The following is a 57,061-nucleotide window of genomic DNA, read 5'->3' on the forward strand; positions in this document are numbered from 1 at the left end:
CCCCACGAGGGGCCCGCGGCTCCCGAAGTGCAGGAAGTTGCCTCGCTCTACCCGCCGCTACCCATGACGGGGCCCGCGCCGGTTGCACCGGTATGACGACTCCGCTGTCCGCGCCGCCCCCCACGAGGCCGAGGTCCCCGACGGGGAGGACCAGGCGCAGCGCGCGGCCGAGGTGGCGGCGCTGCAGCGGGTCGCCGACGCGGGGGAAGCGGCGGCCGCGTGGGTGCGCGAGCTGGCTGGCCGCCAGTGCGAGGAGGACCACGGCCGGGCGCTGGAGCGGGTGGCGGAGGCGAGCGGCCGCGAGATCATCCCCGGCAGCGACGGCCTGCTGACCGAGGAGCTGCGCTACACCCTGGCGGCGAACGTGGTGCTCGGCGCCTCGCACACCACCGGCACACTGCCCGAACTCCACGACGGCGAGAGGCTCGCCCTGGTGGCCGTGTGCGCGCTCGCCGCGGCTCTGCCGTCGTGCGCGCTCGGCGACCTGGCGCGCGAGCTCAACCTGCTCGCCGGCGAGCCGGCCGCCGCCACCGACGCCGGTCGGACCGTCACCGCCGCCGGAGACGCCCGCGTCCTGCCCGTCCGCAAGCCCCGGCCTCTCGGCCACGAGCACGGCGATCCGCTCAACCGCCTCGCCTACCGGCGCGTCGCCGAAAGCGCGGCCGAGTCCTTCGAGATCGCCCTGAATTACCAGGGCGGCCGCGGCGAGGAGGCCTGCGCGGAGGCCCTGCACACCGCGCTCGCCGCCGCCGGCCCCGGCATCGCGGCCGCCGCCCTGCTGCGAGTGGCCGACGATCCCGCGCTCGGCCTCGACCCCGACCAGTGGGAGCACCTGCACCGCATCGCCGCCGAACTGAACCTGCGCGTGGTCGAGGACCTGGGCGGCTCGAACGGCGACGGCACCACCGCTCTTACGCAGCCGCGACCGGCGTGACAACGCCTCCGCCCACCCGCCGAACCCGGCGGGCACTCGGGCCCGGCGCCGCCCGGGGCCTCACCGACACCGTCCGAACGCCCCGCACCCCACCGCCCTGGTCGCCGACCGCCGTCGACATCGCGCTGCGCGCCGTGCTGGAGCGGTTCGAGGCGACGGCCGAGGGGTGGCGGGACGCCTTCGACGGCCTGGACGAGGACGTCCTCGCCGAGGCCGTGGTCGAGGCCCGCACGTTCGGCTCCGATCCGGCGGCGGCCGTCGACGAGCTGGTGGACGGGCTCGGGCAGCGGCTCGCCTACTGACAGGACGCGATCGGCGCTCTCGGCCGCGAGCTCACCGCGGCCGCGCAGGAACGGCCGCTGCCCGAGTGGGCCGCCGACGCCGGCCGGACCGAGGACGTCCGCCGACGCCGGGCCCGCCAGGCCCTGCTGGAAGCCACCGCCCGCCACCACCACGGCCCGGCGCCCGACGAGGAACCCGACGACCGGCCGTGGTGATCACCAGCACCCCGGGACGCGGAACAATGGCCGGGTGACCAGCACCCAGCCCCTGCCCCGGGGCCTCACCTCCCTGATCCCCGACGCCCGCACCCGGGCCACCCCCGGCGAACGCGCCGCCTCCCAGCTCCTCCACCTGCACGAGGCCACCGTGCCGGTCCTCGCCGCGGACGCCGAACTGATCGCCCCTCACCTCAAGGACCCGGACCCCGCGACCCGGGAAGCCGCCACCGCCGTCCACGCCCATCTGCTCGCCGCCATCGACGGCGCCACGCCGGGACGTTAGCGCCGACGTGGCCCGCTCTGTGGGTGCGGGTCAGTGCTGGATCTGCAGCAGTTGCTGCCTGGTCCACCCTTCTCCGGCCGGGGTGAGTGCGGTGATCCGGTCGTTCGCGAGGTCGACGAGGAGTTTCGGCTCGCCCTGGCCTTCGAGCAGGAGGACCTGCGGATGTCCGTCGGTCGCGGTGACGGTGGTCGCGCCGCACTGCACAAGGTGGTCACGGAAGCGGTTCAGCGCCGCGGACGCCTGGGCGGGGGCGAGTTCGAGTACCTGCTGGGTGAGGCCCTGGCCGGCGCCGCCGCCGGTGATCGTCGACTTGACCCAGGTCTCCACGCCGGCCGCGCGCAGGCGGGCGGCCCGCAGTTCGTCGGGAGCGCTCCAGGGGAATTCCGCCGGGTCACAGGAGGTGGAAGGGGCGGCGGGCGCCTTCGGGCAGCCCGTGGACAGGGTGAGCGAGGCCTCGGAGCGGCTGTAGGGGGCCTGGGGCCAGACGCTCTCCGGGCGCAGGAGCGTGCCTTCCGGGGCGTGGTGCTCGGTCGTGCACGCGACGGCCTGCGCGGAGGGTCGGGCTTTGTCGGCGGGTTCGTCGTTCGTGCAGGCGGTCAGGACGGTCAGGGCCGCGAGGGCTGTGAGCAGGGCCGGTACGGTGCGGTGGTTCATCGGTCTCCCGTGGCGGGTGGGTGCGGTGGTGGTGCGGGGTACGGCCGCGACGAGGCCGTACCCCGCTCCGGCACTGCTAGGCGTTGCGGACCTCGGAGTAGCGCTCCGGCGCGCTCGCGGTGGCCCACGTCGTGCTGGTCCGGCAGTTGCTGTAGGTACGGACGACACGGACGCTGAAGCGGCGTTCGATGAGGCCGTCGCGGTAGCTGACAGTCGTCCACGCCGGAACGTTCACGGTGAAGGTCTCCGTGTTCGTGACGGTCGCCGACACCGAGACGGACAGGCCGAGCTTGGCCTGGATCTCGCCGATGAAGGTGTCTACGGTGGCCGAGATCTCGGCGCCGGCGGTCGCGGTCAGCGTCCCGCTGTTGGTGCGGGCGATCGCCCGGCTGATCGAGGCCCCGGAGCTGTTCGAGATGGTGCCGCTGTCGCTCGTCTTCCAGTCCCAGCCGATCTGCTCGTAGTAGCGGCTGGTCACCGGCTCGCAGTAGTCACTGCTCCGACCCGGATCCACATCGGCGGCACTCGCCGGCACAGCCCCCACGCCCCCAGCCACCACAGCGCCTGCGAACATGCCCGCAACGGCCTTCTTCATCATCGGAAATCCCCTCCCGGAACCGACCCCAAGCGGATCGGACACAGAGGACCCTAGGTGACAAACGATAGAACGCAGGCGAAACTTGAGGAGTAGTTGAGGATTCCATGACAAGTGACAGATGACCCTCCAATCGGAAGCGCGGCCACCGCCAACCACAGGCGCCGACCCGGCCGACCGGCCCAGACCTGTCCCAGCACCCCCTGCGACAGAACGCCCGGGACGGTGGCATCCCGTCGGCCGAGCCTCCTTCGGAGAGGGCCCGGGAGCAGCGGAACGGGACCGCGACAGAGGAGCGTGGCGCGCGGTGCGCGGCCTCCGCGGCCCGGGCCGGGTTCACCGGGCCTGACGAACATGACTTTTCCGCCGGCACCTCCCACCGACGAAGAGGACCGGGAGCAGCAGAAGCTGCAGCACGAGGTGAACGGCCTGCTCGCCGAGGCGGGCGAGGCAGGACGGCGGGCGGCCAGGTGGGTGCGCGAGCCGGCCGGACGGCAGTCGGAGGAGCGGCACCGCAGCGTGCTGGAGCAGGCCGCCGAAGCCGTTGAGCAGGCCGCCGGGCGGGAGATCGTGCCCGACGGGGACGGGCAGCTGGGCGAGGAGTTCGCCTACGGCCTGGCGGCCGGCGTCGTCACCGGAAGCCCCCTGACCGAGGAACTGCCCGACCTGTCAACCGGCGGGCGGGGCGCGTTGGCGGCGGTCTGCGCGCTGGCCGCGGCGCTGCCGGGCCCGGTGCTCGGCGACCTGGCGCGCGAGCTGCCCGCCCTGACGGCCACCATGGAAGCCGCCACCGAAGCCGGCCGGGCCGCGGCAACTGGCCTCGTAGCACCCGAGGGTGAGCAAATCCTGATTTGCCGCAGGTCCCGATTCCCGGGTGGACGCCTGGCTCGACCGCGCGGTGCTGCCCGAGCCGGCGGTCGACCAGCTCGTCACCGTCCCCGCCCGTGCCGGCGTTCATGAGCGGGCCGACCGCCTGCTCGCCGATCTCACCCTCCTCGGAGTCCGCCAGCCCGGCCGAACACCGCGCCACCCGGGCCCTGAACCGCACCGCCGGGGCCGCTGGTGGCGGGATCGAGCTACCGAGGCAATGCTTCTCAAGTGGATCCGCTCGATCGCCGACGGCTCGCCCGTCACCTGAGCCATCGAGGACGGCCTGCTGCTGGCCGGCCACGAGGTGGCCTGGGTCCCCACCCGGCTGATGGCCGCCCGTCGCAAGCTGCACGCCGCCACCGGCTCCAAGTCCGACCCCGTCGACGCCGCCGCGGTCGCTCATGCCGCCCTCGCCGCTCCCGACCTGGACCGCCACCGCATCGACGAACGCGTACGCGAACCGCGCGTCCTGGTGGACCTGCGGGCAGACCTCGTCAGGCGCCGCACCATGGTGATCAACCAGGTAAAGGCCTACGCACACCTCTGGCTCGACCACACCCCGGGCGACCTCGCCCGCGCCTCCGGGCTGGCCGCGTTGACGGCAATCCTGGACGCCTCGGACCTCGGCCGACACGTCCACCGGGTCCTGGCCGAGATGATGGGCGAGACAGCCGATCTCAACCAGCGCAGCCGCGACCAGCAGACCGCGATCCGCGAACTCGTCACCCCGCTTGCGCCCGCGCTGCTGGAGATCACAGGGACCAGCCACGTCTCGGCGGCGGTCCTGCTCGCGGAGATCGGCGACATCACGCGGTTCACCAGCTCTGCCGAACTCGCCCGCTACACCGGATGCGCACCGATCCCCGTCTACTCGTCCGACAAGGAACGCCACCGCCTGCACCGCGTCACGGAACACCGGCTCGCTGCTTGAGATAGAAGCGTCAACGGCTTGCTGCGGCAGTACTTCCCCAAGGGCACCGACCTGTCCGTCCACACCCCTGAAGACCTCGTTGCTGTCGCGGACCAGCTCAATCGCCGCCCGCGCAGGGCGCTCGGCCGGAGAACCCCCGGCCACCCGGGTGACCTGTTGGAGAGAGGCCGATGCATCGGGCAGGTCAGCTCGTCGTAGGTGTGTGCCGCTGGTCGGCGGCTTCGCGGGTGGCGGCCCAGGTGGCGAGTAGGCGCAGGCCCTGCTCGTCGGGGCTGCCGGGCTGGGCGGTGTAGACGGTGAGAGTCAGGCCCGGGGCGGCGGCCAAGTCCATGCCTTCGTAGGCGAGGGTGAGGTCGCCGACGGCCGGGTGGTGGAAGCGTTTGGTGCCGGTGCCGTGGTGGCGGACGTTGTGGGCGCCCCAGCGGGTGCGGAAGTCGTCGCTGCGGGTGGAGAGTTCGCCGACGAGGTCGTGGAGGTCCTTGTCGTGGGGGTCGCGGCCGGCCTCGGTGCGCAGGATGGCGACGGTGATGTCGGCGGCCTGGTTCCAGTCGGGGTAGAAGCGGCGGGCGGCGGGGTCGAGGAACTGGTAGCGGGCGAGGTTGCCCTGATTGCCGGGGTGGTCGTAGACCTCGCTGTAGAAGGCGCGGGCGAGCTGGTTGGCGGCGAGCAGGTCCATGCGGCCGTTACGGACGAAGGCGGGTCCGCCGGTGACGGCGTCGAGCATCCACTGCAGGGAGGGGTGCGCGGTCCACTGGCGACTGGTGCGGCGGCGGGGCCGGGCGAGGGTGTCGGAGCCGTCGGCGGCCTGGGCGAGGTGCAGCAGGTGGGCGCGTTCGGCGTCGTCGAGCCGCAGGGCGCGGGCGAGGGCTTCCAGGACGGCGGGTGAGGCGCCCGCCAGGTTGCCGCGCTCCAGTTTGGCGTAGTACTCGACGCTGAGGTCGGCGATCGCGGCGACCTCGCTGCGGCGTAGGCCGGGCACGCGGCGCCGGGGGCCGGCGGGCATGCCCGCCCGCTCGGGGGTGATCTTCGCTCGCCGCGAGGTGAGGAACTCGCGGACCTCCTGACTGTTGTCCACGCCTTCGACACTACGGCGCACCGGGTGCGGGAGGGGTGTACTGCGGGTGCACCCTTCGCTGGTGACTCGCTGCGCGGGCGGAGTGCGGGTTTCCTGGATCACGTGGCGCTCTCCGGTCCCGGCCCCCTGCCGGGCCGGGGCCGGTGCCCGACCCGTACACGGCGGCGGCCGGCCCTCCCGGTCCGCCGCCCGGAACGCGAAGGAAGACCCTGATGCGCGGCGCAGTGATCCACGCCCCCGGCGACGTCCGCTTCGAGACCCTGGACGACCCGAAGATCCTCGAACCCACCGACGCGGTCATCCGCACCGCGGTGACGTGCGTGTGCGGCTCGGACCTGTGGCCCTACCGCGGTGCGGAGCCGATCGGCGACCCGCACCCGATGGGCCACGAGTACGTCGGCTTCGTCGAGGAGGTCGGCTCCGAGGTCACCGGCCTGCGGCCCGGCCAGTTCGTGGTCGGCTCGTTCGCGACCTCCGACAACACCTGCCCGAACTGCCTGGGCGGCTTCCCCTCGAACTGCCTGCACCGCGAGTTCATGTCCACCTGCCAGGCCGAGTACGTGCGCATCCCCAACGCCGCCGGCACCCTGGTCGCCTTCGACGAGACCCCGGACGAGCACCTCTGGCCCGGTCTGCTGGCGAACTCGGACGTGATGGGCACCGGCTGGTGGGCAGCCGATGCCGCTCAGGTCCGCCCCGGCTCCACCGCCGTGGTCGTGGGCGACGGCGCGGTCGGCTTGTGCGCGGTGATCGCCGCCAAGGAGCTGGGCGCGGTGCGGATCATCGCCATGTCCCGCCACGAGAGCCGTCAGAACCTCGCCCTGGCCTTCGGCGCGACCGACATCGTCACGGAGCGCGGCGACGAGGGCGTGGCCCGGATCAAGGAAATGACCGGTGGCATCGGCGCCGACAACGTCCTGGAGTGCGTCGGCACCACCCAGTCCATGCAGCAGGCCCTGCACTCCGCCCGCCCCGGCGGCAGCGTCGGCTTCGTCGGCGTCCCCCACGACGTCGCCCTCGACGGGCAGGAACTGTTCTTCTCCCACGTCGGCCTGCGCGGCGGCCCCGCCCCTGTCCGCCGCTACCTCCCCGACCTGAACGAGCGCGTCCTGGCCGGCCGGATCGACCCGGGCAAGGTCTTCGACCTCACCCTCCCCCTGGCGCAGGTCGCCGAGGGCTACCGGGCGATGGACGAGCGCCGCGCCATCAAGGCCCTCCTCACCCCCTGACAGCGATGGCAGCCCATGACCGCCTCGACCGCGCGCACCCTGCTGCGGTGCCTCGCCCTGGCCGCCGTGCTCTTGGCGGCCACCGACTGCGCCGGCACCCCGCCGGCCACAGGCCCCTCCACCACGGCGACGACCACCGCGCTGCGGCAGAAGACGCCGGTCCCCACCGACAGGAGCACTCCGGTGAGCATCCGCGTCACCCTCGACGGCACCCCCGTCCCGGCGGTGCTGAACGACAGCCCCGCCGCACGCGACCTCGCTGCCCTGCTCCCGGTGACCGTGGACCTGGAGGACTTCCACGGAACCGAGCGCATCGGCTACCCGCCGCGCAAGCTCACCACCGCCGGCGCTCCCGCGCCCGCCGCGGCGAAGGCCGGCGACATCGCCTACTACGCGCCCTGGGGCAACCTCGCCCTCTTCCACCAGGACGGCCCCGCGCCCTCCCCGGACCTGCTGATCCTCGGCCACCTCGACACCGACCCCGGCACGATCGCCCGCGCCGAGAAGATCACCGTCCAGACCGCACCCCGACCTACCGGGAGAACACCCAGATGAACCCCGTCTACGACTTCACCGGCCAGGTCGCCTTCGTCACCGGCGCGTCCTCCGGCATGGGCCTGGCCACCGCCCGCGCCTTCGCCGAGGCGGGCGCGGCCGTCGCCCTTGCCGACATCGACGAGAACGCCGTCAAGGCGGCGGCGAAGGAGCTCACCGATGCCGGCCACCGGGCCCTCGCCGTGGTCTGCGACGTCACCGACGAGCAGCAGGTCGCCGCAGCCGTCGACCGCACCGTCGAGGCGTTCGGCCGCCTCGACGCGGCCTACAACAACGCCGGGATCATGCCCCCGCCCACCGACGCCGCCGACGAGAGCGCCGACCAGTTCGACCGCGTCACCGCGGTCAACCTGCGCGGCATCTGGGCGAGCATGAAGCACGAACTGCGCCACATGCGCGCCCAGGGCAGCGGCACCATCGTCAACTGCTCCTCCCTCGGCGGCCTCGTCGGCAACCCCGGCCGCGCCGCCTACCACGCCACCAAGCACGGCGTCATCGGCCTGACCAAGAGCGCCGCCCTCGAATACGGCCCCCGCGGCGTGCGGATCAACGCCGTCTGCCCCGGCACCATCGCCACCCCCATGGTCGACGCCATGGTCGAGGGCGGCGAACTCGACCGCGACCAGGCCGAGACCGGCCAGGCCATCGAACGCCTCGGCACCGCCGACGAGATCGCCCAGGCCGTCCTGTGGCTGTGCAGCCCCGGCTCCAGCTACGTCACCGGCATCGCCCTGCCCGTCGACGGCGGCTACACCGCCCGCTGAACCTGGAACCCGAGAAGAGAGCCCGACCCCGTGGAATTCGTCCAACCCCAGCCCAGCGTCAAGGCCCCCGCCGACTGGTTCACCGGCGACGTATGGTTCGACGTCATCGCCACCGGACAAGCCCCCTCCCGCCTGCGCGCCAACCTGGTGCGATCGCTGACCTGGGACCAAGGCGCCGAGATGGCAGCCCACGGCGCCTTCACTGTCGCCACCGACGTCCCGGTCTACTTCTGCGACCCGGCCAGCCCCTGGCAGCGCGGCTCCAACGAGAACACCAACGGCCTGCTGCGGCAGTACTTCCCCAAGGGCACCGATTTGTCCGTCCATACCCCAGAGCAACTCGCCGCCGTCGCCGCCGAACTCAACGGCCGCCCACGCAAAACGCTCGGCTGGGAAACCCCAGCCGAGCGCCTGCATAAACTGCTCGCGGCCTGATCAATCCGACCACGTGTTGCAACGACCCCTAGAAACCGCCAGTACGGCGGCGGGGGCTTCCTGCTACGGTCGCGTGATCGACCACGTGTTGCAACGACCGCTGGAATTCACCGTGCGGGGCGGCCCACCACTGGTTCAGGGTGTTCGTGTGGCGGGTGTCGTTCAGTACTGGACGGAGATGCTGGCTCCGGTGAAGGCCTGCTGGGCGTGGAGGCCGAAGTAGACGTATCCGGCGGGCGGGTTGTCGATGGTCAGGGTCTCGGTGTTGCCCGCCTGGGTGGACTTGCTGGTGTAGGCGTTGGGGGCGGTCCAGGTGCGGGCGTTGTAGTACAGGTCGGCGTTGCCGGTGCCGCCGGTGGTGGTGATCTTCAGTTGCTTGGTGCCGGCGGGGACGTTCAGGTAGTGGTGGGAGATGTTGCCGGTGGTGGCGCTCAGGCCGGCCCGGCGGCAGTTCTGGCCGAGCACGCGAACGTCGCTCCCGGCGCACAGCGGCAGCAGGCCGACGTCGACCGGCTTGCTGACAGTGGCGGTGGCGCCCTTGTCGTCGGTGACGGTCAGGGTGACGGTGTAGGAGCCGGCGGTGCTGTAGGTCTTGACCGGGGCGGCCTCGGTGGACGTGGTGCCGTCACCGAAGCTCCAGCTGCGGCTCGCCACCGTGCCGTCGTCGTCGGTGGAACCGTCGGTGAGCGTGGCGGTGAGACCGCTGACGGTCGAGGTGAAGGCGGCCACCGGGGCCTGGTTGCCGGGCAGCGCAGGAGTGGTGTTGCAGGCGCCGGCGGCGCAGGCGGTCAGCCAGGTCCTGAAGTCGGCGTCGTAGCGGGTGCCGATGGTGGTCTTGAGCAGGGTGCGGGCACCGGCCCAGTCGCCCACGCGGTACTTGGCGAGGACGGCGTCCACGTCGGGGCGGTGCTTCTCCATCATGTAGCGCACGGCCAGGTAGCCCCAGCGGTAGGTGCGCTCGGTGTTGGTGTTCTGGTAGGTGGTGTCGAAGAGCGTGGAGAGCGCGTAGGTGCGCAGGCCGGCCGCAGCGGTGGCGGCGGTGTAGGGCTTGTCGAGGTAGGAGTAGGAGACGTACTCGGCGAAGCCCTCGATCCACCAGATGGTGGGGGTGGAGACGCCGGCGTTGAAGTCGCCGTGCATGTTGAAGCGGCCGTCGAGGTAGTGGGTGTACTCGTGGTTGAGGTTCCACACCTGGAAGTCGGGCTTCACCGCGTCGTTCTCGTACGCCAGGAAGCGGGGCTGGTTGCCCGCGACGGCGGGGTTGCCCTCCAGGTACATGCCGCCGTTGTTGGTGTCGATGCGGTAGATGGCGGCGGCGAACGCCTGGTAGTCGAAGCGGGTGTCGAAGGCGACGACCTCGATGCTGCTGTTCAGGTCCTTGGCGACCGGCCCCTTGTCGCGGGCGACGGCGTGGAAGTACGCGTCCTGGGCGAGCAGGCTCGCGCAGGCTTCGGCCAGGTTCTCGGCGGTCACGTCCTGGGCGAGGATACGGATGCTCGGGCTGCAGGTGTGGTTGGTGACCAGGATGCCGGCGCGCAGGCGGGCGGCGCCGTCCGCGGTGCCGTACAGCGCAGCGTCGGCCGCGTCGTAGGAGCTGACCATTTCGGAGATCGCCGCCCACAGGTGAGCCGTGCGGCCGCTGGGGGCGCTCTGCGCGGCGAGGCCGCTCAGCAGCGGCTGCAGCTTGGGCTGAAGGACCGCGTGCTGGAGGAACCGGCCGAGCTCGCGGGCGCCGTTGTAGACGAGGTAGCCGTAGTCGGTGCCGAGCAGCGCGGTGTTGCGGGAGATGAAGCCGTTCAGGGTGTCGAGCACGCTGGGGTCGGCCTGGATCGCGGCGACGAAGCCGGCGGTCTCGTGGCCGCGCCACAGCGCGGTGAAGATGCTGTTGATCGCGCCGGGCATGCCCGTGACGGTGTTGTAGGTCGCGGCGTCGTAGTCGGTGAGGAGACGCTTGATCACCGGGAGGTAGCGGGTGTTCTCCTGGGCGCTGTCGATCAGGGTGACCGACTGGCCGAGGATGTCCGCGTTGGCGGTGGTGACGTCGCGGGAGCGGGTGTGGGCGAAGTAGGTGTCCAGCGCTCTGCGGATCGCGGACTGCAGGCTGGTGCCGTAGGTGCCGACGTCGGTGGGGTGGTACCACTGGACGAAATAGCCGGCCCTCAAGTACATGACCAGCTGGTAGGTCGAGGTCGAGTTGTCGCCCGGATAGGAGGCGACGTTGTCGCGCAGCGCATTGGCGACCGTCACCATCTGCGACTCTTGGAAGGCGTAGAAGGCGTCGGTACCGGTCAGGCTGAACAGAGTGTTCATGCAGTTGCCGTCGACGGCCTTGATCTGCTGCACCAGTGCGCTGCCGGTGCGGCCGGTGAAGGCGCTGACGGAGCAGTCCGCAGCGGCGGCCTGCGCCGACGCGCCGAACGACTTGGCGGACACGGACGCACCCGGCGCCGGGTCCGCTGCCGGGGTGAACGGAGCACGCTCACGGGTGGAGACCTCTGCGCCGGAGCTGCGCTCGGCCTCGCGGGCATCGGGGTTCACCTCGGGAGCGGGCTGCGGGGCGAGCTCCGTGGGCGGGGACGCCGACGGAGCGCCGGCGGCAGCGGCGGGGACGGGGACGGGGGCGGGGGCAGCCTGGCTGGCCGGAGCCGACAGGCCGAGCGCCAGACAGGATGCCAGCGCCAGGGGCAGCAGCCGCGCGTAGCGCGACAATTGCGATATGCGGACGGAACTCATGTGGGGGTCTCCGGGCCTGCGTCGACCGCGTGTGGGGTGCGGTCAGGTGGAGGAGGACCACTCGACGGCGCACCGGGTTGCGGCACACCGCCGAACAGCGGGGATGGCATACCATTGCACACGTCACACGGCACCGGGAAGATCCCGAACGGGACCGATTGTCCGAGACCCCTCGCCCCGGAGCCCCTTACATCCCCTCCCCGACACCACGGGGAGCGATCGGCCGACGGAGCCCCGGTCCCGGACGCTCGTGCATCCACACCGCGATGACCGGCACCACTCGGCGCCCCGGAAGGGCCGGTTCGCCCAGTCCGAGCCCTGCCCAGGGACCGGACTGACAGTACGCTGACCTTCCTTTTCGTCAGCGCCCCCACCGGCACTCCCCCGCAGGATCCGCCTGCGCCGCCCGGTGCGACCGCAGGAGGTCGACCCGTGGTGGTGCCCGGCCTGGCCGGCCGCCTGGCAGCGCGCCTACGCGACCGCCCGGCTGTGGTGGCTGGACACCGACGGCCTGGTCGACTGGGCGCGGCTGCCCGAGGACGGTGTACGAGGGCGAGCAGCTCGGACGCTGGGCGAAGGCGCAGCGGGCCGGCCGGCCCGGCCTGGAGGCCGACCAGCAGGACCTGCTCGCCGCGATCGGCTCGAGGCCGACCCCGAGCTGGTGGCCGCCAAAGCCGCCGCCGAGGCGAAGCCGACCGTGTCCCGCGGAGATCGGTTCCAGCAGCGCCTGGCCGCGCTCGCCGCGCTCGTCGAGCGGGAGCAGCACCCCCGAGTCCCCCGCCCCCACAAGGAGCAGGTGGAGAGCGTGGAGGCCGGCCCGGGCGGTGAGGAGCAGGTGGTGGTGTCGCACTTCGCCCTGGGCGCCTGGCTCAACAACCAGAAGGCCCGCCGGGCGAAACTCAGCCCGGGGCAGCTCGCGCAGCTCGCCGAGCACGGCGTGGAGTGGGCATAGGCCCAGCGGCGCCCCGGGCATCAGGACAGCCGATTCTTGTCGTGCAAGGACCGCCAAGTTAGTTCTGCTGATAGATTTCTGATGTTCTGTCAGTCACAGAATGGCGGCGACGCGGGGGGAAGCGTGTCGACTTACGAACCATCGAGTCAGCCCTGGCCCAATCCGCCGCGGCGACCAGCGGATCCGCCACGCCCGGCGGGGCCGCCCACGGTGGGGGCCGCGATCGTGTCCCCACCGGTGACGGATCTGTACGGCGGAGCGCACAACGCCGTCAACGTTCGTGTCGACAAGCGGCTGCTCTGGGTGGGGAACGCCGCGTACCCGCTGCGCAACATCACCCGGGTCTACACGTTCCTGCTGCGGCCGAACCGCGGAGCTGCGCTGGCACGGTTCATGCGGCGGCTGCTGGTGCTCCTGGCGGTCGTTGTCGTCCTCGCCGTCCTCGACGACGGCCGCTCGGAATATGTCGCGCCGACCGGGGAGGAGGGCCTGGTCGTCTTCGGGGCCGGCTTCGCGATCTTCGCCGTACTCGAACTGTTGGCCGTCCTGTTCGCACGGTCGGTGCCCGTCCTGGCGGTGGACACCGCGGGCTCCCCCACCGCCATCGTCACCGATTCGGACCGTGGCAGGGTCGGTGAACTGCTCCACACCCTTGCCTACGCGCTGGAGCACCCCGAGACCGAGTTCCAGGTGACGATGCAGACGCTCACGTTCAGCCCGCAGAACTACCACGTCGGGGACAACGTCAACATGTACGGCGGCTTCGGCAACACGGGGAAGGTGACCAATTGAGCGGCGATCGCAATAACGTCCACATGTATGGCGGCACCGGCAACAGCGGCGTCGTCTACAACCAGGCGCAGGCGGCCGGTGGCCAGGGCGGATCGGTGGAGCTCACCGCCGCTGTGACCGAGCTGGTCCGCCTGCTGCACGAACTGCGGAGCGGCGTCGCCCCTCTGGCGGCGCAGTCCATCGACGAGGCTTTGCCGGCCATCGGCATGGGACCTGCGGCCGCACCGCAGGATCGGCATCGGGCGCTGATGGCGGTAGCAGGGATCGCCGCTACCGTCGGGGCGGTCGGCACTCCTGTCGTGGAGGCGGTCCAGCGGGTACTGGCCCTACTCGGCGGCCAATAGACGGACGGCGGCGGCCCAAGTGGTCGGGCGGGATTCCCGGCGTAGGGGCGCCGGGCCGGCTGGTGGCTCGGGCCCAGCGGTAGGCTGCCGGGGCTCCGAGAAGGCACTCGGAGGCCGTCACCTGTGGGGTGTCGGCCTGCTGGCATTCCTGCGGCAGATTGGCGAGTCAGGGCTGGGGCGTAATGGAGAAGGACGGCCATGGGCTGGAGTTCGTCATGACTTACGGGCCGCTGCTGTCCGACGACGGTGCTACCTGGCTCGGCACGGCGGTGTTGCTCCGGGCACCGGACCTGGACAAGGCACGCGCCGTCCTGACTGCGGACCAGTACGCCGACATCGAGGTGCACAACTGGCAGTTCGGCGGGCGGCCGTCATGACCCGCCGCCGACGTCCGGCTGATGTCGCCGCCGGATTCGATCGGATCACTCAGTCCCCGTGTTCCAGCGAACCGACGGGTTGGTCCCGTCGGTTCGCGCTGAAGAGCCATCGGTTTCCCTGATCCCACGGGACTGCCTGTCCTGAGGTCTGTTGTCCGCGGACGGCCGACCTGCCTTCCGCGTCTCACATCATTGGCCGGTGGAGCTGTGATTCTCCGCCGGCAGCGTGCGGGAGGTGCGCCTGGCCGGGACGGCGCTGGGAGCCGTTCGGCTCCGGGCCGGAAGGCGCGGGTCCGGGCTCCGGTGTCATCGCTGTTCGCCGGCAGCGGGGTGCCGGCGGCGGAAAGTCGACGCGGGGGCAGCAGAGCAGCCGGGCGGCTGGCGCCGCGCCCTGTCCCGATCGAGAGCGCGGCGCACGCGGAGAGCCAACTGCTGCTCAGGCCGGGCCCGGAGGTCGGGGTGCTGGGCCCGCCCGAGCTGCGGGAGCGCCTCGTCGCGGCGGCGCGGGCCCTGGCGCGCTCTACCGCCGACGCACTACCGCCGACGGACTACCCGCGCTCGCGGGTGGTCCTGGGCAGGGGGTCAGGGCTGGGTGATCCGGCTCCAGGTGAAGGGCCCGAACGAGGTGTCGGTCGTCGGGTGGTGGGCGCCCGGGGTGACGGCTAGCTTCAGCCACTCCAGCGGCACGGTGCTGCCGTGGACGACGATGCGGTGGAAGTTCGGGACGTTGTAGCCGGGGTGGCTGTTCCAGGCGTCGGAGGAGCAGACGTCCTGGTCGCCGGCGCACGGCGCGCCCTGGCCCAGCGGGTTGTCCGAGCGGTACACGTGCGAGTCGCCCATCAGCAGGAGCACCGGCTTGCCGAACGCGGTGGTGTGCGAGGCGAGGCTCGCGACGATCGGCTTGTAGTCGGCGACGTGCGCGGCGGGCTTGCCGTCCAGGTCCCACATGTCGGCCTGGGTGGTGACCACGATGGAGGAGATGCCGCCGACGTGGGCGACGGCGAAGGCGGTGTCGAGCCACCGCAGGTCGGCGGCGGTGCGCCGGGCGGCCTCGTCGAGCTGCTCCTGGGAGGCGGTGGGCGCGCCGTACCAGGGGTCGGCGTCGTTGTTCGATCCCCCGGGGACGTTGATGGTGACGAACAGCGTGCCGTTCTTGATCCACAGCACGTTCTCGACGTACCGGGCGTCCTCGGGGTGTGCCCGGTTGGGGAGTTCGGCCTGGGACAGGACACGCAGCGTGCCGCTGCCGAGGGTGTGGCCGGCCCGCGGGAAGAAGTTCTTGCGGATCAGGTCGAGGTTGGCGACCGGGTTGCCGGCGGCGTGGCCGACGGGCTGCCCGGTGGCCGGGTCGAGCACGGGGTCGATCTTTCCGGTGGCGGCGTTGTACTTGCCGCCGCCCTCGGCGGCCTTGTGGCAGTCGGCCCATTCGTTGTCGCCGGGGGTGTAGACCAGCGGGTCGGCGAAGGTCTTCCAGAGCGCGGCGACGGACTCGTCGTACGCGGCGGTGCAGTACTGCTTGCCGGAGTGGATGTCACCCACGTGGATGACGGTGCTGACGTCCTGGTCGGCGTTGACGTTCGCGATGAAGGCCGGCGTGGCCAGGAACTCACTGGTGTCGCTCGGTGAGGTGCCGTACGGGGCGTCGCCGTACACGGCGAGTGTGAACGACGCGCGGGCGCCGCGGGTGGGGCTGCCCTGGCTCGCCGTCGCGGTGGTGGCCGGCACCACGCTCAGCGCGAGGGCGAGGCTCGCGGCCGCGTACATACGTCTGTTCATGTGCTGTCTCCCGGAGGGTGCGCCGTGCGAAGGCTGTGCGGGAAGCAGCGTGCACGGCTCCGGGAACGGCCGGGTGAACACAAGTTCAAGGGTTCGCCGTGGGATTGACGGCCCGCGGGGAGCGTCCGTGCACCGCCGCCGTACGGCAAGGTGGTCGGGCACCAGAACCAGCGCGGAGCGAGGCGCCTCGCCGCGGGTGCGCGGGTAGGCGGCGGCCCGGCCGGTGTCCCGCACCGGGCGCCAGCCCTCGCCCCTCGATGTGGTGTCGGTGACCACTGGTGTCCTCTTGACGAAGTGCCGTCGGGCAGCCTCGCCTCGCACCACCGCGATACCGTCTGGGCAAGATCAGTCAAAGGGGCAGAATGACAGGTCGGATCGAGTTCGATCGGCAACTCAGCGGTAGCGGCTGGGCGACATGCCGTATCGCCGACGCAGTTGCCGAAGCGAAGTGCGGGGTCAGTTACATCGATGCCTTGGCCGGCCTGCGGCTCGCCCCGGACGCCGAGGTCCGCACCACGCCGCCGATCAACCCGAAGGCCTGAAACGATGATCACGCGCCCCAGCCGCGACTACGCGATCACCGCGATGTACTCCGTGGATGACGACGCCTGGCACCTCGAACTGGACCTCGTCCGGGAGCAACGGGCCATGGTGACCGCGGTCATCCCCGACGAGGACCCAGCGCGCGAGCCGACGGTGTGCTTCGATCCCCAAGGACAACGCTGTCGCCAGGGAACTGCGCGTCACTGTCCCCGAGGCCGATCTCCCCGCCGTTCTTGCGGCCGCATTCGGGCTGCATCCCGATGGCACCCCCGCAGACGCCCAGCAGGCGTTCCAGCTGGTTGCCGAGAGGGCGGGGGAGCGTGATCACTCTCCCACCGCGCCCGCTTGAACAACCGGCAGCGTCCGGTGTCTGTCCGACCGGACAGACACCGGACGGACAGCACGAGCGCTCCTCGTCCCGACAGACACGAATGACCGGGCCGAGTGCATGAAACATGTGACATCACCGACGACTGTCGTCCTCCTCGAGAATGCATACGCGCCCGTAGTGAGCCGTCCAGCCGGATGTTGTCCGCGGACAACACGAGCAGTCCCATCACCGGAGTCCTGCGGCTCCTGAACCTGCGGGGCTGGTTCTCCACCTGGAGCTGGAGAGGCCAGGCCATTTCTGCGCTGCCGGTCGAATCTGCGCTGCCGGTCGAAGCGGCGGCCGAGCCGTAGGTGCGCTCCTGCGTGCTGTCCGCGCACGGCACCACATCGCGCCGGATCGCGGGCGAGTCCTGCCGGGAACCGCCCGCCCATGGGCGGGCGCCGGCCGCTTCCGGCCCCTCCGGCCGGAACGGGCCAGGGACCTTTCCGTCCACCCGGGCGCCCTTCCGCCCGCCGTGAGCCGCGACGAAACTGGTGATCGCCGCCAGGGAGCACCGCTTCCGGGGCGGCGGACCCGACGAAGCGTCACCCCGCGACGCGAGCCGGGTCCACCGCACCGACGCCCCCTGCTCCCGGAGGAACACCACCATGCCCCGCGCCTCCCCCGCCACCGCGGTGGCCCGCCCCCGGCACCGGCGAAGACATCCGACCGGACGACGAGGCCGAGATCGTGGACGCCCTGTGGGCCCACTGCCCGCCCGGCAGCGGCCTCCAGCGCATCAGAGCACGGTCCGAGCCCGGACCGGTCGACCTCCTGCTCTCCCTCCTGACCCCTGGACTCCCCCGGCGCGCCCAGCGCCGTCCAGTGCCCACGCCCTGATCGCACGGAGCCACCGGGCCGTGCCGCTGCTCAACCGGCACTACCTGCCGCCCCGGCCCTTCGGCACACAAGAACACCACCGCCTGATCGGCGCGCAGCGCCCCTACCAGGCCCAGGCACCGTCCGGCACTTGAGCATGCGACACGGATCGGGGCCGCGCTCGATTCGCGGGCCCTCTGCCCGACCGGCCTGCGCCGCCGTCCTCGGCCCCGCCGCACCCGCCGTCGACCGACCTTGCACACCCCTCAGCTTCGCCACACCCAAACCAACCCCGCCAAGGAGAACCTCGCCATGTCCGTCGTCAAGTCCTCGTTCACCCGCACCGCTCTCGCCGCGGCCCTGGCCGTGTCCACCGCGTCCGGCGCGATGGTGCTCGTCACCTCCTCCGCCCATGCGGCCTCGTCCGTCGGCGGCTCAATCGCCACATCCGAGGTGATGGCGCGGGCCAACGACTGGCTCGCCCGGGACATCCCGTACAACCAGGGCGCGTACGCCACCGACGTCACCGGCACCAAGTCCTACCGGCAGGACTGCTCGGGCTTCGTCTCCATGGCCTGGCACCTGAGCAGCAGCGAGAACACCGACAGCCTCGACAACCGGGCGCTGACGACCCGGGTGGCCCTGTCCGACCTCAAGCCCGGTGACGCCCTGGACAACGACCCCGGTGATGGTTCGGTCAAGTCCAGTGGCCACATCATTCTGTTCGACCACTGGGTCAACAAGGCCGCGGGCCAGTTCGCCTACATCGACGAGGTCAACCCGACGCTCAACGTGCGGGCCGGCGTCACCTACCTCAGCGGCGACCGCAACGGGAACATCGCCGGGCACCCCGCCAACGAGTACTTCGGCCTGCGCTACAACAAGCTGGTCGCAGACACCCAGAACCCCGCGCCCGTCTCCACCCCGGGCGCGATCACCGCCGCCGCCACCAGCGACAACACCGCCCACGTCGGCATCGTCGGCTCCGACGGCAGCCTGTGGTCGACCGACGCGGCGTACGGCGGCACCGGCTGGAGCGGCAACTGGGGCAAGCTCGACGGCAGCGCGCTGAAGGCGCTGACCAGCGTGACGGTCGGCAACGTGGTCCACGTCTACGCCCTGGGCGCCACCGGCAAGGTGTACACCAAGGACGCCGACTACAACACCGGCTACTGGAGCACCGGTTGGGCCGAGGTCCCCGGCGGCGCGACCGGCGCCACGGCCCTGACCGCGTCCGCCACCGGCAACACCGTCCACCTGCAGACCATCGGCAGCGACGGCGCCCTCTACACCACCGACGCCGACTACAGCGGCACCGGCTGGAGCGGAGCCTGGACCAAGCTCGACGGCAGCGCGCTGAAGGCGCTGACCAGCGTGACGGTCGGCAACGTCGTCCACGTCTACGCCATCGGCGCCACCGGCAAGGTCTACACCAAGGACGCCGACTACAACACCGGCCAGTGGAGCACCGGTTGGGCCGAGGTCCCCGGCGGTGCCCAGGCCTGACGCACCCCGCGGTTCAGTCTCCTTCCCTCTGCTCACCGATTCCGGGGTACCGTCATGTCCGCACGCCCGTCGAAGACCCGCCTCCGTCCGCTCGGTCTCCTGCCGACCGCGACCGTCACCGCCGCGCTCGCCGCCTCCCTCCTCGCCACCGCCCCGCAGGCCTCCGCCGCCTCGGTCTCGACCTGGGACAAGGTCGCGCAGTGCGAGAGCACCGGCAACTGGAGCATCAACACCGGGAACACCTTCTACGGTGGGCTCCAGATCTCGAAGTCGACCTGGGACGCCTTCGGTGGGCGTCAGTACGCCGCCTACCCCCACCTGGCCACCAAGCAGCAGCAGATCCTGACGGCCGAGAAGATACTCGCCGGCCAGGGCGTCGGGGCCTGGCCCAATTGCTGGCAGGGCACCGGCCTCGCCACCGACCACGCCAACCCCTACCCGGCGCCCGCGCCGTCCACCACGAACAGCGCGGCGATCACGGCCTCCGTCACCGGTGGGACGGCCCGCCTCAACCTCGTCGGCAGTGACGGCGTCCTCTACACCACCGACGCCGACTACGGCGGCACCGGCTGGGGCGGGGCCTGGACCAAGCTCGACGGCAGCGCGCTGAAGTCCCTGAGCAGCGTGACGGTCGGCAACGTGGTCCACGTCTACGCCCTGGGCGCCACCGGCAAGGTCTACACCAAGGACGCCGACTACAACACCGGCCAGTGGAGCACCGGTTGGACCGAGGTCCCCGGCGGCGCCACCGGCGCCACGGCCCTGACCGCGTCCGCCACCGGCAACACCGTCCACCTGCAGACCATCGGCAGCGACGGCGCCCTCTACACCACCGACGCCGACTACAGCGGCACCGGCTGGAGCGGAGCCTGGACCAAGCTCGACGGCTCCGGACTCAAGGCCCTCACCAGCACCGTCACCGGAAACGTCCTCCACGTCTACGCCATCGGCGCCACCGGCAAGGTCTACACCAAGGACGCCGACTACAACACCGGCCAATGGACCCAGGGCTGGACCGAGGTCCCCGGCGGCGCCCAGACCTGACGCCCCCCTCCCGACCCTCCGCACGACACCAACAGCGACACCACCCCCACGAGGGCGTGGCTCCAGGCTTCCAATACCTGGAGCCACGCCCTCGTGGCGAGCAGGACCGGTGCACGCTTCACTTCCCCCGCCACCGAAGACCTTCGCATGCAGCTTAGACCGTGTCCTATCTCGTGCAGCCGACCCCGCACGCCGGCCCTCGACCAGATGAGGAAGCGGCGGTGGACGGTGGACTTGGAAACCCCGAGCAGGGCGGCCTCGGACCGATAACCCGTAGCCCGGGCCGCAACCGGTAGGGCGTTGACGACCCCGACCCAGCACAACTGGCCGGTCACCTCCACGGTGCCCACGAATCCCACCGCCACCAGGTGCCTGCCGTCGCGGAAGCGGGCCGCGCCCAGCACCAGCACGCCGGACGGCGCACCGAGCGATCCCAGGTCGACGAAGGCCTCAGCCGTGCGCCGATTGTGCCGTCCCGGTGCGACGGGATCCGGCGGCGGGGCACCGGATGCCCCGCCGCCGGATCCCGCGTACTGCTGCGGCCGTCCGAGGTGCTGATGCCCGTCGGGTTCGTCCGACTACTCGCCGGGCGTCGCGGCGCAGGCACGGAAGAGATCGAGCAGTTCACGCCCGGGCCCGCTGTCCGGATCGAAACCCTGGAGACCTCGCAGCCCGGACGGCACCCCGGGCCCCAGGACCAGGGCGCCGTGGCAGCGGAAGCAGAACGCGATCTCGAAGAGAAGATCGGTGGAACTGTGGGCCCGAACGCCATAGGCGGGCGCGAAGCAGCGATGCAGCTCGCCGCCCGGCAGTTCGGAGACCAGGTCCAGTACCTGCCGCGCCTGCTCCTCCACCCGGATCTCCAGAACATCACCCACCACGGCGCCGGAGTCGGGCCGTGCGGTGATGCGGACCACCTCGACCAGGTCGGTCTCCGGTGCGGTGTCGGGAAGCAGCATCCGTACATGATCACCGACAGGGCCACGACTCGGAAAGCAGTCACGCGATCGGAAGCGCCCCCCGCTCCCCGGCCCGGGCAGACCTCGAGCGGCCTCTCACCGCGGCGACGCGGAGCGATCACCGTGCTGCAGTGCTTGTCGAACGTGAGCAGCACGGCCCGGGCGGGCCGAGTTCCCGGCCGAGGTGGCAGCGCATCAGCTCCTCGACCTTGGCGAGCAGGGGCCGGTCGATGGTGGTGATCTGGACGCGGCCCTGGCCGGCGAGCGCCCCGAGTCGGGTGACATCGTCGACCACAGCTCGCTCGCCGGCGCGGGTGTGCAGGAGGTGGTCGAGCTCGGCCAGCACCAGCGGCGGAGATGACCAGGGTTCGTGGCAGGTTCAGCGCCTCCGGTCCGGCAGGGTGGAGAACGTCGCGGCCGTTGAAGGCACGGAGCAGCACACCGGTGTCGGCGACCGCGAACAGCGGCGGCGCGATGGTGGCGGTCTCGGCCGAAGCCTTCGGCCAGGTACTGGTCCGCGTGGACGACCAGGTCCGACGGGCGTCGAACAGGGCCCAGTCGGCGAACTCGCTCGCGGTGATCGACGGCTGCGCCGGCGACTCCAGGGCCGGTTCCGACTGAGAGCTCATCTCCACCCCGTCCAGGAGGTGGGTCGCAGGTTGACGGTAGCGGTCGGCGCGCCGCCCATCCAACCGAACATCAACTGGTCCAACCTCCGCAAGATCCGCTGCGACAACGCGGTCGGGCAGTACCCCGGCTGCGTCTACCCGGATGTGCGGGACAATCTCGTGCTGCCGCTCAGCCAGCCTCTGTGCGGACATCGTCCCGAAGCTCCAGAACGGCCAGTGGAGGTTCTACGCCGTACAGGGCCGCCCCGATGTCGCCAAGCACGGGCCTATGTGCGCGGTCATGTTCCCCTCGCTGCGAACAAGGCAGCAGGCGGCAAGTACGGCAGCTTCGTACCGGCCGACCATGTCCTGGACTCCGAGAAGTTCGTCGTCAGCGTTACCAGTTGAGCTGCACGGTGGCGCCCCGGGCCGGCCGGGCTCGGGGCGCCACCCCTTTCGAAGGAGGATTCTGTGGTTGATGCTGGACCGTTCTGGGGGCAGTGGGCGGAGAGCGGGACGGTGCCCACGTTCTGCCTGAACGTGGTGCGGAGGCTTACCGCCGACGAGGTGGTGGCCGCGTACGGTGCGGGCCCGGGCAGACTGCGACAGCTCTCTCTTGCCGAGGCCGACTCCCGGTACCCGATGGCGCAGGGCGGCACCCTGCTCCGGGTGGGACGGTTGGGGGACTGGACGTTCTGCTTCGAAGCGCGGGAAGCGGAGGGATTCAAACCCGGGGTACTGGCCCGGCTGAGCGAACGCTCCGCGGTCGTGAGCCTGTTCTACGCGGACGGCATGACCGTGCTCGAGCGCCTCGAGGAGGGCCGACTCGTCGAGCGTTTCGAGCCCGGCCAGCGGTCACCGGCCCAGGGCAGCGGACCCCACACGCTCCACGAGGATGTCCGCGCCGAACTGCGGAACTCAACGACACCGTCGACGACGGAGGCGGCGCTCCGGGTCATTGCCCGGCACATCGGGGCCGAGATCCCCTGGGCGACGCTCGCAGGTCCGCTGGCGACCGTCGTCCTGGACCAGGCCGAACGTGAACCACTGGCCCCGGCCCCACACTTCGCAGCACCGGCTGCGGACGGGCCGGCCCCGGGTCTCGGGCGCTCTCTCGGAGGCCTCGACCTGCCCATCGACCCCCTGCAGATTAGCCGGCGTCCGGGGCGGTCGGCACTCCCGCTCGCAGGAGAGCGGACAGGCCCGTGCCGGTGACCGTGACGGCGTGCTCCAGCTCCGCTGCCGCGACGACCGTGGTGGGCACCCGGGTCCCGGGCTGGGCGTCCGGCTTGGCCTCGGCCTCTGCGATGAGACGGCCGTGGTCCGGAGTGCTGGCGTAGTGGAAGCGGTCCCTGGTGATGACGACACCGAGGATGGGCCGGTGCGTCCGCTCGCCCCGGCCCACGGGCCGCCGGACCCACTGGCCGGGTTCCTCGGCACCGGCCTCGGCGCATGGCTCCGTCTGCCGTGTACCCCGCCGCCTCGGGCCGCACCCCGAACAGCGACGACTCCTCGCCGAACCCACCTTCGACACCACCACGGCAGCCGCCCCGGCGCACAGTCTCCGGACCGCCGCCGAACAAGCCCATGCCCGCGCCCGGGCCGCCGGACACGACTCCCTCGCCGACCTCGGGGCGTCCACCGTCCGCGCGACGGGTACCCGCCCGGCAGACGGGCTCGGCGGCCGGCGCGGCCCGGCACGGACCGCGCCCTCCCGGCAGTACGTGTCCGCGCTCAGGCACTCCTGGAGCAGGACCAAGGACTCGCAGGGTGTCGCCTGCGGTGTCGTCGGGCCCGGGATGCCGGGCGTGCGGTCCTCGATCAGCGGCATGGCCCGGAAACTGATGCAGGATCACGGTCCAGCCGCCGCCGACAACGGGTGACGTCGTCGTGCGGGCCGCAGCCGCCGGAGGAACGGCATCGGATCGGCAGGGTTGGGGCATGGTGGAGCAAACGTTCCGGAAGTGCTGACCCCCCATGGTGGAGGCCATCACTTCTGATCGCGCAGGTCCGTGCCGCGCAGCGGGGGTGCGAAGAGGGAGAGGCCATGCGTTGCGCGGCACGGTTCCCGTGGCACTACCGTCGTGATCGGTCCCTCCAACGCCAGCCGATGGCGAGACCGGCCACCGGAAGCGAGAGGAATCTGAACGGCTCCGGTACCAGCCAGAACGTCAGCACAGCGAAGACGGCCAGTAGAGCGACCAGCTCGATGGTGAACCGGTAGCCCCACGTTGCGGGCCACGCCCTTCGGCCTCCGTCGCCGTTCTCCTCTGCGGAGGGTGGTGAGTCTGCAGGCATTCCGCGCAGCTTTCTCTCGGCAGGGTGATGACTGGACGGCGCGGGCCGGCGCGGGTGCGCAGGCCCCGTATGCGGCTCCTGAGGCATATCCCTTGAAGTACGAGGCGGAAAGGCCGCTGGTACTGCATCCCGGGTACATCCGTTTCGACTGACGGCACAGTCGGCCACTCCGGCGGTGGCCGCGACGGCGCCCCCTGCCAGCAGGCATCCCACCAGTGCGGCAGGGGCGCACACGGCGCCGATGGCCCCACCACCGGCGACGTACACGCCGTCGTGCCCGACACACCGTCCCTGCTCTACGCCGTCCATGAAGAAACAGTTCTTCCGCTTCTGCTCGAAGACCTGCGGGCCGGCTCCACCGTCCAGGTGGCGTGGGCGCCCACGCCGGTGACCCATTCATGGTTCATCACACGTTGATGCCTTCGCGGTTCCCGCAGGCACCGCGCCGACCGGCCGTCTCGTAGCAGCCCAAGGGTCGAGTGGCCTCGGGCCGTCCGTGTCATCGACGCAGCCGGTCACCGGTTGCGAGGCCCGAGCAGTCGCTCCAGTTTCGCATCCAGTTGGGTCGTGGAGGTTGGCCGGTCTCGTCGACGTTCGACGCTCCTGGCGGGGTGGCACGTCAGCGTGCGGTGACCCAATAGGCTGCGAGCGGGCGGTTGCCGTGCGGTGCGGCGACGGCCCGCAGGACGTCGCTCTGACTGAGGACGAGTTGCCGTACCGGTTCGGGCAACGCGGCCAACCGTTCTCCTGCGGTGATCAGGTCGAGACAGGCGGTGATCTCCCAGTCCGCGTCCTGGAGTGCGTCGGTGTCGACCGGCCCGTCGCCGTCCGCCGTCCAGCCCGCCTCGGGCAGGAGCCGCAGCAGCGCCTCGCGGGAGAAGGACGTGCGGATGTTGCCCTCGCCGTGTGAGCCGGCGGCCTCGATCTGGCCCTGGATCAGTACTGCGAGCAGGTGCGCCAGCTGGTCGCCGCAGGAGGGCGTCAGGTCCCACTCGGTGAACCACAGCCGCCGGGCCCAGGGCCGCACCCGGGCCAGCGTGTCGCGCAGCTGTCCGAGCGAGGCGAAGTACCAGGAGCAGTGGGCGAGCACGACGTGGTCGAAGGCGTCGCGGGGGAAGTCGACCGACGGGTCGCGGACATCGGTGCTGAAGCGGAAGTCGATGCGGGGCCCGAGCGGGCCCGCCGCGAGCCGGGCCGCCGACTCCCCGAGCGTGACCGGCGCCCCGTAGGTCGGACCGGCGACGTCGACGGCCACCACGCGTCCCCGGGGGCCGACGGCCTCCGCGAGGACGGCGGTCATGTCGCCCTGCCCGCAACCCAGTTCGAGGACCGTGGATCCGGGCTCGATGTCCCAGCTCGCCACGAGTGAAGCACGGTGGCGTGTCTGTACCAGCTGCGCATCCGGGCTGTGGTCGGCGGCGGCCATGGCCTTCACGAGCGACGGAATCCTGGCGTGGAGATCGACGTGCTTCACACAATCCTCAATGGCTTGTTCGGCGAACCGGTAAGGACGAGGACACGAGACACCCCTCAACAGCACCTGCGGCCGACGAGCCCGCGCCGGTTCGGAGCCAAGGGTGGCGCCGCTGAGGCCGGCGCCACGGCGCGGCTTCCCAGGCTCGCCGTCGTCTTCCGCTGCGGCTGGGGCGTCGGCGTCAGGCCCTGGAGCCGCGCTGTCAACCCGGGAGTCCCAGCACAAGCGTGTGGCGGGAACGGCGCGCGCACATGCTCTTCCCACAGCCGTGAAAGCAGGTCCGATTCCGGTTCGCCCATGTTCGAGATCATGCCTCCCGGGCCACCGCCCCGCTACCGCGCCCTGGCAGCGGCCGGCCCGGACGCCCACCTGCCCGACGAGGAGCCGTACGCGCTGCCGCCCCCGCGAAACTCCCGCCTTGCGGGGCGCACGGGGCAAGCACCTCGTCCTGGTCGACCGGGTTCGTGGGCCCATGTCTCGACGGTCGAAGAGGGACAGAACGGGACGCCGCCCGGGGCGCGGGCCGGCGCCGGCCGTTTCGTGGCTCCTCCGCCGCCCGCACCCGTCCTGCGCCCCGGTGTCAGGACCGCACGCGGGTGCGCCTCTCTGCCCGGTCCGCCGTCCCCTCGCCCGGCGCCTCGGGCCCCAGCCGGCGGCGCAGCAGCACGGCGGCCAGTGCGGCCAGTGCGAATGCCGCTCCCGCCCAAGGGAGTTGGCGTGTGCCGGCGGTTGCGACCACCAGGCCGCCGGTGGCGCTGCCGATCGTGATGCCGAGATTGGAGAAGGAGATGAAGAGGCTGTTGCCGAACTCCGGGGCGTCCTGGGCGTCCCGGGCCAGCCAGGTCTGGCTGGCGACGAGTCCTCCCGAGTGGACCGCGCCCCACAGGAGCACGGCGAGGACGGTAGGGACGGCCCACGGGCCGACGGTGTGGAGGAGGGCGTAGAGCAGCGCATAGAGGACGGGGAAGGCGGTCACCGTCCGGACCGGGTCGCGTTCCAGTAGCCGACCGAAGAGGAGGTTGCCGAGGACCATCACGACCCCGAAGGCCATCAGCAGCGCACCGATCGTCGATCCGCCCAGGTGCGTGACGCGTTCCAGGTACTCGGCGAAGTAGCCGTAGACCGAGAACATCGCCGCGAAGACGAACACCACGGCCGACAGGGACAGCCACAGCCGGGGACGGTTCAGAATGCCCAACTGGTCTCCGTAGGACAGCCGTTGCCCGGCGGGCATGGACGGGAAGAGGGCCAGGATCCCGACCAGGGCGAGCAGGTTGGCGCCGGCGCCGAACCAGAACGCGGCCGCGAGGGAGAAGTGTTCGGCGAGATAGGAGGTGGCCGGCACACCGAACGCGAAGCCCAGCGTCACCCCGGCGAAGACGGTGGTGGCGGCCCTGGTGGCCTTCTCCGGCGGCACGAGCCGGGTGGCGGCGGTGAGCGCCACCGCGAAGAACACCGGATGGAAGAGCGCCGGCACGATCCGGAAGACGAGCATCACCGGGAAACTGTCGGTGAGCGCGTAGACGGCGTTGGAGGCCGCGAACACCGCGAGCGCCGCCGCCAGGACGGCCTTGCGCCGCACCCCGGAGGCCAGCAGCGTCGCGAACGGGCCGGCCACGGCGACGACCAGCGCGAACACCCCCACCAGCCACCCCGCCGTCGCCGCCGGCACGCCGAGTTCCTCGGAGATCCGGGGCAGGACGCCGACGACGCCCATCTCCGTGGTGATGATGCCGAACACCCCCAGGGAGAGGGTCAGGACAACAGGACCGGTCTTTCCCATGACTGCCTTCCGCCGTCCGGCCGTGCGCGGGCACGGCTGCGCCGCCCCGCCAGACCGAGCTACAAATCTAGATAGTTAGATGGATTATCGCGTGGAAAGGGCACACCCCTCCCCCGCACCGACCCGGGAACGAACGTCAGAGCTCGTCGCGCACGTACGCCGCGAAGGCGGCGATCGTCTCCTCGTTGCGCCGGTAGAACGTCCACTTGCCGACCCGCTCCGACACCAGCAGCCCGGCGTCCCGCAGGATCTGCAGGTAGCCGGAGACCACCGACTGGGCCAACCCGGAACGCTCGCGGATCTCCGTCACGCACACGCCGATGTGGAAACCGACACCGCGCTCGCGGTAGTACTCCTCGTCCCAGTAGAGCTCCGGCGTCTTCAACCAGCGCAGGAACTCCGCCCGCGCGGGATTGGCGAGCGCCTTGTGGACGGCCAGCGGATCCACCGCACACCCCTTTCGCGAGCCGGACCTCCCGGGACGTATCTAATATTCTCGATACGAAGAAACGTGTCAACCCGGAACCCCGGTGCGCCCGCCCGACGGCCCTCGCACACACCGAGTGCGGACCCCGGACCCCGCCGGCCGGAGTGAGTCCGGCCACCGCGACAGGGTGTCGGCAGTCGCTCGGGCCCGCGGTGGGGTGGGGTGCGTCGACACACTTTGCCCGCAGGGCGGTGGTGCGCCGCACCGGGGCCGTCGCGCCGAACGGCCCGGGAAGGAGCGCGACGGTGAACGGCACCCGGCTGACGCCCTGACACCCCTCCGACCGCCCCGCGGGCCCCGGTGTCGGACCCGCTGCCTAGGCTGGGGGCAGCCGATGATCAAGGGAGCAGGACTGTGCGGATCGAACGTCACCAGGTGGACGGGGCGCGGGTGGCGGAAGCCCGCGAGGACTTCGTGAACCGGATCGGGAGGCAGGTCCACTCCTACTCCCGCGCCGGTCTGATGACCACCACCGAGTGGCAGCTGATCTCCGACTCCTTCCTCGACTACCTCGGCGCCCTCTCCACCACCCGGCCCGACCTGCACTCCGCCGAGGCCAGGGCCGTCCTCAAGGACGCCGCCGCGGCGGCCGCCGGCGCCGTTTCCTTCGCCGCCTACTACCCGGTCGACAGCTTCCACGTCTTCCTCGACTACCCGAACTTCGGAATGAGCTACGACCGCGAGCGCGGGCAGGAGCGCGACCCCCACCATCGGGTCACCGCCGGGGAGTGGCTCGACGCCTTCTGTCTCGCCATCGTCTCCGACCAGGTCTCCGTCCACGGTGAGGCCTTCGGCTGGGCCCGGCAGCTGATGCCCGCCGGGCCGGCCACGCCCACCCTCGAACTCGTCGACGGACTCCTGGCCCACTTCTTCGAGGACGACGGCGTCCCGGCCGGCAGCACCGCCCCCGTCGCCGAACTGCAGCCCGGCCTGCGCGCCCTGCGCGCCCTCGCCGCCGGGGACCGCGAGGTCTTCGACGCCGCCCTGCTCGCCCTGCTCCAGGACGGGCCGAAGGGCACCGGCCCGGCGAGCCTCCTGCCGCTGGTCCCGATCGCCCTCGCCGCCCTCGCGTACCGCACCCACGGCTGGGCTCCGGCGGTCGACACCGACTACCTCCCGCACGCCCTGGTCACCGGTTTCGAGACGGCCGGCCCGCGCGTCCGCGCCTTCGGCCGCGACCCGCGCCCCGACGCCGTGGCCGCGCTCGCCGCCGGGCCCGTCCACGTCGACCGGACCAGCCCGGCCCGCCCGTACAGCCCGGAGAGCGAGGCGCGGTTCGAGCGGCGCACCCTGGAGGCAGTCACGGCCGGGGAGGGCGAGCCGCTGGACGCATGGGAGCTCACCGGCGCCCTGCGCTACCAGACCTACCTCCTCGCGGCGCGCGTCTCGGAGTGCGACGACGCCACCGACGCCGTGATCGCCACCCTGCGGCGCGGCTCCCAGCTGGGGGCCGCCGTGTTCCGGGCCGCCCTCGCCGAGCCGGGCACCGAGGCCGAGGCGACCATCGACGGCCGCTCCCTGCGCTTCCCCGCCCGCCGGGACCGGGACTTCGGCCCGGCCTTCTGGCAGACCGCGCTCTCCTTCGCCCTGATCACCGGCTCCCCCGAGGACCTCGAACCGCTTGTCCTGGCCGGCCCCACGGTCGCCGCCGAGGACCGCTCCCCGTCCGCCTCCTACCGCGCCGCCCTGCACGACCACCTCCGCGGCGCCGACCCGCGCCCGGCCACCGAGCGGGCGCTGAAAGAGGCGGAGCGCATCCGGGAGGGCTGGCTCCCGGCTCCGGCCGTCCTCCTCTCGCAGCTGATCGGGGGCGACGCGACCGGCTTCGACCTCGCCCTCCTCGACGCCCTGGAAGCCCACCGCGATCACCACAGCGTCGCCGACCGCGACACCGACCCAGGTGCCCCGCTCAGCCTCGACGTGCTCGCCCTCGCCTGCCACGCCCGCCGTACCCGCGGCTGGGTCACCCGCGTCCGCTCGCCCTACCTCCCGCCCCGCCTCCTCAAAGCCGCCGGCCGGCCCTGACCCCGCCCGACCCGGTCCGCCGCGGCCACCCGCGCGGTGCACACGGCGGACTGGGATGTCCCGGTCCGCCGAGACGTGCTCGCGACCGTCGGGAGCAGCCCCGGCACCTGCACCACCGCAGCGCCGGCGACGCGGTCTCGGACCGGGCCGCCCGCCTCGCCCCGGACCCTCGCCGCGGCCTGCGGCAGCCGGTTCGCCTCCCGCCTCGGCGTCTGCCCGGCCCCGCCTGCGACCGCGCCCACCTCTCCCGCAACGGCACCCGCAGGTACTGCTCCACCGCCTGCCAGAACCGCGTCACGTCCGCCGCCCACCGCGCCCGCACCCACCGCGCCCGCAACCACGGGGCCCTCACCCAAGGGGCCCGACCCGCGCACCGTCACTCGCGCCGACCGCAGCCCCGCGTGCGGAACCGGCGGGGCCCAGCGGATCAGCCCGGTTGCAGGGCCCGCGCCAGGTCCTCGGCCTCGCGCAGCTGCTCGACGCCCAGCCGGCGAAGGCCGCGCAGCAGCAGGGCGGCGTCCGTCGCGGACGCGTCCGGCCGGGGTCCGTCCGGCGGCAGAGGCATGCCGAGGAGCGCCGCCGGCACGGCCGCGGGCAGGCCGAGCACGGTGGCGAAGTCGACGAGCAGATCCGGGGTCAGCCGGTCCTCCCCGGAGGCGATCCGCCCGTAGGCGGTGGACATCCAGTAGCGCCCGGTGAGCAGGTGGAACACCTTCGCCGTCCCGGTCCAGCCGAGGTTGCGGGTGGCGACCATCCGCATCAGCAGGTTCCCGGCGGACCGCGGGTCGGGGGCGGGGGCCGAGGCGGGCAGGCCCTCGATCCGTCCGGTCGCCCGGGCGGGCGGCAGACCGGCGACGAACGCGCGGAGTTCGGCCCGCCGGTCGGCCGGCAACGCCTTGCCGAACCGCACCACACTGACGATGGAGGTGGTGGCCATCCCGCCGGCCGGTGCGAGGTCCTCCGGCAGCGGAACGGCCGCGATCTCGAACAAGTCGGCGGTGTCCAGTCCGAGCGCGGGGGCGAGGCGCCGCAGCAGCGCCTGGTCCGGCGCCGCACCGTCCAGCAGCGCGACCACGTCGGCCTCGCCGGCCCCCGCCCGGTGGGCGAACTCGGCGGGCTCCTGACCCTGGTGGTGCAGCAGGCGGGTCAGCAGGACGGCGAAGCCGGGAAGCTCTGTCATGGCGCCAGCATAGGGCGAGCCGGCCGGCTGCCCGCACCGCCGCCCACCTGGGCGGATGCCTCGGACGAGCGGCGGCGGGCAACCGTGCGGCGGGGGCGGTCGAACGGCCGCCCCTGGGCTCAGGCCCGCTCCTCTCCGGTCGCCCCGGTCGAAAGCGGGGCGAGCACGTCCGGGGCGAGATCGAGCAGGACCGCGAAGTCCCGCAGGAGCCGGCGCGGGCCGAAGTCGCCGTCCGTCTGGCGACCCAGTCGAGGGCCGGGGGCATCTCGACGCTCCTGCGTTCACCCTTCCTCGGTCACAAGGGGGCACCGGCCGTGCGGCGGGCCGCCGACAGCGGGTCAGCGACCGTCGGTGCGGGGCCGGTGCGCGTCGTCGCCGCCGGCCGGCAGGTCGGCGGCGGCCGCGGTGAGCGTGCGCAGGGCCTCGACGCTCTGCTTCTCGGTGCGCCGGAAGCCTTCACCATGCCCCGATGCCGCCCACCGTGCTGTTCAGGACCTCCGAAGCCGGCCGACGGCTCAGAACGCGGAGTTGGCGGTCCAGTGCTCGAGCAGCCCGTCGTCCCCCCGCACCTCGAACCGGTCGGCGGACCGGTCCAGTCGGCCGTAGAGGAGGAGCAGCAGGTCCGCGACGGTGCCCCGGACCGACGCGTCGGCGCTCGCTGCGGCCTCCCGGGCCTGCCGGTCGAGCCCGAAGCCGTCGGGACGCAGCCGGACCAGCCAGTCCCCGTCGCCGTCGGTGCGGGTGAACCGGATGGTCCGGTCCGCGCCCCGGAGGGCGGCCGTTCCGGGGGCGAACCCGGCGGCGAAAGGCAGGTTGGTCAGGAACTCCGAGACGCCGTCGGCGGCCAGCACCGGGTCGATGTCGGGGTCCAGGCCCAGGGCAAGGTCGGCGTCGACGCGGTGCACCAAGGTCTCGAACAGCATCCGGCGCACCCAGAAGCGGGCGTGCTGATCGGCGCCCCAGGCCCACATCGGCGCGTCGAGATCGGCCGAGGCGAATTCCGCGCCGGCCTGCGCCGCGGCCTCGGCCAGCCAGGCGGGGTAGCCGTCCGGAGTCGGCGGCAGGTGCAGCTCGACGTCCCTGCTGCGCGGCGGCTCCTGGAGTTTCTGCCGCAGCAGGACGGTGAACCAGCGCTGCACGCTGCCGGTGTGGCGCACCAGGTCGGACAGCGTCCAACCGGGGCAGGTGGGCACCGGGGTGGCCGGGTCGGCGGTGCGGACGGTGGCGACGAAGCGCGAGGTCTCGGCGGCGACGGCGGCGGCGTGGTCGATGGGGGTGGTCACGGGTTCGTTCTCCGGGATGGTCGGTCGGCTCGGACGGCGGCGCCGCTCGGCTCAGGTGAGTGGCTTGTCGACAACGGCCTTGGCGTGGCTGAACGTGTCGATGGAGTACTCGCCGTGGTAGCGGCCCATGCCGCTCTCCCCCACGCCGCCGAAGGGCAGGTCGGGCATGGCGAGGTGGGAGACCGGCAGGCCGAAGGAGAGCGCGCCGGAGGAGGTCTCCTCGGTGAGCCGCCGCTTGGTCCGCTCGGACTCGGTGAAGGCGTAGAGGGCGAGCGGCTTGTCACGTTCGTTGATGAAGGCGATCGCCGCGTCGAGGTCGGGCACGGCGACGATCGGCAGGATCGGGCCGAAGATCTCCGCGCGCATCACCGACGCGTCCGGGGAGACGTCCGCGAGGACGGTCGGGGCGACGTAGCGCTCACCGCGGTCGTGACTGCCGCCGGTGACGACCCTCCCGTCGTCCAGCAGCGCGGTCAGCCGGTCGAAGTGGCGGTCGTTGACGATCCGCCCGTACTCGGGCGCGGCGGCCGGGTCGTCGCCGAGCAGCTCGCGCACGGCGGCGGCGAGGTGCCGCTCCAGTGCGGTGGCGCTCTCGCCGATGGCGAGGACGTAGTCGGGGGCCACACAGGTCTGGCCGGCGTTGAGGAACTTGCCCTGGGCGATCCGGTTCGCGGTGACCGCCAGGTCGGCGCCGGGCTCGACCACGACCGGGCTCTTGCCGCCGAGCTCCAGGGTGACCGGGGTGAGGTGGCGGGCCGCTGCGGCCATCACGATCCGGCCGACCGCGCCGTTGCCGGTGTAGAAGATGTGGTCGAACCGCTGCTCCAGCAGGGCGGTGGTTTCGGGGACGGCGCCCTCGACCACGGCCACCGTGTCCGGGCCGAGGTAGCGCGGCAGCAGCCGGGCCATCGCGGCGGACGTGGCGGGGGCGAGCTCGCTGGGCTTGACGACCACCGTGTTGCCGGCCGCCAGGGCTCCCACCAGCGGGACCAGCGCGAGCTGCAGCGGGTAGTTCCAGGGTGCGACGACCAGGACCACGCCGAGCGGATCGCGGACCACGCGGGCCGAGGCGGGCCGGAAGAACCCGGGGACATCGGCGGGCTTCGGCCGGAGCCATTCCTCCAGGTTCGCGACGGTGTGGTCGAGCTCGTTCAGCGTGAACCCGATCTCGGTGCGGTACGCCTGCGCCGCGCTCTTGCCGAGGTCGGCGGCCAGCGCCTGCTGGAACTCCTCGGCCTGCTCGGTGAGCATCGAACGCAGGGCGGCGAGCCGGTCCAGGCGCTGGGCGAGGGGCTTGGTCCGGCCGCTGTCGAAGGTGCCACGCAGGCGGGCGACCAGGGCGGGAACGTCTGCCGCAGCGGGGGGCGGGGTGTGCGTCATGAGGGTCACGCGGTCCTTCCAGGGGCTTGAAGACCTGGATTGTTGATGTCCTCAAGTACTTTCGACGGTAAACCTCGATGGTTGATGATGTCAACCGATCTCCCTATGCTGGACCCATGCCCCAGACGCCCCGGCCCGCACCAGCGCCCTCCCCCGAAGAGCTGATGGACCGGCTCGCGCGGGCGGCAGCGTCCTACTACCGCCACTTCGCGACAGTGGCCGCCGAGCACGGGCTCACCCTGATGCAGGGCAAGACGCTCAGCCTGCTGGTCCGCCCCCGGTCCATGCGCGCCCTCGCCGACCTGCTGGCCTGCGACGCCTCCAACATCACCGGCATCGTCGACCGGCTCGCGGCCCAACACCTCGTCCGCCGGGAAACCGACCCGGCCGACCGCCGGATCAAGAACATCGTGCTGACCGAACAGGGCGAGCACACCGTCCACGGCATCCGGGCCGAGCTGATGTCCGGCCTCACCGCGCTCGAACACCTCACACCCGACGAGCGCGCCACCCTGCACACCCTGCTGGGCCGTGCATTCCCCGAGACCGCCGCCCCTCAGGACCAGCCCCTCCGTTCCCCTTGACCCGAGAGCGGACCGGACGAGGACGCCCGCGACGGGGAGTCGGGCCCGGAAGACGGTGGCGGGCGCCCGTGGAGTGCGGGGCCCGGGGCAGCAGCGGGGCGGCTTCGACGGTCGGGGCACCGGAAACGGAACCGCATTTCGGGCCGGGGCGCCCGGGTGGCGAAATCACCGGCCTTCGACACCGGACCCTGTCAGCATCCTCGGATGGAGATCCGTCGCCCCACCCGGACCGAAACCGTCAAGGCCGGCGAACACCTGTTTGACACCCCCCGGAGGGAGTCGGGGCAAGGCGGGCGAGGAGGGGCGCACTCGGAGTTGAGGTCGGCCCGGCCGACGGGCGCTGCTCGCCGGCACGACCGGCGCGGGGGCGCTCGCGGGCAGCATCGCCCTGGGCACCCGCGGCGCCCCGGCGGCGACCGCCGCGCCCACCGCCGCCCCGGCGGACTACGTGGTCGACGTCGTCGCCCAGGGCGCCGACCCGAGCGGGCGCACGCTCGCGCTCTCCGCCGTGGGCAAGGGCGTCCAGGACACCTGGTACACCGACGTCGAGTGGCAGGGCACCTGGAAGGCCGGCATCGACCTGGACGGGCCGGCCGGCACCTCCAACCTCAACAGCGAGACGGGCTGGGACCACTGTCAGATCAGCGGCTCCTACGCCAACGCTTTCCTGGTGATGGGCGGCAAGCCCACCGAGGGACAGCAGGACCAGTTCCTCAACTACTGGTTCCGTGACTGCAAGGTCGAGTTCCGGTCCGGCATCTTCGTACCCAACGAGCGCGGCGGGTCGATGAACTTCATCGGCGGCTCGTACAGCCCGCCGCACCGGCGGACGGGTCTCGCCGAAACATTCGTCACATCCCGTCGTATCCGATAGACATGGCCTGTCCGAGGCGATCGAGTCGGCGTGACGACACGTCCGACCGCCTTCCCGAGTCCGAGGGAACTCCCGTGGCCGACACCAGTACCCCGCCCACCGAGCCGCTGCACTACGCGGTGGACCTCACCCCGGCCGATGTCCGGGCCATCCATGCCTTCCTCCGCGAGCAGATCCTTCCGATGGAAGGGGACGGCGCGTTCGGCAGCGCGGAACAGCGCGCCGCTCGGGCGCTGTCCAGCCTCGTACGCACCGCGACCGCGCGCGCCGAGGCGACGCTCCAGCGTCTGATCGATACCCCCGACGACCGGCACCGGACGGACAATCTGAACAACCTCCGCCAGAGCTGGCAGTCCCTGGTGGAAGCCGCCGAGGAGTGGGCCGACACGCCCGGCTTCGACCGCCGCCGCTGGCGCGAGGTCGACGCCGACCCCGCCGCCGCGGCGCTGCGCCACCGGCTGGTCGCCAAGCAGCGGGCCGAATCCTCCGCCGACGCGAAGGCCTGACCCGCCGCCGCCGTGCCGCCCCTGTCCCTCCCCCGGCCGAACGGGGGCGGCACACCCGGCAGGAGCCCCGGCCCCACCGGGCCCCGGCCCACCGGTGGGGCCGGGTGGAGCAGCGGCACGGCGCGGGCGGGAGCGGCGGTGCGGGCGGGCGGTGGACGGCGGCGGCGACGACGGCGACCGCGACGAGTGCCGCCGTCCGGTCGGCACTCGGATGCCGACATGTCAGCTGAGGGCGCTCGAGCCCTCGTACGGGCCGCCGCCACTGCGGGCGACGGTCTCCCGGGCCGCACGACCTCCGAGCAGCCCGGCCGCCGCCACGAAGTCCGGCCGCAGACGACGCAGGGCCCGGCGACCGTACGACGCGGTCAGCAGGCCGGCCTCCTCGGGTCCCACCGCCCCGGCGCCGGTCGCCCCCGGCGCGGGGTGACGGCGGCGCAGGTCCCACAGCAGGCGCCGCCCGGCGAGGGTGCGCACCGGTGCGAGCAGCACGCCCAGCGCGAGCACGGCCACCGCCACTCCTGTCGGTGCGGCCTCCTGCGCGGCGCGACCAGGGCCACGACCCCGGCGGCGAGCGCCGTGAGACCCGCCGTCGCCAGCCGCACCCGGCCGCACCGCAGACCCCGTCCCGCCAAGTCGACTCGGATCTCCTCGCACGCCCGCCGGGGGACGGGAGGGCCGCGGACAACACCGGACGGCTCGAACACCCGAGGCCGCCCCGTGGCGTGGGACCGCCCCGGGAGCACCGGGGAGCAGGAACTATCGTGGGCGGACTCGAACAAGGAGCCGCACCATGGCCACCGCCCGCCCCCGCATCCTCTTCGTCTCCGACCTCGCCTACCCCGCCCGCGGACGGCGGTACTGCGACGAGGACATCCTGCTGACCTCGCGGCTGCGGGCGGAGTTCGACCTCGCGGTGTGCCACCCCCTGGACGCGGCCGCGCTGATGGACGGCTTCGACGCCGTCGTGGTGCGCAACAGCGGCCCGGTCCTGCACTACCAGCGGGCGTACGAGGCGTTCCGGGCGCAGGCCCTCGCCCGCGGCACCCGGGTCTACAACCCGCTCACCGGGCGCGGCGACATGGGCGGCAAGCAGTACCTGACCGAGCTGACCGCCGCCGGGTACCCGGTGATCCCGACGATCGACCGCGCCGAGGACCTGGCGCGGCTTCCCGCGACCGCGCAGTACGCGGTGAAGCCGAAGGCGGGCGCGGACTCCATCGGCCTGGTCTTTCTGGACCGGGCCGGGCTCGACGGCGTGGACCTCGGCGGGATGCTGGTCCAGCCTCGGATCGACTTCCGCCACGAGGTGTCGTTCTACTACGTGGACGACGCCTTCCAGTACGCCCTGTACGCGCCGGATCCCGAGCGCCGCTGGGAGCTGGAACCGTACCGCGCGAGCGCCGACGACCTCGCGTTCGCGGACCGGTTCGTGCGGTGGAACACCCTGGACCACGGCATCCAGCGCGTCGACGCCTGCCGCACCCGCGCGGGCCAACTGCTGCTGGTCGAGCTGGAGGACCTCAACCCGTACCTCTCGCTGGAACTGCTGGACAGGACGGAGCAGGACGCCTTCGTGCACGCGATGGCCGGCTCGCTGCACCGGTTCCTGGCCACCGACCCGGTTGCCGGTAAGAATGCTGTCACCAGCCGCGAACGAGGGGTGTCACGTCCGGCGACGTGCGGCGGGGTCGCGTTCGGCGACGTGTCGGGCGACTGAGCGGCCGGAGGCGGGGCGGGAGCGGGCCGGCAGCATCGGGGTGGAGGTGCCGTCCTCGGCGTCGTGCGTCAGGGCGCTGTGACGTAGGCGGTGGAGCGGCCACCCGTTCAGCTCCTCGATGTCCTCGGGTGAGGCGAGGGGGGTGGCCGGCAGCCGGGTGTTCTCCTCGAAGACTTCCTCGGCGCGGCGGTAGGAGAGCCGGGCCCGGCCCTTCTCCGGGCACGCGTCGAGCGTGGGTGTTCCGGCCGGGGCCTTGCGGTCGGTCAGGGTGGGCGAGGGCGCGGTCAGGAGCCGCTGACGGGCCGGCCGGCATCAGGGGCGGGTACCGGAGTGCGGGGTGGGTGGGGTCGCCGGGGGACGGCGGGGTGGGAGGGGGAAGAAGCCGCTGGTGCGGGCGGCGTAGGCGGCCCAGTCGGGTCGTTCGGGGGTGAGGTGGCGTTCGAGCATCGGTTTGCCGCTGCCGAAGGCGAGCAGGTAGGTCATCAGGAGCGGGCTGAGGACGAACGCCCAGCCGATGGGGCTGTCCGCGACGAGCAGGAACAGGCCCCACCAGACGCAGGCGCCGCCGAAGTAGTTGGGGTGGCGGGTCCAGCGCCACAGCCGCGGTCCATGATCCGGCCGCGGTTGGCGGGGTCGGCCTTGAAGCGGGCGAGCTGTCGGTCCCCCACCGCCTCGAAGAACAGGCCGACCACCCACAGTGCGGTGCCCGCCCAGGCGAGCGCGCCGGGCGGGTGGGGAAGGTACTGGGCCGCCTGCACGGGCAGGGAGACGAACCAGACGAGGGCGGCCTGGAGCAGGTAGACGATCCGCAGGGCGTACCGGGTGCGGGCCGGGCCCTCGGGGACGCGGGAGAGCATCCGGGCGTAGCGCGGGTCCTCGGGGGCGCCGCGGGAGCGCCGCGGGAGCGCCACCACAGGTGGGCGGACAGCCGCAGGCCCCAGACGGTGACGAGCAGGGTGGCCAGCAGGCGGCGCCCCGGGTCCCCGTAGTGGTCCGAGAGCGCGAAGCCGGTCAGCGCCACGGCGGTGAACGCGAGTCCCCAAGCCGTGTCGACGCCCCGGTGGCGCCCGGAGCGCACTCCGGCGGCGAAAGCGAGGAGGAGGACGGCGAGGGCGACGGCGGCCGTGACGGCGAGGTTGAGCCCGAGGGCGGCGGCGTTCACGGTCGGTCCTCGTCGCGAGTGAGGAGGAGTTGGTGGAGGTCGAGGTAGCCGGTGCGGAAACCGGCTTCGGAGTGGGCGAGGTAGAGCTCCCACATGCGCCGGAAGACTTCGTCGAAGCCGAGGGCCGCGACCTGCGGCGAGCGTTCGGTGAAGCGTTCGCGCCACAGGCGCAGGGTCTCGGCGTAGTGCGGTCCGAACGCGTCGTCGCGGGTGAGGCGCAGCCGGGTGTGACGGGTGGCGGTCCCGAACCGCCCCGAGGCGAGGAACTCCCGCAGGCTCGGCTCCCCGGCCCCCGGGTCGGCCAGCAGTCGGCGGGCGAGCCGGTGGAACCGGGGTACCTCGGCGAGCAGGCGCAGGTACCGGCGGCGGACCAGGACGTCGGGGCGGGCGAACAGCCCCACCGGTCCCCGCGCGCCCGCGTACTCGAGGCCGCAGCCGTCGCAGCGTACGGACATGCTCATCTCGCTGTCCCGGGTGCGGACGCCGAGTTCCGCGAACAGGTTCACCAGGTGCGGGTAGGTGCGCTCGTTGTGCACCAGGAATCCGGTGTCCAGCGGCACCGCCCGCCCGTCCCGGCCGACGGCCTCCTGGGTGTGGGCGTGGCCGCCGAGACGGTCGTCCGCCTCGAACAGCGCGACCTCCACCCCGGCCCGGGAGAGCCGGTACGCCGCGGTGAGCCCGGCGACGCCGGATCCCACCACCGCCACCGTGCGCGGACGCGCGCCGGGGCGTGGGGCGGCGGCGGCCGTGCCGAGGTGCGGCGCGGCGGGCGCCGTGCCGGCCTGCGGGGCCGCGCCCGCCTGCGGGTCCGGCGGGTCCGGCGCGGCGGAGACGGTGTCGAACACGGTCACGGGTTCCCCTCCCGACCGGGCCGCGGCGCGGCCCGCGATGTCGTCGCACCCGTTCTTCGCAACCGCGCCCGAATCGGATTGGCCCATGGCGACGGCCGCGGCGGTGCCGCCTCGCTTGCGCGTCGGCGACCGTCCTCGGCGGGCGCTGTCGTGGGTCGGCGGCTACGGCCTGGCCAAGGGCGGTCCGGGCCGTGGCCACGATGTACAAATAGGGCCGACGGAAGGGACCGGAACAGCGTCCGAGGGCAGCGGCGACGCCGTCAGCCTGCGGGGCGGGGCCCCGGTGTCGCACGGCCCGCGGGTCGGCGGCGGTCACCCTCACCCGGACGGCCGCCGGCGGATCGGTACTGTGGCCGCACAACCCGTTGAGAGGCTCCCTCCCCCATGGCCAAGAACGCCGCCGAACCACGTACCGCAGCCCGCAGGCCCCTGCTGCAGCTGACCGGCGTCAGCCGCTCGTACGGCGAGCGGGAGGTGCTGCACCCCGTGAGCCTGTCGCTGGCCGCCGGAGAGTGCGTGGCGCTGCTCGGACACAACGGATCGGGCAAGTCGACCCTGCTCAGGGTCGCGGCCGGACGCGACGCCCCCAGCAAGGGCACCGTGGTCTTCGACGGCATCCCGATGGACGAGAACGACCCCCGGGTCCGGGCCCGGGTCGCCGTGGTCGGCGACACCGTCGCCTGCTACCCCGACCTCACCGTCCGTGAGCACCTGCTGCTGGTCGCGGTCGCGCACGGGGTCGCCGACGCGGCCGACTGGGTCGCCCAGGTACTGGACGGCCGGATGCTCACGGAACGGGCCGACGCGCTGCCCTCGGCCCTCTCCTCCGGACAGATGCAGGCCTTGCTGCTGGCCTGCGCGCTGGTGCGCCCGCGCGATCTCCTGCTGCTGGACGAACCCGAGCAGCGGCTCGACCCGGACGCCCGCCGGCACCTCGCCGACCTGCTGAAGGCCGAGCTGGCCGACGGCGTCGCGGTGCTGCTGGTCACCCACCACACCGACCTGGCCCTGGACGTGGCCGACCGGGTGGTGGTGCTGGAGGACGGCAAGATCCTCAAGCAGGGCGCCACCCGCAAGGTGCTGGCGGCGGACTTCGCGGCCCGCGCCGCGGCAGGCTCGGCGGGTGCCCGGTGACCGCCGCTCCCTCCCCGAAAGCCGAAGCCGCCACCGAGACCGCCGCCGAGGCCGCCGCCGAGGCACGGACGGACGACGACTGGTCGGACGACCGGACGGCCGACGACTCGAACGGCGACGGCGGCTGGGCGGACGACGGCTCGACCGAAGACGGCTGGACGGACACCGACTGGTCCGAGGACTGGACCGACGAGACGCTCGCCCTGCTCCGCACCCTGCGCGCCCCGCACCGGCGCAACCGCGCCAAGTCGGTCGGCTACGCCCTCTACTGTGTGGTCCTCATCCTGATCATCTGGGGCGGCGTGCCCAGCCTCGGCCTGTTCCTCCAGGCCTCCATGGGCGCCGACTACACCGGCCACGGCGGCGACCTGCTCGCCGCGATGCCCGCCGGTATCACCGCGATCGGGCTGACCACCTTCCTCCTGCTGGTCCGGGACGGCCTGTGGCGCGGCCCGGTGGTGCCGCCCCGGGCGGCGGCCGACTGGCTGCTGATCCACCCCGTCCGGCCCCGTCCGGTGCTCCGGCCGTGGTTCTGGCTGTCCTGCGCGGTGGCCGCGTTCCCCGGTCTGGTGGCGGCGGTCGGCGGCATGGTCGCGCTCGGGCTCACCGTCCGGGCCGGCCTGCCGGCCGCGCTCGGCTGGTGCCTGCTCGGCGGCCTCGGCGTGCCGCTCCTGGCCACCTGCGCCGCGCTGGTGGTGGAGCGCAGCGACCGCGCCGCCCGCTGGGTGCGCCGGCTCACTCCGTATCTGACACTGTTGATCATGGCGCTGGCGGGGCAGGGCGCGCTGGCCGTCGCCGGTCACCCGGTGCGCTGGCTGGAGCTGGTCGAGATGTGGTCGGGGCCGTGGGGCTGGGCCGCGATCGCCGCGCTGGCGCCGACCTCCGCCGCCGTGGCGGGCGGCTGGGTGGCCGCCGCACTGCTGCTGGTGTCGACCGGGGCCGCCCTGGTGCTCGGCGACCGGGCCGCCGCGACAGTTCCGCTGGCCCGGCTGCGGGAGCGGGCCAGGACCGCCGCCGGGGTGCTGGCCGCGCTGCGGACCGTCGAGCTGCGCAGCGCGCGGCTGGCCGTGAGCAGCGCCAACGGCAGCGCCCGGCAACGCCGGCTCCGGCTGCCCGCGCCCCGGCGGGCCTGGCTGGTGGTGCCGTGGCGGGACACCCTCGCCCTGCTCCGCTCCCCCGCCCGGCTGGGCCGCGCGATGGTGCTGGTGGTGCCCGCGCTGCTCTGCGCCGTGCTCGCGCACGGCGCCGCGGGCGTGCTGTCCTGGCTGGCCACCGCCGTCGCGCTGACGTTCGGCTACCTGGCCGTCGCGCAGTTGCTGGAGCCCGCGCGGATCGAGACGGACGATGTCCGGCGGGCCTCCTGGTCGCCTTATCCGTTCGCCGCCCTGATGCTGCGCCATGCCGTCGTTCCGACGCTGGCCGGGGTCCTGCTGGGGCTGGCCTGCACCGGGGCGCTGCTGGCGGCGGGCACGGGCCCGGCGGCGTGGCTCGCACCGGCCGCCGCGCCGGCGCTGGTCGCGGCTGGGCTGGTGAACGCCTGCCGCGGGGTGCTGCGCAAGGACCTGATGTTCTCCCCGTCCCAGGGCGCCGGCGGTGGGACGGGCCCGTTGCTGTTCGCGGTCTGGTACGCGGCCGGGCCTGCCGTGGGTGTGGCGGCGCTGACGCCGATGTTCTCGTCGGCGCTGCGCGGCGGGGCGGCCGTGCCGGTCGGCAAGGCCGTCCTGATGGCGGTGGTGGTCGCGGTCCTGCTGCTGCGCTGGGCGCAGGCCAGGGCGGCGAAGATGAGCAGGGTCCGCCCCGGGGAGAGCACTTCCTAGATCCGTACTGCGCGGCTCGTCGATCTCCGACGCTTCGGCGCACCACCGCTCGGGCCCGGGCCGCACCCACGCGGGCCGGGCCCGTGATCATTCACAGCGGAGCGGCCGGGCCGCCTGTGCGCGTGAGCCGGAGTGTCAGCCACCACTTGACCGTGCCGAATCGTTGTCTGCGAATCGGGTCCCGGGTGTGACACTGACGACCGTGCCGACGCTGACGGAGATGAGGCGGTCCCGGTCCACCCCCGACGGGTGGGCTGCGGGCCCTCGGTCCTTCATCACAGCGAACGGTAACCATGCGCATATCTCTCACCGCCCGCGTCGCCCTCACGGCAGCGGCAGCCTGTCTCACGGCCGTTTCCGCCGGCCCGGTGGCCTTCGCGGTCACCGGCGGCACCTACACCGTCCCCGTCCACCAGGACCTCCCGATCACCGCCGCCGGGTTCGGCGAGCGCGAGGCGACATGCGGGTCGATCGGCGCCAACCAGGACGGCTGGCATTTCGTCCTGCCCGGCAACTCGACTGACTTCGTCACCCTCACCGTCGCCTTCGACAACGGCGCGCCGCAGGTCGTGACGACGTTCGGGCCGCCCACCACCAAGCACGCCTACGTCGGCTCCGCGCCCGGCGCCAAGCTCACCTCGGCGAGCGCCGAGGTCAAGGGCGGTGAGGTGCGGTGGTTCAACCTCTCGCACACCTGCCCGGCCACCGCCGTCACCCCCAGCGGCACGCCGTCGATCCCGGTTCCCAGCACCACGCCCACCAGCACCACCCCCACCAGCACCGTGTCGCCGAGCGCCTCCGTACCGCCCTCCGCCACGGTGTCGCCCAAGCCGACCGAGACCTCCAGCCCGTCCGCCGGCGCCTCGGCCGGTCCGAGCACCGAGGCCGTCGCCGGTGCGTCCAACTCGGCGGCCCCGTCCACCAGTGCCCCGGCCGGCAGGAGCGCCGAGGCCCACCCCGGCGAGTCGGCCTCCACCGGCCCGTCCACCGGTGCCGGTGCCGGCACCGCCACGGCGGCAGCGGGCTCGGACAGCCTGGCCTCGACCGGTGCCGACGTCGGCCTCACCGTGCTGGCCGCCGTCGCACTCGTCGGCGCGGGCAGTGTCCTCGTCATGCGTCGGCGCACCCGCCCGGGCCGACACTGACACACCCGGTCCGGACGGCAGGTCTGCTCCTGCCGTCCGGTTCCGGGGCGATCAGATCGTCAGGCCCGTCAGGCCCGTCAGGCACGTCGGGGAGGTCGGGAGCGGCGGCGCGAGCGGGATCCCCGATCGGGAGTGCAGCCCGAGCCGGTTACGAGCACGTCATCGAGAAGGCGGAACCGCCCTGCGGTGCCTCCTTGCCCGGCGCTGTGCTCTCGCGCCTGCTCGGTGGGTCACCAGCCGTTGCCTATCTCGCGCGCGGCGGTGAGCTGACCGGTACCACCGGCACCGGGGTAGACGTACAGATTGCCGTTGCCGTTGTTACGCGTCACGACATCAGGCTTCCCGTCACCCGTGTAGTCCGCGACACCCGCAAACGTGAAACTCTGCCAGCCACTGCCGATCTCCGTGGCAGCGGTGACCTGACCGGTACCACCGGCACCCGGGTAGACATACAGATTGCCGTTGCCGTTGTTACGCGTCACGACATCAGGCTTCCCATCACCCGTGTAGTCCGCGACACCCACAAACGTGAAATTCTGCCAGCCGATACCGATCTCGACGCCTCCGGCCAGGTAGCCCGTCCCACCCGTCCCTGGGTAGACGTACAGATTGCCGTTGCCGTTGTTGCGGGAGATGACGTCGGGTTTGCCGTCCCCGGTGTAGTCCGCGACACCGGCGAACGTGGCGTTGTTCCAGCCGGTGCCGATCTCGACGCGCGCCCGGCTGCTGTATCCGTCTCCGGCCCCGGGGAAGAGGTAGAGGCTGCCGCTCGCATCGTCCCGGGCGATGGTGTCGGAGTATCCGTCACCGTCGTAGTCGGCGGTTCCCGCGAAGGTCCATCCAGTGCCGGGAACATAGGCGGGTGCCGCGGTGAGAACGTTGCCGCGGACGTAGGCGCCCAGGGAGTTTCCTGCCGCTACTCCGGCGTCGGCGTCCCAGCGGTAGTGCACACCGAGGTAGATACGGCTCAGGGCGTTCTCTCCGGCTGCGGCGGTGAAGGTGGTGAAGGTGCGGGTGGCCCCTACTGCCTGCGGGTCGTCGGTGGTGGCGGTGAAGGTGACCTGGTCACCGAAGATGCCGCGCATCACCCCGGCCCAGGCCGCGCCGAAGGTGGCGTGCCCGGAGACGTAGGCGGGGAAGGGCGGGCTGAAGTGCTGGCCCGCCCGGTTGACGGACAGCGGCTGCCAGGCCGGGTCCGGGGTGACGGCCGGGCTGGTGCCCGGGTCCGCGAGGCGGATCGCGCTCTGCGGGCGCCACAGGTCGATGCTGCTCGCGTACTTGGCGTCCCAGGCGACGATCGAGGCGTCGGCCAGGGCCACCGCGACCAGAGCGAACAACCTGGCGTTCTCCGGCTGGGTCAGCCCCTTCTGCTGGGCGACCGTCTGGGTGATGTCGAACAGTTGGCCGGGCGGCTTGTAGGTACCGTCGACGTCGTTGGCCCAGAAGAACGCCTGTCCGGTCTGATCGGCGGTGCGGGTGGTGGAAGTGGCCGATCCCAGCGACTTGACCTCGTTGACCTGCGCGGCGTAGGCGGGGTCGGTCAGCAACGCCGCGTAGGAGGTGGCCTGCGCGGGAGGCTGGGGACGGAACTGTGCGCCCGAGGTCATGGCGAACGGAGCGAGCCGGCCCCAGTTGGGGTTGGTCGGAGCAGACTGCCCCGGGTCTGTGGGCCGCCAGGCGCCGGGCACGTTGTCCACGGCGTAGGACGGGTCCCAGGCGGGTGTGGTGCTGGGCCGGCTCTCGACCGCGACCCGGGCCACCTCGCTTCCGACAGCGGCTCCCTGGTCGCGGGCCGTCTCGGTGACGGAGGCCGGGATGGTGGCCCGTGCCGTGGCGAGGGCCTGGCCGAAGTCGGCCGCGAAGTCGTGACCGGGGTTGAAGCCGGGGAAGAGCCCGGTCAGGGTGTCGTGCGCGGCCTGGTCGATCGCCGCCTCGACCGAGGCGGTGGCGGGAGCCGGCACCACGGTCAGATACGGACGGAACCGGCGATCGGCGGCGGGCACGACCGAGTCCACCGCGTCCCAGATCGCCGTGTGCATCACGGCTCCCGCGTGCGCCAGAGGCCCGGGACCGGTGTTGCGGGTCTGCCGGTACGCGTCGAGCAGGACCTTGTTCCAGAAGATGACATGATCGGTCGGCCCGGACGCGGCCACCGCCTCTCCCGGCGGTGCCAGTACGGCGGACCCCGCGACGGTCAACACCGCGAGTGCCAGCATGCTGCTCCGCCGGCGTATTCGAACTGGTCTCATTCTTCCCCCTGGCCCAGAGATGTCAGTCGCGCCGGAGCATGCACCAGGGTTCGGCCAGGAATGCTCGCCGGCCGAACCAGAATGTGGCGCCCGCCCGATGGGGCGTGACCACATGCCAGACGCATGATTCGAACGCGTGCATGACCGAGAGGCTAACTGGGCCGGCTGCCCGGACGGGGGCATTCCGATAGACCCGGCCTCTCGCCTCCGCCCGCCTCAGGGCACGACTCCTGCTCCCGGCGGCTCGGCCGCGAGTCCGGCCGAGCCGCCTCTGCGGGAGGTCGGCCCCGGGACTGCTTGAAGCCCGAGGGGCACCGGATGCGTCCGGTGCCCCTCGGGGTGTGGTCGGGCCGGGTGGCCGTCAGCCCGTGAAGGTCACGTCCCAGTGGTTGCCCTCGTTGGCGTAGACGTTGCCCGAGGGGGCGGTGTAGAGGGTGGCGCCGTCGCCGCGGACACCGCTGTAGGCGAAGTTGCCGGTGATGTGGCTGGTGAGGCAGCCCACCATCGCGAAGTCCAGCTTGTAGCCGTTGGCGTGGCTGTAGGTACCGGCGGCGTGGCCGGTCTCGGTGCCTCCGGTGATGGTCAGGCCGCAGCCGCCCACGGCGTGCTTGAGCGCGACGGCGCCGTCCGCCGAGGCGCGGCGCAGGCCGTCGAAGGAGGTGCAGCTGCTGCTGTTGCGGTCGGAGCAGTTGCCCGAGGAGGACCAGGTGATGCCCGCGGAGGAGAGCAGCGCGGCGGCCTGGGACTGGCTGAGCAGGTCGCCGCTGCCGCCGCCGGTGCCGCCGCCCCCGCCGGAGAGCAGGGCGGACCAGGTAGCGGGGCCGACGATGCCGTCCACCGGGCTCAGGCCCGCGGACTGCTGGAAGCCGCGCACCGAGGAGTCGGTGCCGGCTCCGAAGGCGCCGTCCACGGAGAGGTTGGCGCCGCGGGCGTTCAGCTGGACCTGGAGCGCCTTGACGGCGTCGCCGTTGTCGCCCTGGCGGACGGTGACGATCAGCTTCGGCCAGGTGGCGCCGCCGACGACGCCGTCCACCGGGCTCAGGCCGCTGGCGCTCTGGAAGCTCTTGACCTTGGCCTCGGTCGCGGGGCCGAACGCGCCGTCGGCGCCGGTCGCGTAGCCGCGGGCGTTCAGCAGGTACTGGACGGTGGACACCTTGGCGCCCTGGTCGCCGTTGCGGACGACGGGCCAGCTCGCGGCGTGGGCGGCGGGGACGGACAGCACCGCCGCCAGGAGGGCGGCGAAGACCGCGGCCACTACGGCCGGGAAGCGCTTCACGGAAGTTCCTCACTTCTGCTGAGGGGGATGAGGGGACGAGGAGAAGAGGGGGGCGCCGTCGCCGGACGGCCCCGGGAACGGGCCGGGCTACCAGGTCGGCAGGTTCTCCCAGCAGGTGGTGCCCCAGTCGTGCTCGTTGTGGACGATCACCTCGAGCAGCTGGGAGCCGGTCTGGACGCCGACGATCCCGTCCACCTCGAGGTGGCTCGCGTACTGGAACTGGCGCACGGCGGTCTCGGTACGGGCGCCCCAGATGCCGTCGGTCTGGAGGCCGGCGTGCAGGGAGGCGTTCAGCGCGAGCTGCACGCACTTGACGCCGGTCCCCCGGTCGCCGTAGGCGATCTCGCCGACCGAGGACCGGGCGCTGGCCGTGCCCGCCAGGGCGGTGACCGCGAGGGCGGCGGTGGCCGTCACGACGGCGGCGCGCTTGATGACCGGGAACATGGGCATGGCGGGGCTCCTGGAGATGTGGGTGAGGGCGGCCGGAACGACCGTCGGCAGCCGACACTAGGAAGCCCCGACGACGTCCCGCGAACGTTTCGCGTCCCTGGGACGCCCTCCCTCACCGGCGCGCCGGCCGGGGACGGAGGCGGAGTCGTCGCGGCTGGTCGGGCGCGCTTCGCGCCGGCTCCGTACCGGGGCGGCGACGGCGTCCCACGGCGCCCGTCCGGGGCTCGCGGTGTCTCAACCTGAGCGGTCCCGGTGTCTCAAACCGCAGCTCAGGGCGGTGGTGTACGTCGTACCGTCCCAAAAGCAGGAAGATCGTGGATCTTCGTCCGGGGAATGGCACACAGTGGATCAAGCCGTAGCACGCGACCCGGGGTGGGCCGTGCTGCGGGAGGGCGCACCGCGGGGGCGGGGGGCTCGGCCGCCGGGAGACCGGTACGGCCCGTGGGGACCGGCCGGCGGGAGTGCGGCACGGCACCCGGCTCCGTCACGCGTCCTCGATCGCACCAGAACGACCTGGGGGTACAAACGATGGAGCATGTTCTTCTGTCCGGCGGCGCGGCGCAGGGCCCTGCCGACCGGCTCTCCGAGGAGCTTCGGTTACTGAAGTCGTCGTCCGGCCTGACCTACGCCCGGATCAGTGAGCGCACCCACTACGCGAAGTCCTCGTGGGAGCGGTGGGTGAACGGCAAGCAGTTCCCGCCGCGTGACGCCGTCGAGCGGATCGCCGCCGTCTGCCAGGCCGACGAACGGCGTCTGCTGGAGCTGTGGACCCTGGCGGAGTCCTGCCGCACAACGGCCGCCGCACCGGGCGCCGTCGGCTGCTCCGGTGCGCCCGGCGAGGGGGGCGCCGCCTCGCCGGACCGCCGGCAGATGGCCCTGTGGTCACTGACCGTGCTGGCACTGGCCCTGACGGCGGGTCTGGCGCGGTCCGTGGTCCAGGGACGGGAGCTGCGGCGCGGCACCCTTCCCGGCGGCATTCCCGGCGGAGCCCTTCCCGGCGGTATTCCCGGCGGAGCCCTTCCCGGCGGCATTCCCGGCGGCGGCGTGTAGGCACGAAGCGGGCAGGGCCCCACCCCGCCCGGGGTGGGGCCCTGCCCGCGTGCCGCTCAGTACCGGTTTCGGGACTGCCGGAATCAGTACCGGTCCAGAATCAGTACCAGTTGTGGGACTGCCAGAAGCTCCACGCCGAGCACGGGTCGCCGTAGCGCGACTTGATGTAGCTCAGGCCCCAGCTGAGCTGGGTGGCCGGGTTGGTCTGCCAGTCGGCGCCGGCGGACGCCATCTTGGTGGCCGGCAGTGCCTGCGGTATCCCGTACGCGCCGGACGAGGGGTTGGTCGCGTAGACCTTCCAGCCGCTCTCGTGGGTGTAGATCTCCTCCAGGCAGCCGAACTGCCCGCTCACGCTCCAGCCGAGGGCCGGGAACTTCCACTGCGCGGTGATCCGCACCGTCCGGGCGATCCCCAGCGCGTTCATGGTCGCGGGCCCGGCGACGCCGTCGACGCCGAGCCCGTGCGCCCGCTGCCAGGTGGCGACGGAGGAGGTCGTCCCCGCGCCGTAGGCCCCGTCGGCGCCGGAGCCGGCCGCGCGCTGGACCTCGGCGACCTTGTTGTGGAGGGCGAGTTCGGTCCTGGGGCCGTACACGCCGTCCTCGTCGAGCCCGTTGTCGCGCTGGAAGCCGCGGACGGCGGCGGTGGTGGCCGGGCCGTAGGCGCCGTCGACGCCGCCGCTCGCCAGATAGCCGATCCCGACCAGGTTGCGCTGGATCCAGGTGGTCGAGTCGACGGCCTGCGCCTGGGCGGGCAGCAGGGCGAAGGCGACGAGTGCGAGCACGGCCACGGCGAGGCCGCGCAGGGCTGCGATGTGTTTCACGGTCATCCCTTTCCGGTGCGCCTGTCGGACGATCAGGCGGTGCCGCCCACTCTCGGCCCGGGTACCGGCGTCCCACCACGGTCCGCGGTGTTCCAGGGACATCCCGCGACGGCCCGGACCGGCCCGGACCGGCCCCCGGTGCAACGGACGCGGCGCCGCCCGCGGTGACCTCGTCCGCGGGCGGCGCCGGAGCCGTACGGCATCGGGCGTCAGGCGAGCAGCCGGCTCCAGGTCCGGGCGTCGACCACGCCGTCGGCGGGCAGCGAGGCCGCGCTCTGGAAGGACGCCACCCCGGACTGCGTCCCGGGGCCGAAGGCGCCGTCGACCGCCACCGTGACACCGTGCGCGACCAGTTGGCTCTGCACCGCGGTCACCGCGCTGCCCGAGGCCCCGCGTGCGAGCGGCGCGACCGCCTGGCTCCACGTCTGGTTGCCCGCGACGCCGTCCGCCGAGGCGTGCACCGTGTTCTGGAAGGCCGTGACGGCGCTGCGGGTGGCGGGACCGAACGAGCCGTCCACGGTCAGGGAGGCGCCCCGCTGCACCAGCAGGTACTGCAGGGTCCTCACCCGCTCGCCCGAGGCGCCGCTGCTCAGGACCGGCCACACCGGGCCGGTCGGGTCCCCGCCGATCTGGGCGGCCACGTCGCGGCGCAGCTGCGGTATCAGCGCGTACAGGCGGTCGCCGGGGCACTCGGTGCTGTTGAAGTCGCGGTGCCCGTAGATCTGGTAGGCCCGCAGCCCGTACTGGCGGCAGATGTGGGCGATGAGGGCGACCAGCGCCGCGTACTGCTCGCTGCGCGGGTCGACGGTGCTGTAGGTGCCCTCGTTCTCGATGCCGATCGCCACCGTGTTCTGCCCCGTGCAGTGGGCGGACTCCACGTGCTGGGTGCCGCCGTCCAGCGTGGACAGGCTGTTGTGCCGGCCTTCCGTGATGTAGGCGCCGCGGCTGACGGTGAAGTGCTGGCCCGTGTCGATCCAGCCCTCGCTGTCCATCTGGTAGGTCTGCATCGACCTGGCCAGCGAGAACGCGGCGGCCTGCGAGTAGTTGGTGACGTTGGCGGTCGCGGTGTGGTGCACGATCACCTTGTCCGGCGCGCCGGGCAGGATGCCGAGCGGGCCGGACGCGGGCCGGGCGCCCCAGGCGGCCGTGGAGGCGATCACCGGGCCGGTGGCGGCCTGTGCCGTCCCGGAGGGGAGCGCGGCGGAGAACAGCGCGCCGGTGCCGAGCGCGAAGGCGCCGGCGAGCACCGAGCGGCGCCCGGGCTGGGAGAGGGTGGGGTCGGTGGTCATGTCGAGGGCTACCTGTGTCCTTCGGAGGGGAAGCGGGAGGTCCGGGGGCACGGCGGAGCACCGCTGCCCCCGCGCCTGCTGACGGCGCGAGGGCAGCGGTGGGCCGTGCGGATCCGGCGGGCGGGTCGTCCGGACGCGTCGTACGGACAGGTGCGTCCGGGCGGGTGCGTCCGGGCGGGCGCGTCCGGGCGGTGCGTCCGGGCGGTGCGTCCGGGCGGTGGGTCAGCTGGTGGGGATGACCGTGGGGCAGAACTCGATCTGGACCAGGTTGCCCGAGGGCTTGAGGTAGCCGTAGTAGAGGGCGTCGCCGGTCTTCGGGCCGACGATGCCGTCCGCCGAGAGGCCGCGGTGGTACTGGAAGTCGGTCAGTGCCGCGTAGGTCGCGTTGCCGTACTGGCCGTCGACCGCGATGGAGTACCCCGCGTTGCGCAGCCCCTGCTGCACGCAGGCGACCCCGTCGCCGTGCTGGCCGGGCTTGACGTACGGGACGCCCCGGTCGGCGTGGGCGACGCCGGCGAGCGCGGTGACGGCCATGGCCGCGGCGCCGAGGGTGACGGCTCCGCGCCGGAACACGTGCTTGATCATGGAAGGTTCCCCCATCTCGGAAGCGGTCACGGGCCGCCCCGGCAGGGCACTCCCCCCAGGTCTGCGGCCCGTGACTCGGACACGGCCCATGCTCGGCGCCGCGCCACCCGTCCCACCAGGGCCTTCCCGTCCCTGGGACATCCTGGACCGACCGGGGCGACCGCCCCGGCCCGCGCTCGTCCTCACCCTCCCTCTTCCCGCGCCGTCCCCGCCCCGTCCCGGCCCCGTCGCCGCCCCGTCGCCGCCCCGGTCCCCGGGGTGGGATGCCGCCTTCCTGCCGGGAACCGGAACGCGCGACGGCGGGAGGACCGGCCGCTGCCGGCCCCGCCCCCGCCCCGGGGGGCCGGTGTCAGAAGCAACGGGTGAAGCCGTACCTGATGGTCCGCCAGTACACCCGGCCGTAGAGGCAGCGGTTCGTGTTGAGGGCGTAGCTGGCGTATCCGCTCGCGAGGCTCAGCGTGAACCCGACGACGATGCCCGGAACGCCTCCCACGAGGGCGCCGATCGCACCCGCCACCATCCACCAGAAGCTCGCCACCGCGTTGGTGATCTGGCGGTCGAAGCGGATCCCGACACCGTTCCAGTGCCACTCCAGTTTCACCCGCCACAGGCCCGACGGGTCCGCGTTGGTGACCGGGTTCTGGTCCGCGTAGTCGTAGGCGTTGGCGCTGCCGTACGGCACCGGGTCGGTCTGCAGGAAGCGTCCGCTCGCCGGGTGGTAGAGCCGCGCGCCCATGAGGAGGTCTCCGGTCGGCGTCTCCGCCGAGCGCCGCGGGCCGCCCAGCCAGCCGTAGCGCACCGGCTGCTGGCCCGCCCTGGGCACTCCGAACTCGTCGAAGCCCAGCACCGCCGGAACTGCCCCGGCCGCCGTGGGCAGCAGGACCGCGACGTCACCGTGCAGGTTGGTCAGGGTCAGCACGGTGTCCCCGGTGGCCGAGGTCAGGGCGCCGAGCCCGCCGCCCGGGGCGAGGACGGAGCGGGTGACGGCGCCGGCCGTGTTCTCCGCCGTCCAGCGCGGGTTGTCGGTGTCGTCGCCGTAGTGGTCGGTCCTGACGCCGGTCTGTACCCACGTCCCGCCGTTCAGGGCCTCGATGGTCCAGCCGCGTCGGCGCGACTGCGGGTCCAGGGTCCAGGTCTGGCGCGCGGCGGGGGTGGCCTGCGACCGCACCAGGTCGTTGGCGTAGTAGCCGTTGGTGACGCCGCCGGGTTGGGCCGTGGTCCGGCCGAAGGCGTCGTAGGCGTAGCCGGGGTCGGTCAGCCGGTCGGCGCTGTCGTAGGCGGAGGCGGCCGGGGTGGTGCCGGTGCTGGTGCAGTCGGCGCCGGGCGGGGCCGCGGTGCTGCCGCGGGCGGTCCGGTTGCTGTTGCGGTCGTAGCCGTAGGTGCGGGTGGTGCAGACGCCGTCGACCGTGTCGGTGGCCGTGACCAGCCGGCCGGCGCCGTCGTAGCCGAAGGTCTGTGCGGAGGTGCGGCCGGCGTTGCCGGTGTGGCCGGTCCACTGGCCCTGGGCGGTGATCGCCACCGTGTCGGTCAGCACGGCCGCGCCGTCGCTGTCGCGGGTGTACGTCAGCGTGGTCGCCGCCCCGGTGGGGTCGGTGATCTGGCGGGCGGTGTAGCCGCCGGGCAGGCCCTGCGCGTCGGCGGCGCCGTCGGCGTTGTAGTGGGCCGTGAAGGTCCCGGCGACCGAGTCGGCCACCGCGGTGACCAGGCCGCGCGGCTCGGCGGCGGTGTCGTAGGTGTAGGTGGTGGTGGACGGCACGCTGTCGGTGACGGCGGCCGGCCGGTTCAGGGCGTCGAAGGTGGTGCGGGTGACGCCGCCGTCGGCGTCGGTGTACGCGATCTGACGGCCCAGCCGGTCGAACTGGCGGGTGACGGTGCCCGCGCCGGAGGTGGCGGTGGTCACCGCCCGGCCGGTGGCGGGGTCGTACCCGGTGGTGACGGCGGGCACGGCGGCGCCGGTGCCGCCGGTCACGGTGACCGTGGTGGGACGGCCCGCCGCGTCGTGGTCGCGGACCGTGGCCCGGGTGACGCCGTTGGCCGTCTCGGTCAGCTTGGTGAGCTGTCCGTACAGGCCGTACTCACTGGTCCTGATGGGGAGTTGGGACGGGTTCTGGCCGCCGCCGGTGATGTCGGCGGCGGGGCCGGTCGTGCAGACCGCGTCGGCCCACTCCGGCCTGCCGCCGCAGGGGCCGGTGCCGTCGCCGGTGTAGTAGGTGGTGAGGGTGGCCCCGGCGTCGGTGCCGGAGGACGCCGGCAGGGTGGTCCGGGTGACCTGGCCCTGGGCGTCGTAGGCGGTGGTCTTCGTCAGGTCGAGCCCGCCGGCGTCCTGGGTGGTGCTCACCGACCGGCCCTGGGTCCAGTCGTACCCGGTCCGGGCGGTGCGGGCGTCGGCGAACAGGGCGGGGTGGGAGCGCGGTTGGGCGCCCACCGTCATGGCGGTGACCTGGTCGCGGGTGACCGCCGTGCCGTCGGTGGGCCGGCCCGCGTCGTACTCGCGGACCGTACGGGTGCGGGCCGCGATCTGGTTGCCCGCCAGGGCCACGGTCGTGGCACCGTCCGTCAGCGGGGCGGCCAGGGCGGTGCGGCGCAGCGGGTCGAGGGTCTCGGTCTCGCGGGTGCCGTCCGGGCTGTAGAGGTGCTCGGTGGACAGCAGCCGGGCCCGTTCGGCGGCCCCGGCGCCGCTGATGCCGAGGTCGGTCAGCGCCGCCCGGTCGGCGGGACTCGAGCCGAGGGCGAGCAGTCGGTTGGCGGGCGTCAGCTGCCGGACGGTGTTGCCGTACCGGTCGTACTCGGTGACCGCGATGTTCCCGCCGGGCTGGGCCGTGTCGACCGGCCGGCCGGAGGCGTCGAGGTAGCTCACGCTCGCCCGGGTGTAGGCGCCGGCGGGCAGGGCCCGGCCGTCGCTCGACGCCGGCACCTGGTCGGCCGGGAACACCGCGGTGGCGTCGGTCGGGTTGTCGCGCTGGCCCCAGCCGGCGGTGGCGCCCGCGCCGAGGTCGTACGGAGCGCCGGCGCCGGTCAGCGGGACGCCGTAGACCAGGGTGGTCGTCGCCGTCCCGTCGGTGCGGTCCGCGCTGCCGGGGGCGAGGGTCGGGCGGGAGGCGGACAGCAGCATGCCGTCGCCGGCCGCCGCCGAACCGCCGGCCCGGCCGTAGGCGAAGGTCCAGGGGAGTTCGCCGGGCGGGGTGAGCCCGACCACGCGCCCCGCGTCGTCGTAGGCGTAGGCGGTTTTCAGGGCGGGGCTGGTCCGCGGGTCCCAGGTCTCCCTCAGCCGGCCCAGGTCGTCGTAGGCGTAGCGGGCGACGTCGGTGGCGGTGCCGCTGCCCGCCCCGGGCGCGGTCGCCCAGAGCCGGACGGCCGAGACCTGGCCGGCGAAGTCCCCGGACACGGTGGCGGTCGCGGTGGTGGCCGGCGCGTAGACGAACTCCAGGACGCGGCAGCCCCGGGTGGCGGGGGCGGCCTCGCACGCGCCGAGCGTCACCGCGCTGCTCGCCGCGATGACGCGCCGCGGGCGGGCGAGGGTGGCGCCGTCGGGGCCGGGGACGGCCTCGGAGACGACCTCGGTGGTGGAGTTCGCCAGCCCGTCGGAGAGCGAGGTGGTCACCGTCCAGGCCGTCGCGGCGGGCGTGACCTTGGCGAAGGTGGTGACGGCGCCGTCGGTACCCGTCAGGGTGAAGGTGCCCGCGAAGCCGCCGGTCAGTGTGAGGTCCTCGGAGCCGGGCTCGGGCACCCAGCCGGTGCCCGCCGCGTCCGCCGTGAAGCGGATCCCGGTGCCGGACTTGGTGGCCACGTCGAGCGAGGTGTCGGAGGTGCGGCGGAGGGCGGTGTAGGTCGGGTTGGTGCGGGCGGCGACAGTGCCGGACACCCACTCCTTGCCGAAGATGGCGGCCTGGCCGTCCTGTCGGGCCCCGGCGTCCGGGACCCTGGATCCGGCGGTGCGGGTGACCGCCATGTCGAAGGCGGAGGCGTCGGTGGCGCTCAGGCCGAAGCTGCCGGTGAGCAGGTTCACCGAGCCGGGCCCGACCGCGGTGGATGTGGCGACCTCGGCGGTCCGGTCGACCACCACCTTGACGGTGTCCGAGGCGGCCGCGGCCGCGTTCGGCCCGGTGAAGTCGGCGCGGACCTGGACCGCCCCGTCCGGGGTGACGGTGTCCGTCGCGGTCCACACCAGCGGGCGGCTGACCCCGGCGGCCAGCGGCTGCGGCCAGGCCGGGACCGGCTGCCCGGCGTCGGTGACGGCGCCGGGCGGGATCGGCGCCCAGGCGTCGGCGTCGGAGCGGCGCCAGGAGAAGGTCACGGCGTCGAACCGGCTGGAGTCGGCCTCCGCGGACAGCGGGAGCCGGGCCGGGACGCGCCGTCCCTCGTCGACCCCGACGAGCCCGCCGGCACCGGCGTGGAAGGTGTACGTGAACGGCTCGGACCGGTTGTCCGCCTGGTCGACCGCCCGCACCTGGAGGGTGTTGGTGCCGCCCCTGGCGGGCGTGATCTGCAGCGGGACCGGCGTGGCGGCGCCGTTCGTCGCCACTCTGGTCCACCCGGCCCCGTCGAGCGACCACTCGATCCACCGGTGGTCGGCGGCGGGCGGGGTGACCACGAAGACGCCTGGCTGGCCCGCGCCCTTGACCCAGCCGGTCTGGGGGTAGTCGGCCGAGGTGACCGACACCGGGGCCGACGGCGCGCTCGTGTCGACGGTGAACCGCTTCCAGGGCGACCAGCCGAGGTTGTAGTGGGTCCCGTCGTACGGGTTCGAACGGAAGCGGTAGCTCCGGCCGTTGACGAGCAGGCCGGCCGGCACCGTGACCGAGACCGGCTGGCCGCTGGCCCCGTAGGGGGAGACCAGGAGGTTCCCGACCTGGGTGTCGGTGGTGTCCTCGAAGATCTGGAACGTGCCGTCGACCCGGTCGTTGTTCAGGTCGGCGAAGGTGTCCCGCAGCGTCGGCGTGAGGGTGTTCACGGCGTAGCCGCCGTCGGCCGGGAAGAACGGCGGTCCGGCCTGGAGGTCGGTGCCGGTCCTGGGCCGGTAGTTGTAGGTGACCGAGAGCCTGGGGATCTGCGCGGCGGCGGCGTTGCCGGAGTAGAAGCGCTTCCACCCGGCGGTGCCGGCCTCGTTGGCGGCCCGGATGCCCAGCCCCTGGACGGCGGTCGAGGGCTGCCCCGCCCAGTACTGCAGCAGGGAGGTCACGTCGGCGCTGACGTAGCCGCCGTTGGACAGTTCTGGCCCTTGGTCTCGGTGGAGGTGGCGTACCGCTGGTACCAGTTCGGCTGCGCGGTCCACCGGCTGGTGGTCTTCCCGGTGCCGGTGTCCCACACCTCCCAGGCGGCGGGCGCCTGGCAGTTCCAGGAGTGGTAGTTGAACAGCGACAGGGTCGCGCTGGAGACCAGCGCGTCCTTGATCGGCGCCATGTCCCAGCTGATGAACGAGCGCGCGACCCGCGGCTTGGTGTTGGGCCCCGGGTCCGCGTAGTCCCCCGGCCAGCCGATCTTCAGCTCGGTCGAGGCGGACTCGTCGACCGTGTCGCCCTGCTGGACGAAGGTGTCGAACACGTCGGAGAGCACCGTGTCGGACGGGTCGACGGTGACCGGGTAGCGCGTCGCCGGGTCCGCCAGGAACGCCGCGTCGGGGCTCAGCCGCAGTTCGATGTCGTCGCCGGACTGCGTGACCGTGAGCCCGACCGGCGCCCTGCGGGTGTGCTCCAGCGAGCGCTCGTCGACGGTGGCGTCCCACATGACGGGGGCCGGCATGGTGCTGAGCCGGCGGCCGGAGGCGCGCTCGCTGAACTCCACCGAACCGTCCGGCTGTTGGACCGCGGTGACCCCCGGGGCCCGGATCGGCAGGACGAAGGTGGCGTCCTCGGCGGGACGGCGCTTGAGCAGCAGCGACTGCTCGTACCCCGTCCGGGTGGCGTCGATGACGAGGTCCGCGCCGGGCAGCACGTCCGGGTAGGTGGCCCGGGAACCGTCGGTCTGCGGCTGGGGCAGGCCGCCCTTCCAGCGCAT

The 57,061-nt window shown here is 72.9% G+C and carries 50 protein-coding genes and 6 pseudogenes (1 of these 56 cut by a window edge); 30 read left to right on the plus strand and 26 right to left on the minus strand.

The genetic code is table 11. The features are described from left to right. Window positions 1-82: 82 nt before the first annotated feature. From SM793_RS16425 to SM793_RS16435, 3 genes are all read left to right on the plus strand, one after another. Window positions 83-934 (plus strand): hypothetical protein, encoded by an 852-nt coding sequence (locus SM793_RS16425; protein ID WP_320438925.1) that lies wholly within the window; start codon window positions 83-85, stop codon window positions 932-934. Next, the gene (locus tag SM793_RS16430; protein ID WP_320438926.1) at window positions 931-1,236 is read left to right on the plus strand and encodes a hypothetical protein; all 306 of its coding nucleotides are present in this window, start codon (window positions 931-933) and stop codon (window positions 1,234-1,236) included. Before SM793_RS16425 ends, SM793_RS16430 begins: the two co-directional genes overlap by 4 nt. A gap of 229 nt (window positions 1,237-1,465) precedes the next feature. Next, window positions 1,466-1,717 carry a hypothetical protein gene (locus SM793_RS16435; RefSeq protein WP_320438927.1) on the plus strand — a complete coding sequence of 84 codons (252 nt, stop codon included), beginning with the start codon at window positions 1,466-1,468 and terminating at the stop codon, window positions 1,715-1,717. 30 nt (window positions 1,718-1,747) lie between these two features. Here the strand turns inward: SM793_RS16435 and SM793_RS16440 are convergent, their stop codons facing one another. Continuing rightward, on the minus strand, window positions 1,748-2,371 hold the full coding sequence (locus SM793_RS16440; RefSeq protein ID WP_320438928.1) for a hypothetical protein: 624 nt from the start codon (window positions 2,369-2,371) through the stop codon (window positions 1,748-1,750). Window positions 2,372-2,447: 76 nt separating this feature from the next. After that, the gene (locus tag SM793_RS16445; RefSeq protein WP_320438929.1) at window positions 2,448-2,849 is read right to left on the minus strand and encodes a hypothetical protein; all 402 of its coding nucleotides are present in this window, start codon (window positions 2,847-2,849) and stop codon (window positions 2,448-2,450) included. A gap of 471 nt (window positions 2,850-3,320) precedes the next feature. Here SM793_RS16445 and SM793_RS16450 point away from each other — a divergent pair, with 471 nt between their 5' ends. The 3 genes and pseudogenes from SM793_RS16450 to SM793_RS16460 form a co-directional block, all read left to right on the plus strand. Beyond that, window positions 3,321-3,926 carry a hypothetical protein gene (locus SM793_RS16450; RefSeq protein ID WP_320438930.1) on the plus strand — a complete coding sequence of 202 codons (606 nt, stop codon included), beginning with the start codon at window positions 3,321-3,323 and terminating at the stop codon, window positions 3,924-3,926. A 199-nt stretch (window positions 3,927-4,125) separates the two neighbouring features. After that, complete coding sequence (locus SM793_RS16455) at window positions 4,126-4,767, plus strand: transposase (protein ID WP_320438999.1); 642 nt, start codon at window positions 4,126-4,128, stop codon at window positions 4,765-4,767. Beyond that, a pseudogene (locus SM793_RS16460) lies at window positions 4,768-4,965 on the plus strand (hypothetical protein); the annotation flags it as partial. It lies immediately after the preceding gene. On the opposite strand, the gene SM793_RS16465 reads toward SM793_RS16460, so the two are convergent. Beyond that, window positions 4,952-5,842, minus strand: a complete 891-nt coding sequence (locus SM793_RS16465) for a helix-turn-helix transcriptional regulator (protein WP_320438931.1) — start codon at window positions 5,840-5,842, stop codon at window positions 4,952-4,954. The pseudogene SM793_RS16460 and the gene SM793_RS16465 sit on opposite strands and share 14 nt — an antisense overlap. Window positions 5,843-6,054: 212 nt before the next feature. On the opposite strand from SM793_RS16465, the gene SM793_RS16470 reads away from it, so the two are divergent. The 4 genes and pseudogenes from SM793_RS16470 to SM793_RS16485 all read left to right on the plus strand — a co-directional run. Beyond that, on the plus strand, window positions 6,055-7,071 hold the full coding sequence (locus SM793_RS16470; RefSeq protein ID WP_320438932.1) for a zinc-dependent alcohol dehydrogenase family protein: 1,017 nt from the start codon (window positions 6,055-6,057) through the stop codon (window positions 7,069-7,071). 15 nt (window positions 7,072-7,086) lie between these two features. Next, complete coding sequence (locus tag SM793_RS16475) at window positions 7,087-7,626, plus strand: cyclophilin-like fold protein (protein ID WP_320438933.1); 540 nt, start codon at window positions 7,087-7,089, stop codon at window positions 7,624-7,626. Further along, window positions 7,623-8,390, plus strand: coding sequence for a glucose 1-dehydrogenase (locus SM793_RS16480; protein WP_320438934.1), 768 nt, complete (start codon window positions 7,623-7,625; stop codon window positions 8,388-8,390). Before SM793_RS16475 ends, SM793_RS16480 begins: the two co-directional genes overlap by 4 nt. A gap of 126 nt (window positions 8,391-8,516) precedes the next feature. After that, window positions 8,517-8,825, plus strand: a pseudogene (locus SM793_RS16485) (IS30 family transposase); the annotation flags it as partial. Between the two features lie 162 nt (window positions 8,826-8,987). Here the strand turns inward: SM793_RS16485 and SM793_RS16490 are convergent. Further along, window positions 8,988-11,558 carry a collagenase gene (locus SM793_RS16490; RefSeq protein ID WP_320438935.1) on the minus strand — a complete coding sequence of 857 codons (2,571 nt, stop codon included), beginning with the start codon at window positions 11,556-11,558 and terminating at the stop codon, window positions 8,988-8,990. Window positions 11,559-11,967: 409 nt separating this feature from the next. Between SM793_RS16490 and SM793_RS16495 the strand changes: the two genes are divergently transcribed. The 4 genes from SM793_RS16495 (at window position 11,968) to SM793_RS16510 (ending at window position 14,023) form a co-directional block, all read left to right on the plus strand. Beyond that, complete coding sequence (locus tag SM793_RS16495) at window positions 11,968-12,510, plus strand: helicase associated domain-containing protein (protein WP_320438936.1); 543 nt, start codon at window positions 11,968-11,970, stop codon at window positions 12,508-12,510. A 237-nt stretch (window positions 12,511-12,747) separates the two neighbouring features. After that, window positions 12,748-13,302, plus strand: a complete 555-nt coding sequence (locus tag SM793_RS16500) for a DUF6232 family protein (protein ID WP_320438937.1) — start codon at window positions 12,748-12,750, stop codon at window positions 13,300-13,302. Then, the gene (locus tag SM793_RS16505; protein WP_320438938.1) at window positions 13,299-13,646 is read left to right on the plus strand and encodes a hypothetical protein; all 348 of its coding nucleotides are present in this window, start codon (window positions 13,299-13,301) and stop codon (window positions 13,644-13,646) included. Before SM793_RS16500 ends, SM793_RS16505 begins: the two co-directional genes overlap by 4 nt. Before the next feature lie 215 nt (window positions 13,647-13,861). Beyond that, window positions 13,862-14,023 (plus strand): hypothetical protein, encoded by a 162-nt coding sequence (locus SM793_RS16510; RefSeq protein WP_320439002.1) that lies wholly within the window; start codon window positions 13,862-13,864, stop codon window positions 14,021-14,023. A gap of 582 nt (window positions 14,024-14,605) precedes the next feature. Here the strand turns inward: SM793_RS16510 and SM793_RS16515 are convergent. Further along, complete coding sequence (locus tag SM793_RS16515; RefSeq protein ID WP_320438939.1) at window positions 14,606-15,799, minus strand: hypothetical protein; 1,194 nt, start codon at window positions 15,797-15,799, stop codon at window positions 14,606-14,608. A 362-nt stretch (window positions 15,800-16,161) separates the two neighbouring features. Between SM793_RS16515 and SM793_RS16520 the strand changes: the two genes are divergently transcribed. The 3 genes from SM793_RS16520 (at window position 16,162) to SM793_RS16530 (ending at window position 20,081) form a co-directional block, all read left to right on the plus strand. Then, window positions 16,162-16,341 carry a hypothetical protein gene (locus SM793_RS16520; protein ID WP_320438940.1) on the plus strand — a complete coding sequence of 60 codons (180 nt, stop codon included), beginning with the start codon at window positions 16,162-16,164 and terminating at the stop codon, window positions 16,339-16,341. 1,502 nt (window positions 16,342-17,843) lie between these two features. Continuing rightward, window positions 17,844-19,037, plus strand: a complete 1,194-nt coding sequence (locus SM793_RS16525; RefSeq protein WP_320438941.1) for a tectonin domain-containing protein — start codon at window positions 17,844-17,846, stop codon at window positions 19,035-19,037. A gap of 54 nt (window positions 19,038-19,091) precedes the next feature. After that, entirely contained in the window at window positions 19,092-20,081 is a 990-nt protein-coding gene (locus tag SM793_RS16530) for a transglycosylase family protein (protein WP_320438942.1), read from the plus strand. 578 nt (window positions 20,082-20,659) lie between these two features. Here SM793_RS16530 and SM793_RS16540 read toward each other — a convergent pair. Continuing rightward, entirely contained in the window at window positions 20,660-21,040 is a 381-nt protein-coding gene (locus SM793_RS16540; RefSeq protein ID WP_320438943.1) for a hypothetical protein, read from the minus strand. 118 nt (window positions 21,041-21,158) lie between these two features. After that, window positions 21,159-21,386, minus strand: coding sequence for a hypothetical protein (locus tag SM793_RS16545; protein ID WP_320438944.1), 228 nt, complete (start codon window positions 21,384-21,386; stop codon window positions 21,159-21,161). Between the two features lie 98 nt (window positions 21,387-21,484). Between SM793_RS16545 and SM793_RS16550 the strand changes: the two genes are divergently transcribed. The 3 genes from SM793_RS16550 (at window position 21,485) to SM793_RS36435 (ending at window position 22,863) form a co-directional block, all read left to right on the plus strand. Beyond that, on the plus strand, window positions 21,485-21,661 hold the full coding sequence (locus tag SM793_RS16550) for a hypothetical protein (protein ID WP_320438945.1): 177 nt from the start codon (window positions 21,485-21,487) through the stop codon (window positions 21,659-21,661). Window positions 21,662-21,699: 38 nt separating this feature from the next. Beyond that, window positions 21,700-22,056, plus strand: coding sequence for a hypothetical protein (locus SM793_RS16555; RefSeq protein WP_320438946.1), 357 nt, complete (start codon window positions 21,700-21,702; stop codon window positions 22,054-22,056). A 111-nt stretch (window positions 22,057-22,167) separates the two neighbouring features. Beyond that, entirely contained in the window at window positions 22,168-22,863 is a 696-nt protein-coding gene (locus SM793_RS36435; RefSeq protein ID WP_413815974.1) for a DUF6461 domain-containing protein, read from the plus strand. Here the strand turns inward: SM793_RS36435 and SM793_RS16560 are convergent. From SM793_RS16560 to SM793_RS16575, 4 genes are all read right to left on the minus strand, one after another. After that, on the minus strand, window positions 22,799-23,053 hold the full coding sequence (locus SM793_RS16560; protein WP_320438947.1) for a hypothetical protein: 255 nt from the start codon (window positions 23,051-23,053) through the stop codon (window positions 22,799-22,801). The genes SM793_RS36435 and SM793_RS16560 overlap by 65 nt on opposite strands. Window positions 23,054-24,565: 1,512 nt before the next feature. Beyond that, window positions 24,566-25,372, minus strand: coding sequence for a methyltransferase domain-containing protein (locus SM793_RS16565; protein WP_413815975.1), 807 nt, complete (start codon window positions 25,370-25,372; stop codon window positions 24,566-24,568). 628 nt (window positions 25,373-26,000) lie between these two features. Continuing rightward, the gene (locus SM793_RS16570; RefSeq protein WP_320438949.1) at window positions 26,001-27,203 is read right to left on the minus strand and encodes an MFS transporter; all 1,203 of its coding nucleotides are present in this window, start codon (window positions 27,201-27,203) and stop codon (window positions 26,001-26,003) included. Between the two features lie 136 nt (window positions 27,204-27,339). After that, a complete protein-coding gene (locus SM793_RS16575; protein ID WP_030394462.1) occupies window positions 27,340-27,651 on the minus strand; it encodes an ArsR/SmtB family transcription factor in 312 nt (103 codons plus the stop codon). A 393-nt stretch (window positions 27,652-28,044) separates the two neighbouring features. Between SM793_RS16575 and SM793_RS16580 the strand changes: the two genes are divergently transcribed. Further along, window positions 28,045-29,715 carry an immunity 49 family protein gene (locus tag SM793_RS16580; protein ID WP_320438950.1) on the plus strand — a complete coding sequence of 557 codons (1,671 nt, stop codon included), beginning with the start codon at window positions 28,045-28,047 and terminating at the stop codon, window positions 29,713-29,715. Window positions 29,716-29,927: 212 nt separating this feature from the next. After that, window positions 29,928-30,023: pseudogene (locus SM793_RS36440) on the plus strand (CGNR zinc finger domain-containing protein); the annotation flags it as partial. Window positions 30,024-30,142: 119 nt separating this feature from the next. Here the strand turns inward: SM793_RS36440 and SM793_RS16585 are convergent. From SM793_RS16585 to SM793_RS16595, 3 genes are all read right to left on the minus strand, one after another. Further along, window positions 30,143-30,895: a hypothetical protein gene (locus tag SM793_RS16585; RefSeq protein WP_320438951.1), complete on the minus strand. Its 753-nt coding sequence runs from the start codon at window positions 30,893-30,895 to the stop codon at window positions 30,143-30,145. A gap of 515 nt (window positions 30,896-31,410) precedes the next feature. Beyond that, window positions 31,411-32,178, minus strand: a complete 768-nt coding sequence (locus SM793_RS16590; protein WP_320438952.1) for a maleylpyruvate isomerase family mycothiol-dependent enzyme — start codon at window positions 32,176-32,178, stop codon at window positions 31,411-31,413. A gap of 51 nt (window positions 32,179-32,229) precedes the next feature. Continuing rightward, on the minus strand, window positions 32,230-33,558 hold the full coding sequence (locus SM793_RS16595; protein ID WP_320439000.1) for an aldehyde dehydrogenase family protein: 1,329 nt from the start codon (window positions 33,556-33,558) through the stop codon (window positions 32,230-32,232). 116 nt (window positions 33,559-33,674) lie between these two features. Between SM793_RS16595 and SM793_RS16600 the strand changes: the two genes are divergently transcribed. From SM793_RS16600 to SM793_RS16610, 3 genes are all read left to right on the plus strand, one after another. Then, window positions 33,675-34,142, plus strand: coding sequence for a MarR family winged helix-turn-helix transcriptional regulator (locus SM793_RS16600; protein ID WP_320438953.1), 468 nt, complete (start codon window positions 33,675-33,677; stop codon window positions 34,140-34,142). 448 nt (window positions 34,143-34,590) lie between these two features. Continuing rightward, window positions 34,591-35,016: a hypothetical protein gene (locus SM793_RS16605; protein WP_320438954.1), complete on the plus strand. Its 426-nt coding sequence runs from the start codon at window positions 34,591-34,593 to the stop codon at window positions 35,014-35,016. A 74-nt stretch (window positions 35,017-35,090) separates the two neighbouring features. After that, window positions 35,091-35,522, plus strand: coding sequence for a hypothetical protein (locus SM793_RS16610; protein WP_320438955.1), 432 nt, complete (start codon window positions 35,091-35,093; stop codon window positions 35,520-35,522). A gap of 222 nt (window positions 35,523-35,744) precedes the next feature. Here the strand turns inward: SM793_RS16610 and SM793_RS16615 are convergent, their stop codons facing one another. After that, window positions 35,745-36,032, minus strand: coding sequence for a hypothetical protein (locus tag SM793_RS16615; protein ID WP_320438956.1), 288 nt, complete (start codon window positions 36,030-36,032; stop codon window positions 35,745-35,747). A 280-nt stretch (window positions 36,033-36,312) separates the two neighbouring features. Here SM793_RS16615 and SM793_RS16620 point away from each other — a divergent pair, with 280 nt between their 5' ends. Then, window positions 36,313-37,239, plus strand: coding sequence for a hypothetical protein (locus tag SM793_RS16620; RefSeq protein ID WP_320438957.1), 927 nt, complete (start codon window positions 36,313-36,315; stop codon window positions 37,237-37,239). A gap of 312 nt (window positions 37,240-37,551) precedes the next feature. Here SM793_RS16620 and SM793_RS16625 read toward each other — a convergent pair. From SM793_RS16625 to SM793_RS16635, 3 pseudogenes are all read right to left on the minus strand, one after another. Further along, window positions 37,552-38,401: pseudogene (locus tag SM793_RS16625) on the minus strand (DUF1295 domain-containing protein). After that, window positions 38,398-38,637: pseudogene (locus tag SM793_RS16630) on the minus strand (class I SAM-dependent methyltransferase); the annotation flags it as partial. The pseudogenes SM793_RS16630 and SM793_RS16625, both read right to left, overlap by 4 nt. A gap of 9 nt (window positions 38,638-38,646) precedes the next feature. Continuing rightward, window positions 38,647-39,108 (minus strand): annotated as a pseudogene (locus SM793_RS16635) (FAD-dependent oxidoreductase); the annotation flags it as partial. Between the two features lie 528 nt (window positions 39,109-39,636). Between SM793_RS16635 and SM793_RS16640 the strand changes: the two are divergent. From SM793_RS16640 to SM793_RS16650, 3 genes are all read left to right on the plus strand, one after another. Continuing rightward, entirely contained in the window at window positions 39,637-40,386 is a 750-nt protein-coding gene (locus tag SM793_RS16640) for an ABC transporter ATP-binding protein (protein ID WP_320438958.1), read from the plus strand. Further along, window positions 40,383-42,203 carry a hypothetical protein gene (locus SM793_RS16645; protein WP_320438959.1) on the plus strand — a complete coding sequence of 607 codons (1,821 nt, stop codon included), beginning with the start codon at window positions 40,383-40,385 and terminating at the stop codon, window positions 42,201-42,203. Before SM793_RS16640 ends, SM793_RS16645 begins: the two co-directional genes overlap by 4 nt. Before the next feature lie 293 nt (window positions 42,204-42,496). Further along, window positions 42,497-43,348 carry a hypothetical protein gene (locus tag SM793_RS16650; protein ID WP_320438960.1) on the plus strand — a complete coding sequence of 284 codons (852 nt, stop codon included), beginning with the start codon at window positions 42,497-42,499 and terminating at the stop codon, window positions 43,346-43,348. A gap of 230 nt (window positions 43,349-43,578) precedes the next feature. Here the strand turns inward: SM793_RS16650 and SM793_RS16655 are convergent, their stop codons facing one another. The 3 genes from SM793_RS16655 to SM793_RS16670 form a co-directional block, all read right to left on the minus strand. After that, complete coding sequence (locus tag SM793_RS16655) at window positions 43,579-45,564, minus strand: FG-GAP-like repeat-containing protein (protein ID WP_320438961.1); 1,986 nt, start codon at window positions 45,562-45,564, stop codon at window positions 43,579-43,581. 394 nt (window positions 45,565-45,958) lie between these two features. Continuing rightward, window positions 45,959-46,873: a peptidoglycan-binding domain-containing protein gene (locus SM793_RS36445; RefSeq protein ID WP_413815973.1), complete on the minus strand. Its 915-nt coding sequence runs from the start codon at window positions 46,871-46,873 to the stop codon at window positions 45,959-45,961. 87 nt (window positions 46,874-46,960) lie between these two features. Next, window positions 46,961-47,323: a peptidoglycan-binding domain-containing protein gene (locus tag SM793_RS16670; protein ID WP_320438962.1), complete on the minus strand. Its 363-nt coding sequence runs from the start codon at window positions 47,321-47,323 to the stop codon at window positions 46,961-46,963. A gap of 528 nt (window positions 47,324-47,851) precedes the next feature. On the opposite strand from SM793_RS16670, the gene SM793_RS16675 reads away from it, so the two are divergent. Next, entirely contained in the window at window positions 47,852-48,373 is a 522-nt protein-coding gene (locus SM793_RS16675) for a helix-turn-helix domain-containing protein (RefSeq protein WP_320438963.1), read from the plus strand. A 100-nt stretch (window positions 48,374-48,473) separates the two neighbouring features. Here the strand turns inward: SM793_RS16675 and SM793_RS16680 are convergent, their stop codons facing one another. The 5 genes from SM793_RS16680 to SM793_RS16700 all read right to left on the minus strand — a co-directional run. Then, a complete protein-coding gene (locus SM793_RS16680) occupies window positions 48,474-49,193 on the minus strand; it encodes a peptidoglycan-binding protein (RefSeq protein WP_320438964.1) in 720 nt (239 codons plus the stop codon). Between the two features lie 209 nt (window positions 49,194-49,402). Further along, on the minus strand, window positions 49,403-50,482 hold the full coding sequence (locus SM793_RS16685) for an N-acetylmuramoyl-L-alanine amidase (protein WP_320438965.1): 1,080 nt from the start codon (window positions 50,480-50,482) through the stop codon (window positions 49,403-49,405). A gap of 222 nt (window positions 50,483-50,704) precedes the next feature. Further along, entirely contained in the window at window positions 50,705-51,067 is a 363-nt protein-coding gene (locus tag SM793_RS16690) for a peptidoglycan-binding domain-containing protein (protein WP_320438966.1), read from the minus strand. A 349-nt stretch (window positions 51,068-51,416) separates the two neighbouring features. Then, window positions 51,417-56,246, minus strand: coding sequence for an RHS repeat-associated core domain-containing protein (locus SM793_RS16695; protein ID WP_320438967.1), 4,830 nt, complete (start codon window positions 56,244-56,246; stop codon window positions 51,417-51,419). Next, window positions 56,243-57,061: the 3' portion of a hypothetical protein gene (locus SM793_RS16700; protein ID WP_320438968.1), read on the minus strand. It continues 510 nt past the right edge of the window; the window shows 819 of its 1,329 coding nt (coding positions 511-1,329); its start codon lies beyond the right edge, outside the window — the gene reads right to left on this strand; its stop codon occupies window positions 56,243-56,245. Before SM793_RS16700 ends, SM793_RS16695 begins: the two co-directional genes overlap by 4 nt.

The sequence above is a fragment of the Kitasatospora purpeofusca genome, from assembly GCF_034043715.1.
Taxonomy (GTDB): Bacteria; Actinomycetota; Actinomycetes; order Streptomycetales; family Streptomycetaceae; genus Kitasatospora; species Kitasatospora purpeofusca_A.

What these genes read in the sequence shown, in the direction of transcription:
- SM793_RS16440 (WP_320438928.1), bottom strand. Translation starts at nt 2,371, where the DNA reads ATGAACCACCGCACCGTACCGGCCCTGCTCACAGCCCTCGCGGCCCTG.
- SM793_RS16450 (WP_320438930.1), top strand. Translation starts at nt 3,321, where the DNA reads ATGACTTTTCCGCCGGCACCTCCCACCGACGAAGAGGACCGGGAGCAG.
- SM793_RS16470 (WP_320438932.1), top strand. Translation starts at nt 6,055, where the DNA reads ATGCGCGGCGCAGTGATCCACGCCCCCGGCGACGTCCGCTTCGAGACC.
- SM793_RS16475 (WP_320438933.1), top strand. Translation starts at nt 7,087, where the DNA reads ATGACCGCCTCGACCGCGCGCACCCTGCTGCGGTGCCTCGCCCTGGCC.
- SM793_RS16480 (WP_320438934.1), top strand. Translation starts at nt 7,623, where the DNA reads ATGAACCCCGTCTACGACTTCACCGGCCAGGTCGCCTTCGTCACCGGC.
- SM793_RS16490 (WP_320438935.1), bottom strand. Translation starts at nt 11,558, where the DNA reads ATGAGTTCCGTCCGCATATCGCAATTGTCGCGCTACGCGCGGCTGCTG.
- SM793_RS16510 (WP_320439002.1), top strand. Translation starts at nt 13,862, where the DNA reads ATGACTTACGGGCCGCTGCTGTCCGACGACGGTGCTACCTGGCTCGGC.
- SM793_RS16515 (WP_320438939.1), bottom strand. Translation starts at nt 15,799, where the DNA reads ATGAACAGACGTATGTACGCGGCCGCGAGCCTCGCCCTCGCGCTGAGC.
- SM793_RS16520 (WP_320438940.1), top strand. Translation starts at nt 16,162, where the DNA reads ATGACAGGTCGGATCGAGTTCGATCGGCAACTCAGCGGTAGCGGCTGG.
- SM793_RS16525 (WP_320438941.1), top strand. Translation starts at nt 17,844, where the DNA reads ATGTCCGTCGTCAAGTCCTCGTTCACCCGCACCGCTCTCGCCGCGGCC.
- SM793_RS16530 (WP_320438942.1), top strand. Translation starts at nt 19,092, where the DNA reads ATGTCCGCACGCCCGTCGAAGACCCGCCTCCGTCCGCTCGGTCTCCTG.
- SM793_RS16540 (WP_320438943.1), bottom strand. Translation starts at nt 21,040, where the DNA reads ATGCTGCTTCCCGACACCGCACCGGAGACCGACCTGGTCGAGGTGGTC.
- SM793_RS16565 (WP_413815975.1), bottom strand. Translation starts at nt 25,372, where the DNA reads ATGGCCGCCGCCGACCACAGCCCGGATGCGCAGCTGGTACAGACACGC.
- SM793_RS16570 (WP_320438949.1), bottom strand. Translation starts at nt 27,203, where the DNA reads ATGGGAAAGACCGGTCCTGTTGTCCTGACCCTCTCCCTGGGGGTGTTC.
- SM793_RS16585 (WP_320438951.1), bottom strand. Translation starts at nt 30,895, where the DNA reads ATGACAGAGCTTCCCGGCTTCGCCGTCCTGCTGACCCGCCTGCTGCAC.
- SM793_RS16595 (WP_320439000.1), bottom strand. Translation starts at nt 33,558, where the DNA reads ATGACGCACACCCCGCCCCCCGCTGCGGCAGACGTTCCCGCCCTGGTC.
- SM793_RS16600 (WP_320438953.1), top strand. Translation starts at nt 33,675, where the DNA reads ATGCCCCAGACGCCCCGGCCCGCACCAGCGCCCTCCCCCGAAGAGCTG.
- SM793_RS16620 (WP_320438957.1), top strand. Translation starts at nt 36,313, where the DNA reads ATGGCCACCGCCCGCCCCCGCATCCTCTTCGTCTCCGACCTCGCCTAC.
- SM793_RS16640 (WP_320438958.1), top strand. Translation starts at nt 39,637, where the DNA reads ATGGCCAAGAACGCCGCCGAACCACGTACCGCAGCCCGCAGGCCCCTG.
- SM793_RS16650 (WP_320438960.1), top strand. Translation starts at nt 42,497, where the DNA reads ATGCGCATATCTCTCACCGCCCGCGTCGCCCTCACGGCAGCGGCAGCC.
- SM793_RS16655 (WP_320438961.1), bottom strand. Translation starts at nt 45,564, where the DNA reads ATGCTGGCACTCGCGGTGTTGACCGTCGCGGGGTCCGCCGTACTGGCA.
- SM793_RS16670 (WP_320438962.1), bottom strand. Translation starts at nt 47,323, where the DNA reads ATGCCCATGTTCCCGGTCATCAAGCGCGCCGCCGTCGTGACGGCCACC.
- SM793_RS16675 (WP_320438963.1), top strand. Translation starts at nt 47,852, where the DNA reads ATGGAGCATGTTCTTCTGTCCGGCGGCGCGGCGCAGGGCCCTGCCGAC.
- SM793_RS16685 (WP_320438965.1), bottom strand. Translation starts at nt 50,482, where the DNA reads ATGACCACCGACCCCACCCTCTCCCAGCCCGGGCGCCGCTCGGTGCTC.
- SM793_RS16690 (WP_320438966.1), bottom strand. Translation starts at nt 51,067, where the DNA reads ATGATCAAGCACGTGTTCCGGCGCGGAGCCGTCACCCTCGGCGCCGCG.